This is a genomic window from Planococcus halocryophilus, assembly GCF_022489025.1.
In the GTDB taxonomy this organism is placed as follows: Bacteria; Bacillota; Bacilli; order Bacillales_A; family Planococcaceae; genus Planococcus; species Planococcus halocryophilus_A.
The window spans coordinates 230686-288356 of record NZ_JAKVTG010000003.1; the positions used below are offsets into that span (position 1 = coordinate 230686).

The window sequence follows — 57671 nt, forward strand, 5'->3', positions numbered from 1 at the left end:
GAGTTAGCTTATACGCTTGCAGATGGTCTTGAATACGTTCGAACTGGCCTTGAAGCAGGGATAGATATCGATCATTTTGCACCACGTCTGTCGTTTTTCTGGGGCATCGGAATGAACTATTTTATGGAAGTCGCGAAAATGCGAGCAGGACGTGAAATTTGGTCGAAAATGATGAAGACGTTTAATCCGAAAAATGATAAAGCATTAGCTTTGCGAACGCATTCTCAAACATCGGGCTGGAGTTTAACAGAGCAAGATCCGTTTAATAACGTTACGCGTACGTTAATTGAAGCAAACGCAGCGGCCATGGGTCATACACAATCACTTCATACCAATGCACTTGACGAAGCGATTGCATTGCCAACAGATTTTTCTGCACGAATTGCACGTAATACGCAATTATTCCTTCAAGAAGAAACAATGATGACAAATGTCATTGACCCTTGGGGTGGATCGTATTATGTTGAATCCCTAACAAAAGAATTAGTAGAAAAAGCGTGGGAACTGATAGAAGAAGTTGAAGAACTCGGCGGCATGGCAAAAGCGATTGAAACCGGCTTGCCGAAAATGCGTATCGAAGAAGCTGCAGCGAAGAAACAAGCGCAAATCGATTCGAATGAAGAAACTATTATCGGTGTTAACCGTTACCGTCTAGATCAAGAAGATCCAATCGATATTTTAAATATTGATAATACGATGGTTCGTAAAACGCAAATTGAGCGACTAGACCGCATGAAAGCAAATCGCGATGGTGAAAAAGTAGCGGCGTCGCTAGAAAAACTAACGCAAGCGGCACAAAGTGGAGAAGACAATATTTTGGCTTGTGCCATTGAAGCAGCACGTCACCGAGCATCTCTTGGTGAAATTTCCGATGCCATCGAAAAAGCATCTGGAAGACATAAGGCGGTGATTCGTTCAGTGAGTGGTGTTTATAGTTCGAATTTCTCTAACCAGCAAGAAATGGAAATCGTTAAAGAAATGACAGAAGATTTTATTGAAAATGAAGGACGTCGGCCACGTATTTTGATCGCTAAAATGGGTCAAGATGGTCATGACCGTGGTGCGAAAGTAATTGCGACTGCGTTTGCCGACTTGGGCTTTGACGTGGATATCGGCCCGTTGTTCCAAACACCTGCAGAAACAGCTCAACAAGCAGTGGAAAATGATGTGCACGTTATTGGCGTGAGTTCGCTTGCGGCGGGTCACATGACGCTAGTGCCAGACTTGAAAGCAGAACTCGCGAAAATTGGTCGTGAAGATATACTGATTGTTGTTGGTGGAGTTATTCCTGCACAAGATTACGAGTTTTTACGTAATAACGGTGCGAGTGCTATCTTTGGTCCAGGTACGGTAATTCCAGTAGCTGCACAAAAAGTAATTGAAGAAATTTATGTGCAACTTGGTTATGAGGAAGTGGCAGACTGATGAGCCACGAAAAAAACTCCAGGCGTATAATGGAAGGTGTTCATGAAACGCATGATGGCATGAAAACTTTGCCACGGAAAAAGTTTAGAAAACCCGATTCCGGTAAACTGGATATTCAAGAAATTGCGCAAGGGGTTAAAAGTGGATCGCGTTTGTATCTTGGAAAAGCGATTACCTTACTGGAAAGTTCAAATCCTGAACATAAACAAAATGGCCAAGAACTATTAAATCAATTGTTACCTGACACGGGTAATAGTTTACGCCTTGGCATTACAGGTGTTCCGGGAGCGGGGAAAAGTACGTTTATCGAAACCTTTGGTGAAATGTTAACCAGTCTTGGACATCGCGTAGCAGTACTAGCAATTGACCCAAGTTCTTCACTGACAGGTGGCAGTATACTGGGTGACAAAACCCGTATGGAACAGCTCGCACGCAATCCGAAAGCCTTTATCCGACCTTCTCCAACTGCTGGTACGCTCGGTGGAGTGCATAAGAAGACGCGTGAAACGATGTTATTATGTGAAGCGGCAGGATATGATATTATTCTGGTGGAAACAGTAGGTGTCGGTCAAAGTGAAACTTTGGTTCGCGGAATGGTCGATATGTTCTTGTTGCTCGTTTTAACAGGAGCTGGAGACGAACTGCAAGGCATGAAAAAAGGAATATTAGAATTAGCAGATGCAATTGTTGTTCATAAAGCTGACGGGGAAAATGCGCGTTTGGCGAAAAAGACAGTTGCTGAATATAAACAAATGCTGCATTTTCTGCAACCTGCGACAGAAAGTTGGACTACTAAGCCAATTGCCGCTTCTTCTCTTGAAAGTACCGGTATTCCAAATGTTTGGCAAATGATTCAAGAGTTTGAAACAGCGGTGAAAGACAGCGGATATTGGAAAAAACGCCGCCAAGAACAAACAAAAGATTGGTTCCGTTCGATGATTACAGACGAACTTCATAGCCGCTTTTTCGACGATGCCAGTCGCAGGGAATTGGTCAAAGTACTGGAAAAGCAAGTGCTCGATGATGAATTGACGGTAGCTCAAGCGATTGTGCGACTTTTTGAGTAGGCTTTTTTGCAAGTCCGTTAAACACCTGCTATGATTAAGAAAGTAATAATAAGGAGTGGTATTTGATGAGCATGGATTTTAACTTCCTGATGAACGATATAGCAACACAAGCGCGCCAGGAATTGATTGATGGTGGATATACACAGTTGGAAACAGCTGAAGATGTGAACAAAGCTTTATCTAAAGAAGGAACTAGCCTTGTTATGATTAACTCAGTATGTGGGTGTGCCGGTGGTATCGCTCGTCCAGCTGCATTGCATTCGATTCATTACGATAAACGCCCAGATAACTTGTTTACGGTTTTTGCCGGACAAGATAAAGAAGCAACTGCACAAGCGCGTGCGATTTTTGGGGATGATCACTTGCCATCTTCGCCATCTTTCGTTTTCTTAAAAGACGGGAAAATGGTTGATGAAATTGGCCGTCACGAAATTGAAGGTCATGATCCAATGTCTGTTATTACGCATATTCAATCGATATTCGAACAGCATTGCGACGAAGTTTAAGAAGGAATGCCTCTTATGGAGGCATTTTTTTCATGTCAATAATTGGAGGAGACAATGAAATTGAATTTAAAGCCATATTCAATTGGGTATCGCACAATGAAAACCGCGTTAGGCGTAGCAATTGCTATTTATTTAGCGCAATTGTTGCAACTTGATTATTATGTATCTGCCGGAATTTTGACGATTCTTTGCATTCAACCAACGAAAAAAAAGTCGATTCGTGCGGCGTTTTCTCGTTTTATTGCTAGTTTAATCGGCATTGTTTTTGCGCTCATCTTTTTTGAAGGAATTGCATATCACCCGATTATCATAGGTGTCCTCATTGTTCTCTTTATCCCGTTATTGGTTACTTTGCGATTTCAAGATGGCTTCGTCTCAAGTTCAGTTATTTTGATGCATATTTATGATGCCAAAAATCTAAGTTTCGACTTGTTAACTAATGAAATAGCGTTAATGATGGTTGGTTTTGGTACAGCATTAGCAGTCAATATGTATATGCCGAGTATTGAGAAAAAGCTGGAAAATTATCGCTATGAAATTGAAGGGTTATACGCCTCAATTTTTCGTGAAATTGCCGTTTACTTACGTGAAAGAGAATCGTTGTGGAGCGGCAAAGAGTTGATGGATGCGAGAAAGTTATTAGAAAAGGCAAAAGCACTTGCCTATCAAGACGTTGAAAATCACATTACGCGTCATGAAAACAAATACTATCATTATTTTGAAATGCGTGAACAGCAACTTGAAATTATTGAACGCATCTTACCGAAAATTACAGCTTTGCCGGTCATTGTAGACCAAACTGACTTGGTTGCTGATTTTTTAGAAGATTTATCGGAACATGTACACTCCGGAAATACCGCTTATCGATATATTTCAAAGCTGGATAAAGTAAAAGAAAACTTTGCCGAGCTGCCACTGCCGAATAGCCACGAAAAATTCCTAGCAATGGCCGAGTTATACCAAGTCATTCACGAAATGGAAGCCTATTTGGAAATCAAACAATCCTACAAAGGGTTTCATACAAGAAAAGCGGAAGTGCCTGTTTAGCTTTGACAGGCATAAGGCGGACCGGCGTAGTGGCGCTCTTGCCACGTAGCTGGGTTGACTTATGACCCGAGGAGCTAGGCACTGGAGTCTGGACACAAGAAAAGCGGAAGCAGCCGTTTAGATTCGACAGGCATAAGGGGCACCGACGAAGTGGCGTTTTTTGCCACGTTGTCGGGGAAACTTATGACCCCGAGAATCTGGCTGCTGGAGTCTAGACAAAGAAAAGCGGAAGCAGCCGTTACAAACTAAAAAAGGACATTCCGAAAGCTTCGGAATGTCCTTTTTTACATATTAAAGTACAAAGCTCAAGCCAAACATAAAGCTTGATAACAGCATAATACCAATCATCGCATAAACAATAAACTTACGGAATGCAGCGTTTCTCATTAGTGATAAACTCCTTTATCAATCAAATCTATTGAGCAAATCATATCATAGATCTACTGAAAATTGAAGAGACACGCTACAGGTTTCCGAATATTCACTAACAACTAGAGTTTTTGGCGGTGAATCTGTACAATAAGAGAGAAGTCAAAAAAGGAAGTGAAATTAGGATGAAAAAAGTAGATCATATCGGAATTGCTGTACGGGATTTGAATGCTGTCCTTCCTTATTACACGGAGACACTCGGCCTCCCGCTTATGAAAATTGAGGAAGTAGAATCTCAAAACGTACGTGTGGCATTTATTGATGCTGGCAACGTCAAATTAGAGCTGCTCGAACCAATGGCTGAAGAAAGCGCTATCTTCAAATTTTTAGAGAAAAAAGGTGAAGGCATTCACCATATTGCTTTTGGAGTCGTTGGTATCGAAGAACGAATGGAAGAACTGCGTGAAAAAGGCGTACAGCTATTAAACGACAAGCCGAAACCTGGAGCAGGCGGAGCGATGGTCGCCTTTTTGCATCCAAAATCATCAAACGGGGTATTGTACGAACTTTGTGAAAAAGAGTGATTAGGAGTGGGGAAAATGGATATTTACGAACGAATAAATGAGTTATATGATCGTAAACGTGAGATTGAACTTGGCGGTGGCGAAGATCGCATCGACAAGCAACATGAAAAAGGCAAACTAACAGCACGTGAACGCATCGATTTATTGCTAGACGAGGGATCATTTGTAGAACTAAGTCCATTTGTAGAACATCGCACTACAGACTTTGGAATGGCAAAAGGTCCAGGTGAAGGTGTTGTCACAGGGTACGGGAAAGTAAATGGTCGACCGATTTACTTGTTTTCTCAAGACTTCACTGTGTTTGGTGGAGCTTTAGGTGAAATGCATGCGAAGAAAATTGCCAATGTCATGGATTTAGCAGCCCGGAATGGTGCACCGTTTATCGGCTTAAACGATTCAGGTGGCGCACGTATTCAAGAGGGTGTGTTATCTCTTGATGGCTATGGTCAAATTTTCTATCGTAACTCGATTTATTCAGGCGTTATTCCGCAAATCTCTGTAATTATGGGACCTTCTGCAGGTGGAGCGGTTTATTCACCAGCAATTACAGATTTTGTCTTTATGGTTGATAAAACGAGTCAAATGTTTATTACCGGACCTAAAGTCATTGAAACAGTTACTGGCGAAAAAATATCTTCTGAAGATCTTGGGGGATCAAGAGTACATACAGCAATTAGCGGAAATGCACACTTCCGTGGTGATTCGGAACAAAAAGTGCTTGAAATGGTTCGTCAATTGATCAGCTACTTGCCACAAAATAATACGGAAATGCCGCCTCGCCTTGAAGAGGGAGAAGAAGACGACTACCGTCCAGATTTAGCAGATGTTGTGCCTTTTGAAGCAATTCGTCCTTATGATGTCCGTAAAGTAGTCGACCAAGTCGTAGACAAAGATAGCTTTATGGAAGTGCAACCAGAATTTGCGCGCAATATCGTTATTGGGCTCGCTCGCATTAAAGGCGAAACCGTTGGATTAGTTTGTAACCAGCCAAAAGTGATGGCCGGTGGACTTGATATCGATTCATCTGATAAAGCAGCGCGCTTTATCCGTTTCTGTGATTCGTTCAACATCCCCTTGATCACATTTGAGGACGTTACTGGTTTCTTCCCTGGTATTAAACAAGAACATGGTGGGATTATTCGTCACGGGGCGAAGATTTTGTATGCTTATTCAGAAGCAACAGTTCCTAAAATGACGGTCATCTTACGAAAAGCTTATGGCGGTGCTTATGTAGCATTAAACTCTAAATCTATTGGAGCTGATTTGGTTTATTCATGGCCAAATGCTGAAATTGCCGTTATGGGACCAAATGGAGCTGCCAACATCATTTTTGCTCGTGAAATTGCCGCAAGCGAAAACCCAGAAGAAACGCGCGCAGCGAAAATTGAAGAATACCGTGTGAAATTCGCAAATCCATATGTAGCTGCGGCTCGTGGTATGGTTGATGACGTGATCGACCCACGCGAAACACGTATTAAATTGATCCAAGCATTAGAAATGATGCGCAATAAAAAAGATACACGACCAGCAAAAAAACATGGCAATATGCCCCTGTAAGATATAGAAGGAGTGTTTTGGATGAATAACGAACGATTGATAAATGAATTTTTGGAACTGGTTCAAATTGACTCAGAAACAAAACATGAAGGTCCGATTTCTGCAATATTACAAACTAAATTAGAAGCAATGGGTTTTCATGTCGTTATTGACGAATCCGCTACAGTAACTGGTCACGGTGCAGGGAATATTATTGCTACGTTACGTGGAAATTTGAGCGAAGTTCCGGCTATCTACTTTACGGTTCATATGGATACAGTAACGCCAGGTGTAGGTGTTAAACCTGAAATTCGTGATGGCTATGTCTATTCGGATGGAACAACTATTTTAGGGGCAGATGATAAAGCTGGAATTGCTGCTTTGTTTGAAATGATTCGTGTGCTTCAAGAGCAAGAAATTCCGCATGGTGATATTCAATTGGTTATCACTGCTGGAGAAGAAAGTGGGCTAGTTGGAGCAAAAGAACTAGACTCTTCACTGATGATTGCCAAATACGGCTATGCTGTAGATAGCGATGGCAAAGTAGGTGGAATTGTGACTGCTGCACCGAACCAAGCGAAACTATGGACAACCATTTATGGTAAAACAGCTCATGCGGGTGTTGCGCCTGAAAAAGGCATTTCAGCCATCAGTATTGCTGCAAAAGCCATTGCTAAAATGACGTTAGGGCGTATCGATGAAGAAACGACTGCTAATATTGGACATTTTGAAGGGGGCGGAGCTACTAACATTGTTTGTGATGAAGTCCGTATTCTATCGGAAGCCCGTTCAATTAGCGAAGACAAATTAGCCGCACAAACGATTCACATGGAATCAGTTTTTGAACAAGTTGCTGAAAATCTTGGCGGACGTGCAGAAACAAAAGTCCAATTAATGTACCCAGGTTTCCATTTTGATGATATGGACCCTGTTGTAGAAATTGCACAAAAAGCTGCCGCTAAAATTGGACGCCCGTCTCCAGTTTTGACGAGTGGTGGAGGCAGTGATGCAAACATATTCAATGGTTTTGGCATTCCGACTGTTAACCTTTGTGTTGGATATGAAGAAATTCATACTAAAAATGAACGTATGCCAATCGAAGAACTTGAAAAATTAACCGAATTATTGGTTGAAATTGTTAAAGAATCCACACATAAGTAAATAGTAAAGTGATGACGGAAGAGAAGAACAGGATGTATATAATGGGTTTCTTTTCTATCGTTAAACTACAAAAAACCAACAAATTGTAAATTGATTTGTTGGTTTTTTATTACTCTATTGAGATTTTAAAAACTATAAAGAAAAAGAAGAATTTACAAATTAAGGAGTGGAAAGTGTTTATGAATATAATTAGACGATTCCTTTTGTTGGCAAGCTTAGTTTTCTTGATAGTTGGATGTTCGCCAAAACCAGAATTTGAGCAGTATGATGGAAAAGCTTTAAGCATTGCAGTATTAGGAAAAGCACCAGAAGTTAAAGAAGAGCAAGTGGATTTTCAGGAAATTACATTTGAGGAGTTTAATAAAAAAGAGTTAAGAAAGTATGATGCTGTTTTTGTTATGGAAGAAAACCTGTTAAACGCTGCTGAAAGTCAGTACGCGTCAATTTATACAGAAACACACAAACCTTTCTTTTTCATTGGAAATAACAAAGGTGCATATCCTTTTACGGATGCGGCTTTAAGTTATGAAGATGCAAAAGAAATTCCTGATCATGATTACTATGCGACTAGCTTCTTGCAAACTTCTTATAATGAACAAAGAACCGTACGGTACGGTTTATACAATGATGAAAAGAATGAAGAAAATATCCAACAGGCGTTTTCAAGAATGTTTGAAACAGTAGAACAAAGTTCAGGAGATTAACACACAAAAAGCGTTATTGATGAAGAATCTTTGATAAGGATTTTTTCAATACGCTTTTTTATGTGTTAGTTATTTCTAAAATCGTATTTTTCAGATGGAACATTTAAATGACGGCCATTAATTTCTACAGTGTTATTGTCGATCCAATTGATGGTAGCTGTTTCTTCTCTATATGCCCAGTAAATATTTTTCTTTCTTTTATCTTCGTCATTAAAAACCAACTCAGCTCGAACCGAAAAAGCGACAGTTGCACCTCCGCCATCCGTAACATAGGCTCGAACTGTGTAGTCGCCATCTGGCGAAACGGCTTCCGTTAGAAAACGCCCTTCTGGCAATCTTTGCATATCAAAAAAGGCCCAATAAATTCCGTATCCTAATAATCCTGAAATAATTAAGAATCCACTTAAACTAATGAGTAAAAACTTCTTCATTGCTTCACCTCTTTAATTAAAACGACAACAAATAAATTAAGTTCTTTTTTTTAAAAAAAGTGGAGAATCCAGAATGCTTTCTGGGTTTTAATCGATTCTTCTTTTTACTTTTGCGATAAGAAATGGCACCCATCAGGATGTATGTTCACTCTTTTTTTGATACACTTAAAGAAAAGGAAATGAGAGACAGTTCTATGGCCAGCAGAGTGATTTTTCATATTGATATGAATAGTTTTTATGCTTCTGTTGAACAGTCGCATAATCCAGAGTTAAAAGGAAAAGCGATTGCCATTGCGGGAAATCCGAAAGAAAGAAAAGGGATTATCGTAACATGCTCTTACGAAGCAAGAGCGCATGGCATTTATACGACGATGCAAGTCCATGAAGCGAAACGGAAATTACCAGAACTGTTGCTACTGCCCCCTAACTTTGAACGATACCGAGCAGCCTCAAAAGCGATGTTTGAAATTTTACGTACATATACGGATATGGTGGAACCGGTGTCTATTGATGAAGGCTATGTCGACGTAACCGAATTGACTGAAACGCGTCATGCACTGGAAATTGCTGATGAAATCCAAAAACGCCTGTTAGCTGAATTGGATTTGCCTTGCTCAATCGGCATTGCACCGAACAAGTTTTTAGCGAAAACAGCATCTGACATGAAAAAACCGATGGGCATTACTGTTTTGCGAAAGCGAAGCATTCAGGTATTGTTGTGGCCGAAATCAGTAATAGAGATGCACGGTATTGGTGACAGTACGGCAGCACGCTTAAAGAGCATAAAAATTGAAACAATTGGTGAGTTAGCAACTGCGAACGAAGGTTTGATTAAAGAAAAAATGGGAAAAAACGGTCTGCGACTACGAGAGCGAGCAAACGGAATTGACGACCGTCCAGTAGATCCGGATTCCATTTACGATACTAAAAGTGTTGGGACGTCAACAACGTTGCCAATAGATGAAACGGATGAACAAAGTTTAAAAGCATTATTTCGTCAGCTTAGTGAGAAAGTGGCCAATCGATTAGAAGCAAAAGAATTGGCCGGTTCCACCGTTAGTATTCAAACGCGTAGTTCGGATTGGAAAAACAGAACACGTAGCGTTACATTAAATAATACCGTTTGGAAAGCTGAAGATATTCAACGAACGGCATGGCAATTGTTTACTAAACATTGGAATGGTGAAGCTTTGCGACTGATAGGTGTGACGGTATCGAACGTGGCAAGTAAAGGCGATTTGACCGAACAATTATCAATCTTTAATTTTCAAGAACATGTAAAAGAAGAGCCAATTCTGAATTTGATGGCTAAACTTGAAAGTCGATTTGGAAAAAGCGTTTTGACGCGAGGAACCAAAATTAAAAAAACCAACTACGATTCAAAAACAAGTTTTAGTAAAGATTTTTTGGACGATCACGACAGAAAGTAGGGAAAGTATGCAATTGTTATTTCTAGGTACTGGAGCGGGAATGCCTTCAAAACAACGAAACACTTCCGCACTTGTACTGAAGTTGCTAGAAGAACGGGGAACTGTTTGGTTGTTCGACTGTGGAGAAGCAACACAGCATCAAATTCTTCGTACTACAGTAAAACCGCGAAAAATTGAAAAAATCTTTATTACGCATTTGCACGGCGATCATATTTTTGGTTTGCCTGGTTTGCTCGGATCTCGTTCATTTCAAGCAGGAGAAGAACCACTTGAGATTTATGGACCTAAAGGCATTAAAGAGTACGTCCAAATGACGTTAACACTTAGCCGAACTCATTTAACTTATCCGATTATTTACCACGAACTATCTGAAGGAATGATATTTGAAGACGAATTGATGACAGTCGAAACGCGTCTTTTAGATCATGTTATTCCATCCTATGGTTTTCGAATTACGCAAAAACCATTACCACCAAAACTGCTTATTAATAAAGCTCTTTCTCTTGGTGTGCCTAAAGGTCCGTTATTGGCAAAGTTAAAAACAGGAGAAGACATAGAACTTTCAACTGGTCAGTGGGTACGAAGTGGCGACGTTACAGAACCTGAACAACCCGGATTTGTCGTTACTATTTTAGGCGATACTCGTTTCTGTAAAGCAGCAGTAGAATTAGGTCTTGGAGCAGATGTGTTAGTGCACGAAGCGACATTTGATGCAACTGCTAAAAAAATGGCTGCAGAATATGGTCATTCAACTGTTTATGATGCAGCTGAAACTGCTCGATTAGCAGGAGCTAATACATTAATCATGAATCATATTAGTGCTCGTTTTTTACCTGAAGATGAGAAGTTTTTATTAAAACAAATGAAAGAGCAACATCCACGTGGATTTATTGCGCATGATTTTGCTGAATTTGAATGGCAACAACAAGAGAAAATAATAAGGAAAAAACAAGGAAGCCGTCTTTAATAGATGGCTTTTTTTGGGTAATTCTAAAAATATTTTTGGAAATAATAGAACATACGTTCGTTTTGTGATAAAATAAAGTTACAGCTGTATGAGGGCGGTTTGGCCATTCCCGAGGGAGAGGGGGTGGTAACATGACCATTGCAGAATCATTCGGTCTCGTTTTTACGAGTATCGGATTAACGATTAGCGCCTTGACACTTGTCGTTTCCATGATTTTGGTCATAAACAAAAAAAAATAACCGTCCCATGTGGCGTGGAATGACGGTTACTTTTTAAGCCTATATTCCAGCCAACCGCTCTCGTAGCGGCATACAGCTGGCCGAATGCGAAAGCATTCGGTTTTTTTGCGTTACCTTAAGTATACTAAATCTGAAGCATTTTGCAACTGCCTTATAGCCAACCACGCTTATACGGCTCTGGAGCTGTTATTTCAACGTTTAGCTGTTTTGCTGCTGTATATGCCCAATAAGGGTCGCGAAGCAGTTCGCGGGCTAGAAAGACCATATCAGCGCGTTCATTTTGAAGAATTTCTTCTGCATGCAATGGGCTAGTGATTAAGCCAACTGCACCTGTTGCGATCGGTGTATCTTTTTTAATGGTTTCAGCAAAAGCCACTTGATAGCCAGGGAATACAGGAATGCGTGCAGGTACGACAGCCCCTGAGCTAACATCAACCAAGTCGACGCCTTGCTGTTTCATCCATTGACACATTTCTACATACTGATCGGCAGTCATACCGCCTTCACTATAGTCATGAGCAGAGATACGGACAAATAATGGACCATCCCAAACTGTATTTACCTCATCAATCACTTTTCTCAATAAGCGGTAGCGGTTTTCAGCGCTGCCACCATATTCATCTGTCCGGTGGTTTGTTAAAGGAGACAAAAACTGGTTTAGTAAATAGCCATGTGCACCGTGAAGTTCAATAACATCAAAGCCAGCTTTTTTTGCGCGAATTGCCCCAAGTTTAAAAGCTTCTATCGTTTCTTCAATATCATCAGAAGACATTTCTTTCGGTAATTTATAGCTGTCATCAAAAGCGAGCGCACTTGCTGAATAGATGTCCCCATCAACCGTAGCTTTTCTACCGGCATGAGCCAATTGAATTCCTGTTTTTGCCCCGCTTTGTTTCATTAAACGAACAATTTCGGATTGACCTTCAATGTGAGTGTCGTCCCAAATGCCAAGATCTCTCGATGAAATACGTCCTTGTGGTTGAACAGCTGTTGCTTCAGTGATTATTAGACCGACGCCTCCAACTGCACGTGTCGGGTAGTGAATGCGGTGCCAGTCGGTTACTTGCCCATCCTCTTGGTCACTTTGATACATGCACATTGGTGCCATAACAATACGGTTTTTAAAAGTAGTTTCTTTAATTGTAAATGGTTCAAATAACTTAGCCATGAACTGTCCTCCTTTTGTTAGATACAACTATAAAGTATACAGAAAGATTTATTTAAATTCTTTCCCAAGCTCTTTAGAGCGTTCAGAAGCTTTCGTCACACATTCTCCTACGATGTTTTTAAAGTTGTTTTCTGCTAAAGAATCGAGGCCAGCCGCAGTTGTGCCATTTGGACTTGTAACTTTTATACGCAACTCAGCAAAATCTTCTTGCTGCAACATTTCAGCTGCGCCGGCAAAAGTTTGGCGAACCAACTTTTTAGCGTCCGCATTTGATAGACCGTTAGCGATCGCTGCTTCAGTCATTGCTTCTGCAAAATAGTAAATATAGGCAGGTCCACTTCCTGCGACACCTGTTACTGCATGCAATTGCTCTTCAGCAACGACTGTTACGCCGCCTATTGAAGACAATAGCTTGCGTAGTTCATGTTGTTGATCAAGTGTGACATGTTTGCTCCATGCGACACCTGTTGCCGATTTGCCGATTTTTGCAGAAGTATTCGGCATTGCACGAGCTACTGGGAAATCACCCACATGTTTTTGGATGGTTTCAATCGAGACACCTGCTGCGACCGATAAAATTACGGTGTTGCCAGTTAATTTGTCTTTGATGCCATTAAGCGCAACCTCTACATCTTTTGGCTTCATTGCCAACAAAATGAAATTCGCATCTTTTAATTCGGTTTTCTCTTGGCAGACAATATTCACGCCGTACTCGTCACTTAAAAATTCCAGACGATCAAGATCTGATTTGTTCATCACCGAAATTTCTTCTGGTTTCATAATACGTTTATTAATCCAGCCATGAATCATAGACTCAGCCATCGATCCGGCTCCTACACAAACGATTTTCATATCAATCACTCTCTTTCCTCAAAATAAAAAGCGCATTCGTCCCTGTTATACAAGGACGAAAACGCTTTGTTTCCGCGGTACCACCTAAGTTTGCCATAAAGACACAACTCGATATCCATAACGCGGACAGACGGCCGTGTTTTCACGGCAGCTCAAAAGTAGGTTCCACAAAGGAGAGGGGGGTGCGCATTTCAGCTAAAGCAACACTCTCTTTACACCTTCACTTTATGTACTAATCTTTATCTTCGCTCACATATGTTATTGAATTATAGAGGATAGAGTGGGCCTTTGTCAAATAACATCAAGAAGTGACGGCGCGTAATTTTCCATGTATGATAGATGAATAGTGATTCATTTTAAGGGGCTGAGAGTATGAGTTTACATAAGATTATTATTCCTACACCTTTTGCTGTAGGGGACGTTAATTCGTATTTAATAAAAGGAGATGTGCTGACGCTAATCGATGCTGGTCCGAAAACGCCAGAAGCGTGGCTTGCGATTAAGGCTGGACTTAAAGAGTTTGGAGCAGAACCTGGTGATGTAGAACAAGTTGTGTTAACGCATCATCATCCAGACCATGCGGGGTGGGTTGACGGTTTTGAAAATGCAAAACTATATGGACATCCGTATAACGATCCATGGCTGCGCCGGGATCAACAATTCTTTGATTATCATGATGCATTTTACTTAGAACGTTTAAAAGAAGAAGGGGTACCAGGCGATTTGCAATTTTGGGTCAAAAAGATGAAGCGGCCGTTAAATTTAATGGGCAACCGCCCACTCGATATGACGATTAACGAAGGAGATGTTTTACCAGGACATCCCGATTGGCAAGTTCTTGAAACTTTGGGACATGCACAAAGTCATTTGTCTTTTTGGAACAAAGAAACGGGTGAAATGATTGGTGGCGATCATGTAATTGCAAAGGTATCTTCTAATCCACTGATTGAACCACCATTAGATCCAGCAGAAGGACGACCAAAATCTTTACTTCAATACAATGCCTCACTCAGCCGCTTATTAACGATGCCAGTTGATGTAATTTATAGCGGGCACGGAGAAGAAGTATGCAATGTTCATGAGTTAGTTACAACGCGTTTAGCGAAACAACATCAACGTGCTATGAAAGCGCTTGGATTAATTGGTGAAAGAGAGCGAACCGTATATGAATTGACAAAAGACTTGTTTGCACACGCATATGAAAAAGAGCTTGGCTTAACGTTATCTGAAACGATTGGTCAAATTGATTACTTGTTAGAAGATGGATTAATCGTTGAAAGAATGGGTGACGATGGCATTTTCTACTATAGTAAAGCATAAGTTAAGCTCTCAATTGCAACCCGTTCAAGTAACAGGTAAAATTAAGTGAATAATGTGTACACCACGACTATACAAGAAAAGGATTGGGTAGCTTTGAAAAAATGGGGTTTATTTTTAGCGAGTGCATTATTGCTTGCAGCGTGTTCAAATGAAGAAACTGAACCAGCGGGGCCAGATGAAACAGAAGATGCGGAAAAAGCAGAAATGGCTGTTGAACAGAAAAGTATGACTGAAGAAGGATTTATCACACAAGTTAGCGGAGAAAGCATTCTTGTTAATAATATCTACTTTAGTATTCCAGAAGATGTGGAAGTCCAACTTAGCGATGGTGCTGAAACTACTGAAGGCGTTATTCGAGATGTTCGTACAGGAATGAAAGTTAGCTTGGATTATAACGGTCCACTAGCTGAATCGTTTCCTATGCAAGGAGAAGCTGAAACAATCACTATTTTGAAAGACGAGGAAGCTGTTAAACAAGCAGATGCACTTGAAGCGTTTATCAACGCGGAACAAATGTCACGCTTGATCATGATGGGGCAACCAATTGTTCGTGATAATGAAATCGGCTTTTTATTCAGCAATATGGAAACTGGCGAAATGTCCGAAGTTCGGATCGACCTTGATACACATGAGTACACAATTGGTGGAGAAAAAAATGAATAAATCATAGAAGCAGCTGCGGCTGCTTTTTTTATGAAAATTTATAGTCGTTTCTCTTGCGCTTGTTAAATATCCGTGATATTATGTGTATATTCATTTCAAACGTTGCATAAAAATACATTGGAGGTTTTCATATTGAATAAAAAGATTGTACTCGCATACTCAGGTGGATTAGATACATCGGTGGCCATCCCGTGGCTAAAAGAAGAAGGCTACGACGTTGTCGCTGTGTGCCTGGATATCGGGGAAGGAAAAGATTTAGATTTTATTAAACAAAAAGCGCTTCAAGTTGGGGCGGTTGAAAGTTACATGATTGATGCAAGAGACGAATTTGCGGATGAATATGCATTAATTTCAATGCAAGCTCATACATTATATGAAGGAAAATATCCGTTAGTGTCTGCATTATCTCGTCCGTTAATTTCGAAAAAATTGGTTGAAATCGCAGAAGCTACTGGTTCAAGCGCTGTAGCACATGGTTGCACAGGAAAAGGCAATGACCAAGTACGTTTCGAAGTTTCGATCAAGTCGTTAAACCCGAATCTTGAAGTTGTAGCACCAGTTAGACAATGGGGATGGTCACGTGATGAAGAAATCGCTTATGCAAAACTGCATAATATTCCAATCCCAGTGAATTTGGATAGCCCGTTTTCAATCGATCAAAATCTATGGGGACGTGCTAACGAATGTGGCGTATTGGAGAACCCGTGGACTACTCCACCAGAGGAAGCTTATGACATTACAAATTCTCTTGAAACAACACCAGATACAGCGGATATTGTTGAAATCGAATTCGTTAACGGTGTACCAACTCAATTAAACGGTATTTCGTACTCATTCTCTAAATTGATTTTAGAGTTAAACGAAATCGCTGGTAAACATGGTGTCGGTAGAATTGACCATATTGAAAATCGTTTAGTAGGGATTAAATCTCGTGAAGTTTACGAAGCTCCTGCAGCGATGACATTAATCGCAGCGCATAAAGAGCTTGAAGATATTACTTTGGTTAAAGAAATGGCTCATTTCAAACCAGTAATCGAGAAAAAATTGACTGAATTAATTTATGAAGGTTTATGGTTCTCTCCATTACGTGTTGCACTTGAAGCATTCTTAAAAGAAACACAAGTGTTTGTTAATGGAACTGTGCGTGTGAAATTGTTTAAAGGACATGCCATTATCGAAGGACGTAAGTCTGCAAATTCACTTTACAGTGAGCAATTGGCTACGTACTCGACAGATGATACATTCAATCATGCATCTGCAGTAGGCTTTATTGAGCTATGGGGTCTTCCGACAGTTGTGAACTCTATGGTAAATAAAAAAGAAGTAGCTGTTCCTGAAGAGTTGAAAGAGAAGGTGAAAGCATGACCAAACTGTGGGGCGGCCGTTTTCAAAAATCGGCCGAACAGTGGGTCGATGAATTTGGTGCTTCAATTTCTTATGATCAAAAGTTAGTAATGGAGGATCTGGAAGGCAGCACAGCGCATGTTAAAATGCTGGCTGCTTGCCAGATTCTTTCTAACGACGATGCTAATCTTATTTTATCGGGTCTTGAAACGCTTAAACAAAAAGCGCAAGACGGGGAATTAGAGTATAGCGTATCAAATGAAGACATCCACTTAAACTTAGAAAAACATTTAATCGATGAAATAGGTCCAGTTGGCGGTAAATTGCATACAGCAAGAAGCCGGAATGACCAAGTAGCGACAGATATGCATTTGTATTTGAAAAATCGTGTTGGCGAAATTATTGATGCCGTTACGGCTTTCCAAGATGCAATCGTCACGCAAGCGGAAGCGCATGTAGAAACGATTGTCCCAGGTTATACGCATCTTCAACGTGCACAACCAATTTCTTTTGGTCATCACTTGATGACGTATTTTTGGATGTTGCAGCGCGATAAAGAACGATTAACAGAATCGTTAAAACGCATCGATATTTCACCGCTTGGAGCGGGAGCGATGTCGGGAACAACTTTTCCGATTGACCGCGAAATGTCGGCAGAGCTTCTCGGTTTCTCAAACGTTTACCAAAATAGTTTGGATGCCGTAAGTGATCGTGATTTCATCCTTGAATTTCTAAGCAATTCATCGATGTTAATGATGCACATGTCACGTTTTGCGGAAGAAATTATTCTTTGGTCAAGTGAGGAATTCCGTTTTATCGAGTTAGATGATACGTTCTCTACAGGATCAAGTATTATGCCGCAGAAGAAAAATCCCGATATGGCGGAATTGATTCGTGGCAAAACTGGCCGTGTTTACGGCAATCTTTTTGGTTTATTGACGACGTTAAAAGGTTTGCCGCTTGCTTATAATAAAGACATGCAAGAAGACAAAGAAGGAATGTTTGATACGGTTCACACCTTAATGGGCTCATTGCCAATTTTTGAAGGCATGATTCGTACCATGACCGTTCGCACGGATTCCATGGAAAAAGCGGTTCATTCAGATTTCTCAAACGCTACAGAATTAGCGGATTACTTAGCTGCGAAAGGAATGCCGTTCCGTGAAGCACATGATGTTACTGGGAAACTAGTTTTTACATGCATTCAACGCGGTTATTTCTTAAAAGACTTGCCGCTTGCTGATCTCAAGCAAGCAAGTTCACTGATCTATGAAGACATCTACAACACCTTAATGCCGAAAACAGCAGTAGAGCGTAGAAACTCACTGGGTGGCACAGGTTTTGAACAAGTACATCATCAATTGGGACTTGCCAAGCAACTTATCGGGTAATAAGTCCATTCCCTATATAGCCGTTAGCGCTTGGTACCCGCTAATGGTCAAGAAAGCCGATTTTCCTCTTCCCCGATGGAAAATCGGCTTTTTTCTGTGTTTTTTCGACATTAACAGAGCATCTCAAAGAATTTAGTTGAAATTCAGTCTAAAGTCTAATTTATTTCATAAATCGAAGCATTGTCTTTCCGTAAGTTAACAATATTTGCTAAAATTAAAAAGATTAAAATATGCGTACAGTAAAGTAGGCTATAAGAAAAAATTAACCAGCAAGGAGAAAGATGACGATGCGCGTATTTTGGGAGTTGGGTTGGTTTTTTAAAGAACGGAAAAAGCACTACATTTTAGGGGTTATGCTATTAATGGTCGTAGCATTTCTTGGTGTTTTACCACCGAGAATTATTGGGTTTATTGTTGACCGTATTAGCCAAGGAACCTTAACACCGGATTACTTGCTCAAATGGCTAAGTATTTTAGCGGCATCAGCTTTAGCAATGTACGTTTTACGGTATACATGGAGGTTGCAAATATTTGGGTCTTCGATTTTATTGGCTAGAAATCTGCGTCAACAATTGTTTCGGCATTTTACGCAAATGTCTCCAGCCTTTTATCAAAAGCGTCGTGTTGGCGACTTGATGGCACATGCGACAAATGATTTGCAGGCGGTTCAGCAAACAGCGGGTGCAGGTGTTTTAACACTTGTCGATTCGATTGCGACAGGCGGTTTTGTTATTGCGGCTATGGCCATAACAATTGATTGGAAATTAACTTTAATTGTCTTGCTGCCAATGCCGTTGATGGCTTATATGACCAATTATTATGGCAAATTGATGCATGAGCGCTTTCATGGAGCGCAACAAGCATTCTCAGAACTTAATGATAAAACGCAAGAAAGTATCTCTGGGATGAAAGTCATCAAAACTTTTGGTCAAGAACAGCAAGATATTGATGATTTTAAAAACTTGTCTGAGCGTGTCGTAAATGAAAATATTCGCGTAGCGCGTGTCGATTCTTTGTTTGACCCTACAATTTCCGCTATTATTGGCGTTTGTTATTTTCTAACGATCGGTTTTGGTTCTTATTTCGTGACACAAGGCGATATGACAATTGGTGATTTGATCGCATTTACGGCCTATCTTGGTTTATTGGTATGGCCGATGTTAGCCTTTGGTTGGCTTTTTAATATTGTAGAACGCGGTCGGGCATCTTATGATCGTATCCGGCAGTTACTTGCAGAGCCGATTGAAATTGATGACCGTGAAAATGCGATTGATGAAGATCCATCAGGAGATATCGTTTTTTCTTTAGAACAGTTTAAATTTACTGGAGATGACCGAGCGGCTCTTCGGAACATCCACTTTACAGTGAAACAAGGTGAAACGCTTGGAATTGTCGGTAAGACTGGTTCTGGAAAGTCAGCAATTTTAAGGTTATTACTACGAGAGTTTGACGATTATAAAGGTTCTATCTTATTCGGAGAGTATTCAATCGATGCTTATAAAAAGCAGCGTCTAAGAAGAGCCATTGGTTATGTACCACAAGACCATTTCTTGTTTTCAACAAGCATTGCAGGGAATATTGCATTTGCACGACCTGAAGCCTCGCTTAAAGAAGTCGAAAGTGCAGCTAGTTTGGCACATATACACGAAGATATTCAAAACTTCACAGAAGGATATAGTACGGTAGTAGGTGAACGCGGTGTATCGCTTTCCGGTGGTCAAAAACAACGAATTTCAATTGCCCGTGCACTTATGACAGAACCTGAGTTGTTGATTTTAGATGATTCTTTATCAGCAGTGGATGCCAAAACAGAAGAATCCATTTTGAAATCATTAAAAGCAACGCGAGCGGACAAAACCACCATTATTACATCACACCGCTTAAGTGCGATTCAGCATGCACATCAAATTTTAGTGATGGAACAAGGGACGATTAAAGAAATTGGTTCGCACGAAGAGCTGATGACGAAAAAAGGGGCTTATTATGAAATGTATGAGCTGCAGCAATTAGAAGCGCTCGTCGAACAAGGAGGCGAGGCATAATGCTGATCAAGGAAACTGAAAAAAAGCAGGAACTGACCGGACGAGAGCAATGGATAATTTTTAAACGTTTGTTGACATACTTATTACCGCATAAAAAAATGTTGTTGCTGGCAATGGGCTTGTTAATATTAACGGTATTAGGTGATGTACTAGGCCCTTATTTGATAAAAGTATTTATCGATAATTACTTAACTGAAGGCAACTTTCCGACTGGTCCAATAGTTGGCTTAGCATTAGGTTATTTGTTTATCCAAACGTCCAATGTGATCATAAGTTATTTTCAGTTGCTAAAATTTCAAGAAGCCGCTTTGAAAATTATTCAACAACTACGGATTGATGTTTTTGCAAAAGTTCACGGACTAGGCATGCGTTATTTCGATAAAACACCTGCTGGAGGCATCGTGTCACGTGTGACCAATGATACCGAAGCAATAAAAGAAATGTTTGTTACCGTGTTAATTGGTTTTATTCAAAGTGCTTTTCTAATTGTCGGTGTATATATTGCGATGTTTTTACTAAATGTCCGATTAGCTCTTCTTACACTAATCTTACTGCCGATACTAGCTTGGATTATTTATCTGTACCGAAAATACAGTTCGGTATTTTACCAAGATTTACGAGAACGCTTAGGCCAATTAAATGCCAAGTTATCTGAATCTGTTCAAGGCATGGGAATGATTCAAGCATTTGGCCAAGAAAGTCGCCTGAAAGATGAGTTTAGCGCCATAAATGATGGGCATTGGCAAGCAGCTAAACGCAATATAAAAGTAGATGCATTGCTGTTACGTCCAGCCGTTAACTTGGTTTATACAATGGCGATTATTCTTTTGCTCAGCTATTTTGGTGTATCGTCGTTTTCGAATACTATTGAAGTAGGTGTGATTTATGCGTTTGTCACGTATATTGATCGCTTTTTTGAACCAATCAATCAAGTAATGCAACGTTTATCGATTTTTCAACAAGCCATTGTAGCAGCATCACGCGTGTTCTTGTTGCTTGATGAACAAGAAAAAATACCAACTCAACTAGAAACAAATGCAAAGATCAATGAAGGTAAAATTGAATTTCGGAATGTAAGTTTTTCTTATGATGATCAAACCGATGTATTAAAAAATATTTCTTTCACAGCCATGCCTGGTCAAACGGTGGCATTGGTAGGCCATACAGGTAGTGGAAAAAGTTCTATTATCAATTTACTTATGCGTTTTTACGAATTCAAAAAAGGTGATATTTGGATTGATGGAGTATCTATAAAAGATTATGAAACTGCTGAAATACGTAAAAAACTAGGATTGGTATTACAAGACCCTTTCTTGTTTTATGGTACAATCGCGAGCAATATTCGGCTTTATGATCAAGCCATTACAGATTCTGCCGTTCGAAAAGCAGCTGAATTTGTTCAGGCTGATCGTTTTATCGAAGAATTGCCAAACAAGTATCAACAAAAAGTGACAGAACGTGGATCGACATTTTCTAGTGGTCAGCGGCAATTAGTCGCTTTTGCGAGAACCATTGCGACTGACCCGAAAGTATTGGTGCTTGATGAAGCAACAGCTAACATTGATACGGAAACAGAAATGGCGATTCAAGAAAGTCTTGAACGCATGCGCCTTGGCCGGACGACGATTGCAATCGCTCATAGACTTAGCACAATTCAAGATGCCGAACTGATACTAGTACTGCGACAAGGAGAAATTGTTGAGCGGGGAACTCATCAACAATTGCTGCAACAACGCGGTTTATATCACAAAATGTATTTATTGCAAAATGGAATAGTGGAGTAGTCAAAAGCTTTTATACTGTAGTCAATTCGAGTGATTCGAGGTGACTACAGTTTTTTGTTGCGAAAAATCGGACTGGTCACTTTGAAAGAAAAAAAAGCAGCACAAGGTGTTTTAAACTTATAATGTAGTAAACTACAAAAGGATTTACCCGAAAAAGTCAAAACCGTTTACAACCAAAAAACATAACAAATTAATTAAAACCACTTGAAAAAAGTATTAATGTGATCATTTGTCCACAAAGATTTCACATGCGTAAGAGCAGTGTTTAGCTAGAATATTTGTTAAGATGAGAAGAACACAGGAAGGAGAATTACCAGTGACATCTGATATTAATTTATTTTTAGCTTTTGGCGCAGGCTTTTTGAGTTTTATTTCTCCATGTACGTTGCCTTTATATCCTGCATTTTTATCTTATATCACAGGCATGACAATGGATGAGATTAAAAACGACAAAAAAGTTATGCAACGCAGAGGTATGTTTCATACATTATTTTTCTTATTAGGATTTTCAACTATTTTCATCGCGCTCGGTTTTAGTACATCGTTCTTTTATGAATGGTTTATCCGTTATGATGAATTGATCCGTCAAGTAGGTGCGATTTTTATTGTTTTGTTTGGATTAATGATTATCGGTGTTTTTTCACCAAAATTACTCATGCAAGATCGCAAGTTCTCATTTAAAAATCGTCCATCTGGATTTCTTGGGACATTTGTAATTGGTTTAGCTTTTGCGGCTGGTTGGACACCATGTACAGGGCCGATAACAGCAGCTATTTATGCACTTGCTGCGACTAATCCGGGTTCTGGTGTTTGGTATATGGTGGCTTATGTGCTCGGTTTTGCAATTCCGTTTTTCGTCTTATCATTCTTTGTGACACGTATGGGCTGGTTGCGTAAACACAATCAAACAATCATGAAAGTTGGCGGTTATGTTATGATTGCAATCGGGATCTTATTATTTTTCGATGGCCTAACATATTTGATCCGCGTCTTAAGTCCGTTCTTTGGTGATTTCCAAGGATTTTAAATTGATAATGAGTAGGTGAAAAAGATGGAAACTATTTCAAAAATAGAAGAATATCAATCAAAAATAGGTGAAGAGAAATCTTTTTTGCTTTTTGTAAAAACAGATAATTGTTCAGTCTGCGAAGGTTTACGCCCTCAAGTTGAGGATTTTGAAGGCGACTACAAGCTTCCCTTTTACTTGGTCAATGCTGCAAAGGTGCCAGAATTGGCAGGACAATTGATGCTGTTTACAGCACCTGTAGTGATTTTATATCGCCATGGTAAAGAAGTTCAGCGTTTTGCACGCTTTGTACCGATAGAAGAATTACGCCGCAGACTAGATGAGCTGGAGGAGAATTTGGATGCTTAATCAAATTCCTACAGAAGTCTATTTAATCATTACAACAGTTGGTGCATTCTTGATGGGATTGCTCGCGATGTTTGTTCGCTCGAAGGCGGCAAAGAAACCAGCATCGGTAAAAAAGATTATTTTGCCCCCATTATTTATGTCTACTGGTGCTTTCATGTTTATTTTTCCTTTTTTTCGAGTAGCACCTATACAAATTTTAGAAGCATTAGCCGTTGGTATTCTTTTTTCAACGGTGTTGATTTGGACATCAAAATTCGAAGTTCGTGATGGTGATATTTACTTAAAACAATCGAAAGCTTTTGTCTTTATTTTATTTGGCTTGTTGTTAGTACGCGTAGTCGGTAAAGTTGTTTTAAGTTCAAGTATTGATATTGGCGAATTAGGTGGCATGTTCTGGATTTTAGCATTTGGCATGCTTTGGCCGTGGCGAATCTCGATGCTTTGGCAATATAAAAAACTTGAAGCAAAGAATAAAAGCGCTGTTCCCATTTAAGGGAGCAGCGCTTTTTACTGTTCAAAATATTGTTCGTACGGACTCACATCGATTTTCATCTCTGCCAATTTTTTTCGTAAAAACTTATGATCACGTTTAGGCGTTGCTAAAATATAACCGCGAATAATGTGTTCGAGCTTCATCTTTTTAACTTTTTCTTCAAGTAAGACTTGCCCGATTCTACCAGCGATTTTTTGTTTAGCTACTGGTCGGAATAAATCAGGAACGGGTTGAACCAATTCGTTCAACATTGCCTTTTCTTCATCGCCCCATAAATGTATGGTTTTATCCACGTAATATTCTTCCCAGTTCAAATCTGAAAGGCCGTCCTTTTTAGGTATGGACTTCAGGAACTTTCTGAACATAAAATATCCGCCAATGGCAAAAAGCCCTACTAATACGACTACCCAAAATAGGATAAACCATAAAAACCAGCCATTCAGTTCCATATTGTTTCACCTCGTCTTTTCCATTACTTCCATTATAGAAGGGATTGAAAAGAAATTCATTAAAAATGTATCTCTTTTTTCTAACTGTGTCTATATAGCGAATGAAAGGAGGTGAGAAACATGGCCTTTAGTGATTTTAAGAACGCTAGCATTCGCTGCACGTACGACAATGGATTGGATGCAAACGGTAAAGTAAAGAGAAAGTTTAAATCGTATCACAACGTCAAAGAAGCTGCAGCTGCAGACGGTATTTTCGAGACAGCAGCGGTTTTGACAAACTTCGGAACCAAAACTTTGATGGATGTTGAAAAACAATCCGCAATCACAATCTATCAATAATTAGTAGGAGGGGAATAGAGAATGGCTAAAACTTTAGAATTAATTTTCACAACCACTGCCGGAAAAGATGTGACATTAACAGTTGATGAACCACGTGCCAACGTCACAGACGCTGAATTACTTGCAGGAATGCAAGCAATTCTCACGCACAATGTGTTCGAAGTAGAAGGATCACCACTCAGCACTGTAAAAGGCGCACGTATAGTTGAACGCAATATTGTGGAGTACGAAGTATAAGCAAGAAGCTCTCCTGTTTCGGGAGAGCTTTTTTCAATAGGAAGAACATCTATCACAAAATTATAGCGCTTATCGGAGTTAAACGGCTGCTTTAGCTTTTCTCATTGTCTAGCTTCAGCTGTCAGATTCTCGGGACATAAGCCACTCTGGCTGTGCGGCAAAAACGCCGCTTCGCCAGATCGTCTTATGCCTGTCGAATCTAAACGACAGCTTGAGCTTTTCTAAATCGGAGGTGAGGTTTATGGCTGAGTGGATGCAATGGGTACAGGAGCTCGGATTTCCTATATTTGTGTCATTTTACTTGATGCATCGTGTGGAAACGAAACTGGTCGCCATTCATGAAGCATTGCTTACATTGAAATTGTCCTGACTTCACAAAATCGTGACAATGGCAGTATTCCATGTATTGTACTGATTCTACACTTTCGCTATGATTAAGGAGATGAAAGAGTGGAGGCAATAGTATGCGATTTATTTCTTTATCAGCATTAATAAGCTTAGTGCTGTTGCTGTCCGCATGTGGCAGTTCTGCAATCGATGATTTTTCATATACTGACCAACGTGGAGAACCGGTATCTTTAGAGGATTTAAAAGGAACGCCGTGGTTAGCGACTTTTGTTTTCACCAATTGCAATACGGTATGCCCGCCAATGACTTTTAACTTAAGCGGAATTCAGGAAGAGTTAGAAGCTGATGGCTTGAGTGATTATAAAATCGTGGCGTTTAGTGTGGATCCAGTTGTTGACACGCCCGAAACCTTACAAAACTATTTAGCCCAATATTCAGTGCCAGATGAATCGAAATGGCATTTATTGACGGGATATACGCAGGACGAAATTGCAGAATTTGCTAAAGATAATTTTAAATCTTTTGTACGCAATGATCCTGAAAGTGATCAAGTTATACACGGAACGAACTTTTATTTAGTAGACCAAGAAGGCGTGGTTGTAAATAATTATGACGGTTACGACAGTGTACCGGTTGAAGATATAAAAAATGATTTACGTGAATTAATCGAAGAATATTAAAAAACCGGTCATTGACCGGTTTTTTCTTTGCTCAAAAGATCTCTGATTTCGACAAGGAGTTGCTGAGTTTTGTCCAGGACTTCCGGTTCTTCGGCTACAGCAGGTATGTCTTTTTTTCGTTTTAACTTAATGAAAATGCGGATAACGACAAAAATAGAAAATGAAATAATAAAAAAGTCGATAATAGCTTGTATAAATAATCCATAATGCAGTACCACGTCGTTAAATGTATAGCTCCAGTTTTCAACACTTACTCCGCCGACCAACATTCCAACTACCGGCATAATGATGTCTTCTACTAAAGAAGATACTACTTTCCCGAAAGCGGCACCAATAATTACTGCTATAGCTAAGTCAAGGATGTTACCTTTCAACGCAAACTTCTTAAAGTCTTCCCACATACAAATCACCTCCTCTAATCTAATGATTATGATAACAAAAAAATTCTTGAAATACACTTAGAAGTTGACTGTTAAAAAACCTTACCATGCCGCTTCTAAAAGGTAATGTTAAAGATGTTATGCTACACTAAAACAAATGAAAAAATAGGTGTGAAAAAATGAAAAAGAAAAAATTACCAATTAGGTGGAAGCGTAAAGTGGGATGCCTGATTCTTTTTGTGCCTGCAGCGATTGTTATCGTGACCATCACTATCTTGATATCTGCGATAATCAATTCTGATTCGGTATTTAAAACGATCAAAGACGCACCTAATAACTTAATTGGATTAAATGTACCTGAAGAAAATATTCCCTTATACAAAGAAGCAGCTGATGCTTACAATATCCCATGGACATTACTAGCTGCCCACCACCGAATTGAAACGAGATTTTCTACTATGGATCCTTTATTGTCGCCGGTTGGCGCAGAAGGGCATCTTCAATTTATGCCTTGTACATTTGTGGGATGGAGTCATCCAAGTTGCTCAGGACAAGGACAGGGAGACATTAGCGAAGAAGACAAAGTAAATCTTGATGTGATTGCCTATTATGGTGGCTATGGCGTGGATGGTAATGGAGACGGCATTGCAGATCCGTATAATCTAGAAGATTCACTTTATAGCGCAGCAAATTATTTATCACAAAATGGAGCTGCAGAAGGCGATTTAGAAAAAGCCATTTTTCAGTATAATCATAGTGAAGAATATGTAGCGGATGTTTTACATTTTTATCATTTATACGAAGAAGAATATAATTGACGAAAAAAAGAGTGGACTGGAGTCCACTCTTTTTGCATACATTTTTATTTTCTTTTTCTCATAGATCCCATGATCAAACTAAGAACGAATACAAAGATCAAAGCACCGATTAATGCTGGGATAATTGCTACGTCCCAAATTACTGGACCAAAGTCTCCTAGGATTAATCCGCCTAACCAAGCACCTACGATACCTGCAATAATGTTACCGATAATGCCGCCTGGAATATCTTTACCTAAAATCATTCCTGCGATCCAACCGATGATACCACCCATAATTAGATATAAAATAAAACCCATTTTTTCCAGCTCCTTTTAAGGTAATGTATAATTGCTACACTTTAGATATAACCTTATTCAGGACATTTGAAACATAAAATAAAATTTTTTTATAAAACTTGTGCTCCTAAGGTTGCGGTGAAATGCCGCAGAGCCCATTCATGTCCAACTTGATCAAAACTAGCGACACCATCTTTATGGACAATGATACTAAATCCTTTATTATAAGCATCGACTGCGGTATGTAGCACACAAATATCAGTACAGACACCAACAATATGGATTTCTTCAATACTCCGCTCACGCAGCACTAATTCTAAATTGGTTCCAGCAAATGCACTGTATCTTGTTTTATCCATCCAGATGATGTGGTCCTGATGGGCTTCATAAATATCCGCAAGTCTTCCGTATAACGCTCGGCCAGCCGTGCCTCTTATATTGTGAGGAGGAAATAACTTCGTTTCAGGATGATAGGGATCATCTTTTTCGTGTAAATCAACTGGCATGATAACTAGTTCGTCTTCATTTAAAAACTCTTCAGTCAACTGGCAAATTTTTTCTTCGATAATTTGTCCAGGTTTACCGCAAGTTAGAGCGCCATCATCTGCTACAAAATCTACCGTATAATCCACAACTAATAATGCTTTTTTCATTATGTTCACTCCTATATCTTTTTCTTGATTATAAACTTAAATTAAATAAGATGAAAATAAACAATGTTTGCTAAAAGTTTTTCTTTTCAGTATAATCAGACTATTAAAGAGAGAAGGGGTGGTCCCGATGCAATATGAAAATGTAAAAAAACTTAATCGACAAGGAATGATTTTTGTTGTTCTTCATACATTGCTCATTTTTAATTTTGCTTTGGATTTCGGGTTTTTCTTATGACCGGAAATATAAATAAGCCTATCCCAAACTCATTGGGGTAGGCTTTTTTACGTTTATTCTCTTTTTAAACGAACTAATGAATCTTTTAAAATTCTAGATGCAGAATCTAGTGAAACACCCAGTGTTTCTTGGATTTCTTCCAGGTTTTTATGTTCAACTGAATACAAATAATGGACGTATGCAAAACGGATATCACCTGAACGCATCGGCATGCCGACAAATGAAGAAAGAGCTTCCGTATAATCTGATAGCGATCCCATTTGAAACATCGTGTATTCGTTTTTTACTTTAGATGACAATAAGTAAGGAGTGCCACGGAATACTGCACGCTCAATTGCATCAAGCATAACTGGAATTTCTTTGTCAGTGAACTCCATCCGGCATTGATAGCCATCTTTTTTATCGACAGCTAAAATGAGCTTACCATCGCGATCATCAAAATTATCTACATCAATGGCTACCATATCGCGAAGGCGAAGTCCGCGAAGGTAAAGGATATAAAGAATTTTTGCATTCAAAGATAAACGATCAGCTTCAAGTACAGCATCTTTCTTTTTTAACAAATCTTCGTAATTTAAATGAATATCAGCCGGTGTCAAATCCAGCTTTTTACTAAATTTGAATTTGGGCATAAAATCGTTCGGGATGCGCCCAATTTGCCACATATAGTCAAACCATCTTCTAATATAAATTAGTTTCCGGTTTAAAGTACTGTCTTTAATGCCCGCCATGTGCTGATCCATTAAAAACTGTTGAATATCGGAAGGACGTATATCATGAGGTTCAACAGGTCTTTTGTACGTATGTCTAAGAAAAGCGAAGAGCGAGCGGATCAATTGGACTTCATGAACAACGGTGTTCGGGCTAATGCCGTTTTCCAGTCTAAATTTCTCGTAACCATAAGGCATTATGCGTCACCTCTTCTTAATGGATTTCCTTAAATTATACCATTAAATCAGGTAAATAGAACGTATTTTCCCTTGTCAATAGGCAGTGAGAAGAGTTTTTTTACATTTTGTATTCAATAGAATAACCTACTAGTAGAATGTATTTAATTTTCATAGATTAGGGTATGTTAAAAGAGTAGGCAATTAGACGAAACGAAGGTGGAAAAAAGATGTTTAACGAAGACAATGCAAAAATTAGAAACCAAGTTCTTCAAGCAGTGGAAGGCATGACGGATGAAACATTAAACTTGAAGCCTTCAGAAACTGAATGGTCACCGATTCAAATTCTAGATCATCTGCAATTAATGGAAAAAATCATTGCGAAGGGGGTTTCGCTAGAACTACAAAAAGAAGAAAGCAAAAAAGCGGTCAAAAAGCCAATTGCCTTAACGGTTAGTCGATCGTTTAAAGTAGAAGCGCCGAGTCATGTCACCCCGACAAATGACTTTGTTACACTTGAAGAAATGAAAGAGCGTTTAAATGCTTCGCATAACTTACTATATGAAGTTTACGCACGCGCAAGTCGTGAACAGTTAGAGAAAAAATCAATGAACCATCCGGTGTTTGGAAAAGTGCCGCTCATTCAGTGGTTTCCATTTGTCGGGTTGCATGAAAAGCGTCATTTTAAGCAATTACAAGAGACCTTAAGAAAAATTGATGAATTGACCAGATAGTCATTCGAAAAACTTATCACATTCTATAATTTTAATGTAATTTACTTATGCTGTAGCATTCGGTATGATAGAGGAGGAGAGAAGCGCTGATTAAGTGTTTTTCAGAAGATTTAAAGGAGGAACTAAAAAATGGCAAAGAGCAGTTTGCACAACAGCCGCACTTCTTTTGAGCTAAATGACAAAACGTATAACTATTATCGTTTAGCTGCATTAGAAGAAGCAGGTATCGCTAAAGTATCACGCCTACCTTATTCGATTAAAGTTCTATTGGAATCCGTATTACGTCAGCACGACGGATATGTCATCAATGACGAGCACGTTGAAGAATTAGCAAAATGGGGCAAAGATGCTAACAAAGAAGCAGAAGTTCCGTTCAAGCCTTCACGCGTTATCCTACAAGATTTCACAGGAGTACCAGTAGTAGTTGATTTGGCTGCACTTCGTTCAGCAATGGCTGAAATGGGTGGAGATCCAAACAAAATCAACCCTGAAATTCCGGTAGATCTTGTTATTGACCACTCGGTACAAGTTGATAAATATGGTACAGAAGATGCACTTCGCATCAACATGGAACTTGAATTTGAGCGCAACGCTGAACGTTACCAGTTCCTAAGCTGGGCTCAAAAAGCATACGATAACTACCGTGCAGTACCACCTGCAACAGGTATCGTTCACCAAGTAAACCTTGAGTATTTGGCAAACGTTGTTCATGCAGTTGAAAACCCAGACGGCACATTTGAAACTTTCCCTGATACATTGTTCGGTACAGATTCCCATACAACAATGATCAACGGAATTGGTGTTCTTGGATGGGGCGTTGGCGGTATTGAGGCTGAAGCAGGAATGCTTGGACAACCTTCATACTTCCCAATTCCAGAAGTTATTGGCGTTAAATTGACGGGTGAACTTCCAAACGGAGCAACTGCTACTGATTTGGCATTAAAAGTTACTCAAACATTACGTAAAAAAGGCGTAGTTGGTAAATTTGTTGAGTTCTTCGGCCCTGGCGTTACATCATTGCCACTTGCTGACCGCGCAACAATTGCTAACATGGCTCCAGAATACGGCGCAACTTGCGGTTTCTTCCCAGTTGACGAAGAAGCACTTGATTACATGCGTTTAACTGCACGTGATGAAGAGCAAATCGCTGTAACGAAAAAATATTTACAAGCAAACGACATGTTCTTCACAGTAGATAACGAAGACCCAATCTACACGGACCTAGTGGAAATTAACCTTTCTGATATCGAACCAAACCTAGCAGGACCAAAACGTCCACAAGATTTGATTCCTTTATCTCAAATGAAAACTGAGTTCAACAAAGCTGTTACAGGCGAAGAAGGACCTCACGGTTTTGCACTAGATGAAGCTGAAATTGAAAAAACGGCAACGGTTAACTTCAAAGATGGCAGAACTGCTGAAATGAAGACCGGCGCATTAGCAATTGCAGCGATCACATCTTGTACAAACACTTCTAACCCGTACGTAATGCTTGGCGCTGGATTAGTAGCGAAAAAAGCAGTAGAAAAAGGATTAACTCCACCTGCTTACGTGAAAACTTCATTAGCTCCAGGATCTAAAGTTGTTACAGGTTACTTGAACGATTCTGGTTTATTGGATTATATGAACCAAATCGGCTTTAACTTAGTAGGATACGGCTGTACGACTTGTATCGGTAACTCAGGTCCATTGCTTCCAGAAATCGAAGAAGCAATTCTTGATAACGATTTACTAGTTTCTTCTGTATTGTCTGGTAACCGTAACTTTGAAGGACGTATTCACCCACTTGTTAAAGCAAACTACTTGGCATCACCAATGTTAGTTGTTGCTTATGCACTTGCTGGTACTGTGGATATCGACTTTGCAGTTGATCCAATCGGTAAAGACAAAGAAGGGAAAGACGTCTTCTTCAAAGACATCTGGCCAACAACTGAAGAAATCAAGAAAACAGTTAAAGATACTGTTACTCCAGAATTGTTCCGTAAAGAATACGAGCACGTATTTAACGAGAACGAAGCATGGAATGCAATTGAAACGAACGACGATTCTTTATATGAGTTTGATTCGACATCAACTTATATCCAAAACCCGCCGTTCTTTGAGGGTCTTTCAAAAGAGCCAGCTCCAATCGAAGCATTATCTGACCTTCGTGTAGTTGCGAAATTCGCAGATTCTATCACGACTGACCACATTTCACCAGCTGGTGCAATTGGTAAAGATACGCCAGCAGGATTATACCTTCGTGAAAACGGCGTTGAGCCTCGTAACTTTAACTCTTACGGATCTCGTCGTGGTAACCACGAAGTTATGATGCGCGGAACATTCGCTAACATTCGTATCCGTAACCAAGTAGCTCCAGATACAACGGGTGGTTACACGACTTACTGGCCAACGGGCGAAACAATGGCAATTTACGATGCAGCTATGAAGTATCAGGAACAAGGCACAGGACTTGTTGTTTTGACTGGTAAAGATTACGGCATGGGCTCTTCTCGTGACTGGGCAGCTAAAGGAACATTCCTTTTAGGCATTAAAACAGTTATCGCAGAAAGCTATGAGCGTATTCACCGTTCAAACCTAGTAATGATGGGTGTTCTTCCGTTGCAATTTGTTAACGGTGAAAGCGCAGATTCTCTTGGATTGACTGGACGCGAAACAATCAGCGTTAACTTGACTGATGACGTGAAACCACGCGATCTTCTTACTGTTACAGCGACTGCTGAAGATGGTAAAGTAACTGAGTTCCAAGTATTAGCACGTTTTGATTCTGAAGTAGAAGTAGATTACTTCCGTCACGGCGGTATCTTACAAATGGTGCTACGTAACAAATTACTAGAAGTATAAGAGTGATACGAAAAGGCTGTTGGGGAAACCCAGCAGCCTTTTTGTCATTCTGTGGAATGTATATCATACAATCAAAAAGCATTTTCTTGTATACTAGTTAAGAGGTGAAAAGGATATGTACATAAGCGAGAAAGAAATTGAAATCCGTTACGCAGAAACGGATCAAATGGGTGTTGTTTATCACGCCAATTACATCATATGGCTAGAAATAGGACGTACTAAATTGATAGAAGACATAGGATTTACGTATGCAGGTATGGAGAAAGATGGCTATATATCGCCTGTAATGGATATTTCCATTCAATATAAAGCAGCTTTACGTTACGGTCAAAAAGCGTTTGTCCGCACGTGGGTAGAAGAGCATGGGCGTTTGCGAACAAAATACGGCTATGAAATTGTCCATGAAGATGGAACAATCGCTGCTACTGCTTTATCTGAACATGTTGTGGTAAAAAAAGAAACTTTTCGTCCAGTATCCATCCAAAAAGTTTTCCCCGAATGGCATAAAAAATACGAAGAAATTAAAAAGCAGGTGCCTGATGGCGTTCGGAATTAAGCGAGAAGAACTCGAACGTTGGAAGCAAGGGGTTAATAGCGGTGAAATTTCGTTTTTAACGCATTATTGGGTAGACGATCGCTTCCCAGGCTGTCATACGGTCACAAAAGTGGGATGCTGTGACTTAAATAAGCTGGAATCTTGGGGGAAACAGTATGGATTGCAACGTGAATGGATGGATTTACGAGGCAATTATCCGCATTTCGATTTATTTGGTGAGCGTCAACGGGCAATTTTGCAAAGCGAAGGCCATATGGAGCAACTGAATAAACTGGAAAAATAACAATACATGAGCTATTCATGTTACAGAGTGTAGATACAAAAAGTGTTGGAATGAGTCTAATTCCAACACTTTTTGTATTTTATGCTTTAAAAATTGAGGATGTTTCTTTTTCTCCTGAAAAAGACGATAGCTCACTCGATTAAATCGAGTGAGCTATCGTCTGAAACATGAGCTATTCATGATTTTTATTTTGTGTATGAATAATCAAGTTCGTGTAAGTCATCGTTTACACTAACGTCCAGATTATGACCGTCAAAATACCAAGCATCGGTTTGTTCGATAAAATAAGTCACTTTATCTTGCTCTACTTTAGCCGCTATTTCATACGGTTGATCTTTCGTAACACCTAGTGAAAAACCTGGTTGCAACTTGCTTGAGCCACCATAACGAACGAAAAAGCGTACAGCTTCTCCAGATGTGACTTCCATTTCCTTTTTAAACCAATCGAGAGCGTCGTTGCTAATGTTAATTTGCATATCGCACGTCCTTTCACTGGTTACATCCAGCTGATTTTTGGTTCAGTGCCAGCTCGTATTCGAGCAATATTGGCGCGGTGGCGGAAAATAATGAATAGCGCCAATAGATAAATGACCGCCATAAACAAATAATCTGCTGAAAAAATGGCATAAATGGTAATATAAATGATAAAAACGACTGCTAAGATAATTGATGATAATGATACCATTTTTGTGATTTTTAATGCAATCAAAAACACAGCCACAGCCATAATGAATAGTGGCCATTGATAACCAATCAGGATACCACCAGACGTGGCAACTGCTTTACCACCTTTAAACTTAGCGAATACCGGAAAAATATGTCCGATAACAGCTAACACACCAAACACTAACGGGTGGATATCAGTAGCGATAAAGAGCGGGATCAACGTAGCAGCTGTTCCTTTTAAAATATCTAAAATTGTTACCGCAATTCCAGCTTTTTTTCCGAGCGTCCGAAACGTGTTCGTAGCTCCCAAATTGCCACTTCCTTGCGTACGGATATCAGTTTTGTAGAACAGTTTTCCAACCCATAAGGCAGAAGGAATCGAGCCAAGCAAGTAAGCTAGTAGTAGGGGAAGCAGTATAGTCATGATGAACTCCTTTACACAACCTTATTTTGTATTTTTAGTTTACCATGACTGAAGTTCTTTAAACAATAGTCGGCAGATTATTCAACAGGCAGAACAAAATCGTGTATGATAGAATAAAAAGGACAGGTGAACATTTTGGAAAATCCTAGCCGCAACGAAATCAAAAATGTACTCGACCAAGCAAAAACAATAGCAGTGGTCGGGCTAAGTCCAAATCCTAGCAGAACGTCTTACGTCGTATCAGAAGCTATGAAGCGCGCAGGTTATCGGATCATCCCAGTAAATCCTTTAGCAGATACGGTAATGGATGAGAAAAGCTATGCCCGGTTGAGCGATATCCCAGAAAAAATAGATATCGTTAATGTTTTTCGACGCAGCGAGTTTCTAGAAGATATCGCAGATGAATTTATGAAAATCGATTGTCCGGTTTTTTGGACACAATTAAATGTAGTAGATGAAAACGTATTTAATCGTTTGACTGATGCAGGGGTTACAGTCATTATGGATCGTTGCATCAAAGTGGAATACGCCATTCTAAAATAGGCAATACCGCTAAAGGGCGCTCAGCGCTCTTTTTCTATGAAGTTTGACAGATGGTCTAGAAATAGCATACGATTAAGATAGAGATAAACACGAACAAATGTTTGTTGGAGGGAATTAGATGGCTAAAATTCAAAATACGGCATACAACGAAGAAGCAATTCAAGTACTCGAAGGCTTAGATGCCGTTAGAAAACGTCCGGGTATGTATATCGGTTCGACAGATACTCGTGGGCTGCATCATTTGGTCTATGAAATTGTCGACAACTCGGTCGATGAAGCGCTTGCAGGACATGGAGATAAAATTTCCGTTACGATTCACGAAGATAATAGCATCAGTGTTCGGGATTTTGGACGTGGCATGCCTACAGGAATGCACCGAAGTGGGAAACCTACGCCAGAAGTTATCTTGACCGTGCTACATGCTGGAGGGAAATTTGGTCAAGGCGGCTATAAAACAAGTGGTGGACTTCACGGTGTTGGCGCTTCTGTTGTGAATGCTTTGTCCAGTTTTTTAGAAGTGACGATTTATCGCGATGGCAAAAAATATCGTCAGCGCTTTGAAAACGGTGGAAAGCCTGTTACGACTTTAGAAGAAATTGGCTCTACAAAAGAAACAGGGACGATGATTCATTTCTTACCTGATGAATCTATTTTTTCTGTTTCAAAATACAATTATGAAACCCTTTCTGAGCGGTTACGCGAATCTGCCTTCTTGTTAAAAGGATTAAAAATTGAGCTATTCGATCAACGAACAGAAGCAAAAGACGTTTTTCATTACGAAACTGGGATCGAAGCCTTTGTTTCTTACTTGAACGAAGAAAAAGACGTGCTTCATCCGGTAGCCTATATTGAAGGGCAACAAGATGAAATGGAGATCGAATTTTCATTCCAATTTAATGATGGTTATTCTGAGACCATTTTATCGTTTGTTAACAACGTCCGTACACGTGACGGGGGGACACATGAAACCGGTGCAAAAGCAGCGATGACACGTGTTTTCAACGATTACGCTCGAAAAATTAACTTGCTAAAAGACAAAGATAAAAACTTAGAAGGCTCTGATATTCGTGAAGGAGTGGCTGCGATTGTATCAGTCCGCATTCCCGAAGCTTTACTGCAATTTGAAGGGCAAACGAAAAGCAAACTAGGCACAAGTGAAGCGCGCAGTATCGTGGATTCAGTTGTTTCTCAAAAACTAATGTACTTTTTGGAAGAAAACGCAGAACTTAGCGCGTCGTTAGTTCGAAAAGCCATTCGTGCAGCACAAGCCCGTTTAGCCGCAAGAAAAGCAAGAGAAGATGCAAGAAACGGTAAAAAACGCAAAAAGTCAGATGCCTTGTTATCAGGTAAATTGACGCCCGCACAATCGCGTAATGCTAAAAAGAATGAGCTTTACTTAGTAGAGGGTGACTCTGCCGGCGGATCTGCAAAGCAAGGACGCGACAGAACATTCCAGGCAATCTTGCCGCTACGCGGAAAAGTTGTAAATACTGAAAAAGCGAAACTTGAAGAAATTATGAAAAATGAAGAGATATCGACGATTATTCATGCCATTGGTGGCGGCGTTTCTTCTGACTTTTCAATCGATGACATTGCTTATAACAAAATTATTATCATGACCGATGCGGATACAGATGGTGCGCATATTCAAGTGTTGCTCCTAACGTTCTTTTTCCGATATATGAAGCCTTTGATCGAAGCAGGGAAAGTGTTTATCGCACTTCCGCCATTGTATAAAGTATCTAAAGGACTTGGCAAAAAAGAAGTAATTGATTACGCATGGACTGAAGCCGACCTTGATGCCTCTATCAAAAAAGTAGGAAAAGGTTATACACTTCAACGCTATAAAGGTTTGGGTGAGATGAACGCGGATCAATTATGGGAAACAACGATGAACCCTGAAACTCGCACATTAATCCGTGTGACGATTGAAGACAGTGCACGCGCAGAACGCGGTATCACAACGTTAATGGGTGACAAAGTAGAACCACGTCGTCGCTGGATTGAAAATAATGTCGACTTCGGACTTGAAGAAGATAGTAATATTCTAGAAAATGATTTGATTCACGCTGAGGAGGAACTTGTATGACACAAGCCGAAAGATTTCAAGATTTGCCATTAGAAGAAGTAATTGGCGATCGATTTGGCCGTTACAGTAAATACATTATCCAAGACCGGGCACTTCCAGATGCTCGTGACGGATTAAAACCTGTTCAGCGCCGAATTTTATATGCGATGTACCACGAAGGCAATACCAATGACAAAGCGTTTCGTAAATCGGCCAAAACGGTCGGTAACGTAATCGGTAACTATCATCCACACGGAGATAGTTCTGTATATGAAGCAATGGTTCGTTTAAGTCAAGATTGGAAAATTCGTCACATGCTTGTTGAAATGCATGGGAATAACGGTTCGATGGATGGTGATTCACCAGCTGCGATGCGTTATACAGAAGCTAGACTTTCAGCGATTTCTTCAGAATTGTTACGTGACATAGACAAACGAACAGTGGATTTTATCCCGAACTTTGATGATTCGGATATGGAACCAACTGTTTTACCGGCACGTTTTCCAAACCTTTTAGTGAATGGATCGACTGGTATTTCTGCAGGTTACGCCACAGATATCCCGCCACATGCACTTCATGAAGTACTTGATGCTGTATTAATGCGTATGGATAACCCACAAGCGACAGTTGCTGAGTTGATGACCGTCATTAAAGGGCCAGATTTCCCAACAGGCGGAATTATTCAAGGTGTAGATGGCATAAAAAAAGCCTATGAAACCGGAAAAGGTAAGATTATTGTGCGTTCAAAAGCCGCAATCGAACCATTAAAAGGTGGGAAAGAACAAATCGTCATTACAGAAATTCCGTTTGAAGTTAACAAAGCTAATATGATCAAGAAAATAGATGATCATCGCTTTGACCGTAAACTTGAAGGCATTTCTGAAGTGCGTGATGAGTCTGATAGAACAGGACTGCGAATTGTCATTGAATTGAAAAAAGATGTGCAAGCGCAAGGGATTTTAAGTTATTTGTATAAAAATACTGATTTGCAAGTTAGCTATAATTTTAATATGGTGGCAATTTATAAACGTCGCCCAACGATGATGACATTGCAAACAATGTTAGATGCATATATCGATCATCAAAAAGAAGTGATTACAAAACGCTCTGAATTCGATTTGCAAAAAGCTAGTGATCGCATGCACATAGTTGAAGGTTTAATGAAAGCATTGTCGATCCTAGATAAAGTGATTAAAACCATCCGTTCTTCAACAGACAAGCGGGATGCGAAAAACAACTTAATCGCCGCATTTGATTTCTCAGAAGCACAAGCAGAAGCAATTGTTTCTCTTCAACTTTATCGATTGACCAATACAGACATTACAGATTTACAAAAAGAAGAAGATAGTCTTAAAAAGACAATTGCAGAACTAACGGGCATTTTAACTAGCTCGACTAAGTTGAAAAATGTCATTAAAAAAGAATTGGCAAACATCCGCAAACAATTTGCAGAACCGCGCCGTTCGGTTATCGAAGAGAAAATAGAAGAAATCACGATTACGCGCGAAATTATGATTCCAAGTGAAGAAGTAGTCGTAACTGTAACAAGAGAAGGCTATGTGAAACGGACTAGCACAAGATCGTATGCTGCTTCGAATGGCAAAGACTTTGCAATGAAAGAAACGGATCATTTATTATTCGAAAGTAATTTAAATACGCAGCATACCATCCTGATTTTCACTACTGCAGGTAATTTCGTATTCCAACCAATCAACGAATTGCCAGACATTAAATGGAAAGACCTCGGACAACATTTATCGAGTATTATTCAACTAGATGCTAATGAATCTGTTCTTGCCGTTTATCCATTTGAAAACTTTGATGCAGATGCCAGTATTTTGACAGTCTCAAAATTAGGGCAAGTTAAACGCTCTGCGTTAAAAGATTATCAAATTCAGCGCTATTCACGTACTGTGAAAACAATGAACTTGAAGTCTGGCGATGCCATGATTTATGCAGGTCTAGTGACGAAAGAAACAGAATTATTCATAGGTACAAGCCAAGCTTACGGTGTTCGTTTTCCATTAGAAGAAGTTCCACTTACAGGACTTCGCACTGGTGGTGTGAAAGGCGTAAACTTAAAAGGTGATGATGAAGCTGTATCGGCTATTTTAATCGACCCACAAGTAAAACAAGAACTGGTGCTGGTTACTCACCGAGGTGCAGCTAAAAAAATGAAGCTAGATGAATTCGAAAGTGGTAGTCGGGCAAAACGTGGCGTAGTTATGCTTCGTGAGTTAAAATCGAATCCTCACCGTGTAGTAGCTGTCGTTGGCGCAACCGGAAAAGAAGAAATCGTTTTAGAAACAACTAAAGGTGTTCATATTCCATTAATAGCAAATTCATTAAAAAATGTTGATCGTTATTCAAATGGTTCATTCATAGCGGATGAATCATCTGATGGAAAAGTAGTTAATGCATATCGTTTAAACACAAAAGAATAACAGGGATAAACTACTCTTTTTAATTCAAAGGAGTGGTTTATTTTTTTAGGCATTAATGAATTGCTATATTCATGCATGGTTTTATTGACGTCTTAAAAAATTCAGTTAGTTATTCATTATGAATGAGTTTGAATAACTTTATATCTATGAATAACATTCATTTAGTAGAGATATATAAATCGTAATGAACTTTTCTTTAAATTGTCAAAATTTTCTCGACAATAATAGGCTTTAATGTGTTAGAGTAGTGAGATAAATAAAAATAAGAGGGTGACAACTATGACTAAGAGCAACATCAAAGAGCTCGACAGAAAAGAAATAGTAAAGAAAGTATCCGTAGAAGAAATTATGGTAGCCAACCAAGCGCTCAAAGACGTTGTCATCAAGACACCTTTGCAAAAAAACGAACTGCTCTCAGTACGATATGAATGCAATGTGTATTTAAAAAGAGAAGACCTTCAAGTAGTCCGATCTTTTAAACTGCGAGGTGCTTATAATTTCATCCGTAGTCTAGATGCAACAGAACGAGCAAAAGGGGTTGTCTGTGCGAGTGCTGGAAATCATGCTCAAGGGGTTGCGTATTCATGTTTCGCACTTGGCATTGAAGGGAAAATCTTTATGCCTCTAACAACACCTCGTCAAAAAGTATCTCAAGTAAAACGCTTCGGTGGAGACCAAATATCGGTGGTTTTAGTTGGAGATACTTTTGACGACTCGTTCTCAGCAGCGATGGAGTATTGTACAGCTGAAGAAAAAGTGTTTGTTCATCCATTTAATGACACGAGCGTCATTGCAGGACAAGGAACTGTCGCAGTGGAAGTGTTAAATGATATGCAAGAATCCGTCGACTATATGTTTTGTGCAATCGGCGGTGGCGGTTTGACTGCTGGTGTAGGCTCTTACTTAAAAGGAATCAGTCCTAAAACAAAGTTAGTAGGTGTTGAACCGGCAGGAGCTGCAAGCATGAAAACCTCATTGGCAAATGGCAAAGTAACTCGTTTAGACACGATTGATACGTTTGTAGATGGTGCTGCAGTTAAGCAAGTCGGAGATTTGACGATGGCAATTTGTGCAGATGTTTTAGACGATATCGCATTAGTTCCGGAGGGCAAAGTGTGTACGACAATTTTGCAACTGTATAACGAAAATGCGATCGTTGCCGAACCAGCAGGTGCGTTGTCTGTAGCCGCTCTAGATTTCTATAAAGAAGAAATCAAAGGGAAAAACATTGTCTGTGTCATTAGTGGAGGCAATAACGATATTGAGCGGATGCAAGAAATAAAAGAGAAGTCCTTAATTTATGAAGGGTTGAAACATTATTTCATCGTCTCATTCCCGCAACGTGCAGGTGCGCTTCGCAAGTTTATGGGGCAAGTGCTAGGCGAAACAGATGACATTACTCATTTTGAATACACAAAACGCACAAATCGTGACGAAGGACCGGTACTCGTCGGCATTGAACTGAAAAGTTCAGATGACTATGAACCACTCGTTAAACGCATGACTGATAGTGGTTTTCCGTATAAAGAAATCAATAACGATTCACTGCTATTTAATTTATTGATTTAGTCATACATTGAAGGACGTCTACTCGAAAGAGTAGGACGTCCTTTTGTCTGTAAAAAAACAGAAACTCCGTTAAATGATATAGTAAAGATAACGAGAAAATGGAGTGATTTAAATGGAGACAAGATGTTTATGGGCACAGAGCAACGCGTTGATGCAAGCTTATCATGATGACGAATGGTGCAAACCAAGTAGAGACGATCGATACATTTTCGAAATGCTCACATTAGAAGGTGCCCAAGCCGGATTATCATGGAATATTGTGTTGTCTAAAAGACAAGCTTATCTAGAGGCTTTCCGGAATTTCGACATTGTCTACTGTGCGCAATTAACAGATGAAAACTTGGTTTCCATAAAAGAAAATTATGGCGTTATTAAGCACGGTGCAAAACTAGCATCTGTTCGGTCTAATGCACTAGCAGTCTTGAACATACAAAAAGAGTGTGGCAGTTTTGCAGATTTTTTGTGGAGCTTTACGAGTGGAGAGACAATCGACAACAAATGGCCTAGTGATGCTCAAATACCCGCTCAATCTCCTGTGTCTGTTCAACTCAGTAAAGAGCTGAAAAAAAGAGGATTTAAATTTGTAGGACCCGTAACAACTTACTCTTTCATACAAGCAATTGGAATGGTAAACGATCATGTCGAAAGTTGCATTTGCCGTACATCCAGCACGATATAAAGCTAAAGTTATTATGTAGAATTGAAGAAAAAAGTTATTCTTTTTAATAGCACAAGGGATTTCCAGTTAAATGCAGAATAAAGGTAAAGAAGGTAACAAGATATTGATGAAATCTCAACTAAAATTATGCGCTGTTAGATGGTCTACCATAGTTTGATAAAGACTCGTTTTTTCTTGCTAGAGCTTATGGTGTTACTACTGTAAACTGAGAGATAAGGAAAACTTTTTTCAGTTTAGGCAACATCGCGTTTGACGTAATAGTATAGATATACTTATAAGCATGAGACTTAAAGGAGGAGACAAGATGATGAACTTAAAATACTTAGATTTATTAGCGCAAAAATACGATTGTGAAGAAAAAGTCGCTACTGAAATCATTAACCTTGAGTCCATATTGGATCTACCTAAAGGAACGGAACACTTTGTCAGTGATTTACACGGAGAGTTTCAGGCGTTTCAACATGTATTGCGTAATGGCTCTGGAAACGTAAAAGTAAAAATTAAAGACTTGTTTAAAAACGAACTGAGTGACGAAGAATTGAACGAATTCGCTACGATCGTTTATTATCCAGAAGAGAAATTGCTCATGATCAAAAGTCATTTTAACAGTAAAGCAGAGCTGCATGAATGGTACATAGAAGTAATTGAGCGGCTGCTGAAACTGATCGCCTACGCGTCGTCTAAATACACACGCTCGAAGTTAAGGAAAGCGCTACCAAAACAATTTGTTTATATTATCGAAGAATTATTGTATAAAACAGATGAGTTTAAAAACAAGAAAGATTATTATGCAAAAATGGTGATGCAGATTATTTCCTTAGGACAAGCGGATAAATTGATTGTTGGATTGGCGTATACAACACAACGTCTAGTCGTTGATCACCTGCATGTCGTCGGAGATATTTATGACCGGGGACCAGATCCACATAAAATAGTGGATACGCTGATCGATTACCATTCAGTAGATGTTCAATGGGGAAATCATGACGTTTTATGGATAGGCGCTTATGCTGGTTCCAAAGTATGTTTAGCCAATATTTTACGGATTTGTGCTCGCTATAACAACTTAGACATTATTGAAGATGTATATGGTATTAACTTAAGGCCTTTACTAAACTTGGCTGAAAAATACTATGATGACAACCCGGCATTCCGACCAAAAAGAATTTCAGATGAAAAAATGACTGAGCAAGAGCAGTTGCAAATCACTAAAATTCATCAAGCGATTTCCATTATCCAATTTAAGTTAGAAAGTCCCATTATCAAAAGACGCTCATGCTTTGAAATGAAAGATCGTTTACTGCTTGAAAAAGTCGATTATGAAAAAAATGAAGCGACAATTCATGGGGAAACTTATCCATTAGAAAATACGTGTTTTGCGACTATCAATCCAGATCAACCAGATGAATTATTAGAAGAAGAAAGACAAGTTATCGACAAATTGCTATTTTCGGTTCAACATTCAGAAAAACTAGCGCGACATATGAATTTTTTGATAAAAAAAGGCAGTTTGTATTTGAAATACAATGGCAATTTACTTATTCATGGATGCATTCCATTAGATGAAGATGGCAATATGGAGAAAATGGAGATCGAGGGAAAATCATACGCAGGGCGTGAACTGCTCGATGTTTTTGAGCGTTATTTGCGTACTTCATTTGCACATCCGGAAGAAACGGATGATTTTGCTACCGATATGGTGTGGTATTTGTGGACAGGTGAATATTCATCGCTTTTTGGAAAACGTGAAATGACAACATTTGAGCGTTACTTTATTCAAGACAAAGAAACGCATAAAGAGCGTAAAAATCCTTATTACTATTTACGTGAAGACGAAGAAATATGCCGGAAAATACTTGCTGAATTTGAATTGAACCCCGATCACGGCCGTATTATCAATGGCCATACACCTGTTAAAGAGCGGGACGGAGAAAATCCGATCAAAGCAAATGGCAAAATGCTTGTAATCGATGGTGGGTTCTCAAAAGCTTACCAGTCCACTACAGGAATTGCCGGGTATACCTTGCTTTATAATTCTTATGGCATGCAATTGGTCGCTCACCAGTTATTCAATTCAAAAGATGAAGTATTGCAAAACGGTACAGATGTTTTATCTGTAAAACGATTGGTTGATGAAGAATTAGAACGTAAAAAAGTTAAAGAAACCAATATTGGTGAATGTCTCCAGCAAGAAATTTGGAATTTGAATAGTTTAAGAGAATATCGATACATGAAAACTGTTAGGAAGTAGAAAAAGTATGGAAAAGAAGAGGTGTATCCATATGCCTCTTCTTTTTTGTATTCAAAAAAACGATTGAAAAGGCAAGTAGTATAAAAAATATGATAGAAATTAGTAAATAATGCAAAACTCTTTATGATAAGTCCTAAAAATAATATACTATGAGAATAGATAATTTTAACTAGAACCTGATAGTCTACAATTTACGTTTATTAAGAGCGGAGCGAATAAAATGTTGAAAGAACAAGAAAGATATTCGAGACTGGCAGAAATCACAAGAATCATTAATACGAAACTGGAATTACAAGACATGCTTCAACATGTCGCAGCGGCCATTTCAGAGGAAATTGTTCAATGTGATGCTATCGGTATTTATCTTCCTGATAACGAAGGAGTATTCCGAGCTGTAGCAGGTAAGCCTGAAGCTATCAATGGTCAACCGTTGACTAATCAGAAAATAGATTTGGATGAAGATCCACTTGCAAATGAAATTGCCACTACAAAACAAGTGGTTTACATTCCCGATACATCGATGGACTCACGTCCTAATGCTGCAGCTTTAGCAGCATTTAATATAAAGTCACTTCTTGGACTGCCAATTATATATGAGCAGCATTTATATGGCCTCGTATTTCTATTTGACAATGGAAAGAAAATGGAATTAACAGACAATCAAATTCAAAGTGTAGAAGCTTATGTCAATATGGCAGCTGTAGCTATTCAAAATGCTAACACCCTTAAACAAAAAGAGCAGTTGCTTGCAGAAAAACAAGTACTTCTCGACGTAAATAACGAACTTGCTAAATGTTCGACTGTAAAAGAAAGCCTAACTACTTGTTTTCGTTATTTAGAGAATGTCGCTGGGTTTACAAATGTCGCAGTTTTTTTAAGAAAGCCAAATCATTCAAACACCGTTTATCTCAAAGAAGTGAATAGCAAATCAAATTGGTCCAAACCTGAATGGGAACGTATTCTTGATGATTTTCAATCTAATACGAATTCTGAAACAGTCATCAAAAACATTATTAGGAAAAAACATATGCGTTTTATTCCCTCAGAAGAAAAATGTCGGTTAGTGTTTATTCCGTTGATATCAAAAGGAGCAGTTTTCGGAGTAATTGCAATCGCTTGTTTACCAGAAAAATTGCATGTTTTCGACAAAACACAAATCAACTTAACGCAGTCAATTATCAATTCGACTGCGGTTACACTTTCAAACTTAACTTATATGGATCAACTCGAGCATCGTGTAAGAGACCGAACGTTGGAGCTAGCAAATGCAAACGAGCGGGTTACTAGTGTTATTGGCAGCATTACAGATGGTTTTTTTGCGCTGAATGAAAACTGGGAATTTATCTATATTAATAATCATCAAGTTCTTCCAAAAGGACGCACCCCAGAAAATGTGTTGGGTGAGGAAATATGGTCTGTTTTTCCAGCGCGTTTTAATACGGTTTTGTATAAAGAATTTTCTGGAGCCATGTTGAAAAGAATGCCTGTACGTTTTGAAATTGCATCTGCTGAAGAAGGCTATTGTTACGAAATTGTGGCCTATCCTTTTGATGATGGTATTTGTTGCATGTGCAAAAATACGACAGAAAAGAAACTCTATGAAAATGAATTGAAACGTTTATCAAATTTAGAACTCATTGGACAAATGGCCGCAGGAATTAGTCATGAAATTCGAAATCCAATGACGACTGTTCGTGGCTTTTTGCAGTTGCTTACAGATAACAAAGAACTAGAAAGTTACAATTCGTATTTCGAACTTATGATAGAAGAGCTAGACCGGGCAAACTCCATCATTTCTGAATTTCTATCGATGGGCAATACGAGGTCGTCGGATTTGAAAATGCAAAATCTAAATGCCATTATTACGGATATCGCTCCTTTGTTGAAAATTGATACGTTTAGTCAAAATAAGTTTATTGAAATCGAAACGATGGATTTGCCGGATCTCCTGTTAAACCGAAATGAAATTCGTCAATTGCTCATAAACATTTGCCGAAATGGACTGGAAGCCATGAACCCAGGAGAAATGTTGTCTATACGCACGTATATAGAAAACGAAAATGCAGTTGTTCTTGAAATAGAAGATGAAGGCGAAGGCATGAGCGAAGAAGTGTTAAAGAAAATCGGGACTCCGTTTTATACGACTAAAGACAATGGCACGGGTCTTGGACTCGGTGTTTCTTATGCTATTGCTGCTCGTCATCGAGCAAAAATCGATGTACAGTCAAGTAGTGACGGAACCATTTTTTCATTCAAATTTCAATTATAATAAATGGGATTCAATTGAATCATCCATATTAAAACTAGAAGACTAGAGAAAAACTCGATCTGTTGGAGTTGTCTCTAGTCTTTTTTTGAAATAGATTGACTAGGATAGACGTAGCTTGTGTAATACTCGTAAGTCAGTAGCACTTTCCATACCTGTCCCATATAATGACTAGATAGTTACAACAAGAAGGAGTGAAATTGAATGGTCCAAAGTACAGACACGTCAACTCCCAAACATATCTTATCTGCAGCAGCTGTAGTATTAAATGAACAAGGTGAATTATTGTTGATCAAAGGTCCGCGCAGAGGGTGGGAAATGCCCGGTGGTCAAGTAGAAGAAGGAGAATCGCTTACAGAAGCGACTATTCGCGAAGTAAAAGAAGAAACCGGAATCGATATTGAAATCCAAAAATTTTGTGGTGTGTTTCAAAATGTGGAAAGCTCCATTTGCAATACCTTGTTTTTAGCAAAACCAATCGGTGGGCATTTGACCACGTCAGCAGAAAGCCTCGAAGTCGCGTATTATCCGATTAGCGAAGCGTTAGAAATGGTAACATGGAAAAACTTTAGGAATAGAATCGAGCATTGTCTCGATGAGCACAAGCAGCCATTTTATGTAGCATTTTAAACGTGGAAAAGACCAAGAGCAGGATGTTGAGCTCTTGGTCTTTCTCGTTTATTCCTCGTCTTCAAGGTCTTCGATCAGCTTTTTCATTTCGGCAATTTCTTTTCGTTGTGCTTCTATAATCGAGTCTGCCAATTCACGAACGCGAGGATCTGAAATGTTGGCTCGTTCACTCGTCAAAATCGCAATCGAATGGTGGGGAATCATAGCTTCCATCCACTTAACATCTTCGATTAAGGTTTGACTGCGAACAAGCCATAACGATAGGGCAAAAACAACGGCACTCGTCCCAAGAATCACCGCATTGGCTTTTTTGTTTTTGTACATTGGCCACATGAACAGCAACATAACAATCGCCATTGTAGAGCCCATGATCAATGCCATATACACCCGGGTTTCACTATAGAAAATGTGGTCGAACTGAAACGTATTCAAAAATGTTAACCAATACATAATAAAAGCTGAAGTCAAAATCATCACTGTAAATTTCACATACGCATTCATCTATACTCCTCCTCCTTTTCAAATTAGGTTGCTAAACGAAACTTATTATTTATATACCTTGAATTATTTCGAATAAACTCCATAAAAACTGCACAAATGGCGAGAGAAGTAGCTTTAATGCTTTAGTTAAAATTAGAAACTTGAAAATATCTGAATAAATTTACTAATGTAAATTCTTAACACAGAAAAAATGTTATGATTATTTTAACCAAATCATGACAAGTCAGGAGATAGCAAATGGATGTTGCACCAATTATTGCTCAATTAAATAAAGAGAAGTCGATTGGGCATACGAATATGTACATGGCTTTAGCTGGCGGCACAAGAAGCAAGGTTTTTCTTCTTTATCAAAAAAAGGGCAATGCGTGCATCTTAAAGCTTAACGAGGCAAAAGTCACCAAAGAAGAAGCGGATTTTCTTTCTCTTTACCAGCCGATTTCTTTACTGCCAGATTTACTAGCCGTTGATTCTTTATATCAATTTATGGTGTATACATATATTCCAGGTTCTACAGCAAATCACCAGAGTAGCCCCAAGATGAGCCTTCTTTCGACGTTGGTTTCGGAGCTGATAAACCACTATCAACCTGTATTAAATCAACACAACTGGGGCTGGAGAGATGCACCCGTAAGTTCTTGGGCGCAATTTTTACGCGATGAAGTAAAAGCGGCAACCGCCATTTTAACTCCTCAACTGGATAAACTAGGTGTAACGATTAAGGCACCATTCGTAGTAGAACACCGGAAACCCATTTTTCAAAACCAACCTTATTTGATTCATGGTGATTGCGGAGTACATAATTTTATCGTACGCGAAGAAAAGCTAGCGGGTGTCATCGATCCCACCCCAATTTTAGGCTGGCCACATTATGATGTAATCTATGCATTTTTTTCGTCCCCTTCCGACTTAACAAAAAAGGCGTGGGATTCTGCAATCGCTGGCCTAACAATTGAGCGGCCTGCTGATTCTGTTTTGTATGAAGAATTGCTGATTGGGTTGTATCAAAGATTGAGCATTTGTCTTAAGCATCATCCTGAGGATTGGTCCATGTATATTCAAGCTTGGGAGTATTGGAGTAAAATAGTTTCCAATCAGCAACTGAAATTAGAGTAATCGGGGAGAGTGGCAAATTGAAAGAAAAACTGATTTTCTCTTTATTGGTCATATTGACGACGGGATTGATGGGGTCATCTTTTGTCGTAGCGAAAATAGGCTTGATCTACATATCGCCTTTGTTGTTGGCGGGTATACGATTTACGATTGCCGGCAGTATTATGATTTTCTTTGTTTTGTTATTTAAAAGAAAACACCCTAAAAATGCTGCGACTTGGGGGAAAGTCATCTTAATCGGTGCTGTTCAAACTGCAGGCGTGATGGGAGCTATTTTCCTCAGTTTACGCACCATCACTTCAGGTGAGTCCGCGATATTAACGTTTATGAATCCCCTATTGGTGGTGTTGATTGGGACATTAGTGATGGGCATGCGTTACCGAATCGTGCAATGGTTCGGAGTTTTTGTTGGGTTTGCGGGTGTTTTTGTCACGATGGGAAGCCATTTGGATCTTCAAATCGGGACATTGCTCGGATTTTTAAGTGCCATATTTTGGGCTGTTGGAACACTTCTTATAAAAAAATGGGGTGTCTCAATTGATATGTGGGTATTAACTGCGTATCAAATGTTGTTTGGTGGTCTTATCTTATTGCTTGGCTCAGCCTTTTTAGAAAATGCCTACATAGTCATTAACACAACATCGGTCTCTATTTTATTGTGGCTATCCATTCCAGCTTCCATCATTCAATTCACGATTTGGTTTTACTTGTTGCAAAAAGGGGATTCTGGTAAAGTTAGCGCATTTTTGTTTTTAGCTCCTTTTTTCGGTATCGTATCTGGCTGGCTCGTGTTAGGAGAATCTATTGGGATACCATTATTAGTTGGTGGCAGTTTGATTTTCTCAGGAATTTTCTTAGTCAACTGGCCAGAAAAACGCGTGCCAGTGAAAGTAACCGTATAGCTTAGTTTAACTAACAATAAAGAAATGGAGCATTCAAGTTGATAGAACTAGCAGGAAGAAAGATGACTTTAACAAACGCAACAGAAGAATTGTTAGATGAGCTTCATTATTGGCGCTTTGAAGACCCACTACAAGAAGCGAAAAAGTGGAACGGACCGTATATTCCAGAGGCGTGGTTGAATAGAGATCAACACCGCAAAAAATGGTTAGAGGAAAAAGACATTTCGTTCGGCATCCCGGCATCACTCATTATTACGGCGGACGACAAAGCAATTGGCTATGTTGGTGCTTATTGGGTGGATAAAAACACAAATTGGTTAGAGACGGGTGTTGTAATTTATGACACGAATTATTGGAACGGTGGATACGGCTCTGAGGCTTACCGGATGTGGATCGACTTTTTGTTTGCCAATACCGATTTGCACCGACTCGGCATGTCGACTTGGTCTGGCAATGAACGAATGATTAGCGTTGCAAAACGACTTGGTATGTCAGAAGAAGCGCGTATTCGAAAAGCACGCATAGTCGATGGACAATTGTATGATGCGATTAAGATGGGCATATTGCGTGAGGAATGGGTAGCGATAAATGCGTAGTTAATAATAAATAAAACCCTTGAGTAGATTTCACAAAAAAGTGATTTCGTTCAAGGGTTTTATTTCATATCTTATTGTTTAAAATTGAAAGCTGATTTAATAATGGTGATATAGTCGTCCACAAGAAATTGACCTGATTTACCAGTTAAACTTTGGTGTTCAATAGTTAACAATGTGCGGTCCGCTGATAGTTTATAAGAACTAGGCTTTACAGGAATTTCAGTCTTATCTTCTAAAATAACAATAAAATCGAAGAATTCAGCAATTTCAGTAGCACTATAACCTTCAAATGCTGGTTCAGATAATGTAATTACAGTAGATGTTGGCGAAACAACTTTGACATTAGTAGCTTCTGGGTAGTAAAACCAATCTGTTGTCGTTTCTATTGTTTTATAAAGCAAGTTGGCATATTCGCCACGAGTAATATTGGCGTATGTTCCATAAGTAGTAGGGGTTTTACCTGAAGTAATCTCGGCACCATACAATGCTTCGATATAAGGCTTAAATACTCCACCAACATCAGAAAAAGGTGTGGTTTGCTGGAATTCGTCTAACTCAAATGCAGTAGTAAGGAATTTGGCCATTGCACCTCGGCTAAGTGGAGCTGCTGGTTGGAATTCATCTTTAGTTACTCCTGAAACAATTCCCACTTCTGCAAGTGCATTTACAGCACCGCGAACACGAGTATTTAAATCTTTAAATCCAGCATCTTTAGCGTTATCAGTATCTAAAAACAAAGTGTTCGCAAGAATCACAGCTGCATCTCCACGCGTTAACGATTCACCAGTACCAAATTTTGTTGGACTTTTACCATTAATCAATTCTAATATGTAAAAAAATCCTACGGCTTCGTCATAACGTTCACCAACGTCAGTGAAAGGATGTAAAGAAGTTTCGGAAGCTGCAGAAGTGGGTGAAGCTAGTGTTACTGTTGCAAGCACAATTGCTGCAGTTGTATAAAAAAGTTTTTTAATGTTCAATGCTGTATCCCCGATCATATTATAATAAATGCTAAATATTACAAGATATAAATACTAAAACAAGAAACTCCTTTCAAAATGATTCGTGAAACTCAAATTATTATAGCTTTATTTATATCTATTTGTATAGTAATTTTTTTGTTTAATTACTAGTTATTTGTAATTCTTTATAATTAGTATAAAAAAGCAATATTTAGGATATACCATAAATTATTATCAAAATTTTCAAATGTATTTCAGACAATAATAATATAAAAAGTCCACGAAATTTGTTTATTAAAATTCGTGGACTTTTCTATATTAAATTATAAAATACGTTAAGACAGACAATAAAACCGAGGTAATCGTCATTGCAGCGAGCGGCAAGAGAGCACGTTCTCGTAAATCCCGTAAGCTGACATTCAATCCGAGTCCAACCATTGCAGCTGTAAGTAACCAAGTGGTTGCCGTTGAGACAAAGTCACGTAAAGCTTCTGGGAACGGAACGACTGGACCCAATACAAAACTGCCTAACACGCTGAGGAAGATAAACCCGAGAAGAAACCAGGGAAAGTCGACTTTTGCTGTAGTTTCTTCGTTTTTGTTTTTTCGTTTCATCATGAAAATAAAAATAAAACAAAGCGGAACGAGTAAAAAGACACGACCTAGTTTTCCAAGTAAAGCCATAGCGAGCCCATCTTCTCCAGCAGGAGCTCCGGCTAATGCCACATGAGCAATTTCATGTAAACTGATTCCAACCCACATACCATATTCAATGTCATCAAGCGGTAAAAATGGGCGAATGATGGTATAAGTTATAGCAAATATCGTCCCCATAAGCGCAATAATGCCGACACCAATCGCAGTGTCTTCATCTTTTGCTTTAATGATCGGCGCAATAGCTGCAATAGCGGCTGCACCGCACACGCCAGTGCCGACACCAAGAAGTAACGAAATCGTTTGATCGGCTTTAAAGCGTTTGGCTAGCCAAACAGTTAATAAAATCGCAAAAGCAATAACGCCAACATCTCGTACTAAAAGCCAAAGACCATCGCTCAATACAGTATTAATGTTTAGTTTTAATCCGTATAAAATGATAGCGACACGTAGTAATCGTTTTGTGGAAAACGTGATACCAGACCGAATCGCAGTAGGATATCCGAAAAGCTGTCGGTAAAAAACCGCGATAATAATGGCGCAAGCCAGTTGGCCAATTTGATTAAAACCTGGCACTTGTGCCAATAAAAAACCTAAAAATGCGAGTAAAAACGTAAACAACACACCACCGAGCAAGGCAGCTTTAGGTGATGTTGGTTTATTAAGAAATGCAGACATAGTAAAACCTCCTGCAATAAGCTTAGAAAAAAAGTATGCATTAGTAAAATAAGTATATAAAATGAGTATCATAAGTAAATTAAGATGTGAGGAGGGCACAAGAAAGTGGATCAACGATTAGAAGTGTTTATCAAAGTAGTTGAAAAGAAAAACTTCTCCAAAGCGGCAGAAGAGTTGCATATGACGCAGCCCGCTGTTAGCCAATACATTCGGTCATTAGAGGAATCGACAGGAGTAAAATTACTAGAGCGAACCAATAAGTATGTGCGTCTGAATAAAGCAGGCGAAATTGTCTTCCATCATGCACTCGAAATCAAGGAATTGTATGCAAAAATGAATCACCTACTCGATGATTTGACCAACAAAGCGAGCGGGTCTATTGCAATTGGTGCGAGTTATACATTTGGCGAATACTTATTGCCAGCCATCATCGCTGAAGCTAAAGAACAATATCCAGACATCAAACCAACGGTCACTATTGGCAACACCACGACAATTGCCGCATTGGTATTAAACCATCAACTAGATGTCGGAATTGTCGAAGGCCATTTTAAAGACGTCAAAGAACTAAAAACAGAGCCGTTTGCAAAAGATCGAATGGTCATCGTCGCCCCAGCAAATCACTCATTGGCAGAACGTAAAGAGGCTATTTCGATTAAGGAACTGGCAAACGAAACTTGGATATTAAGAGAGCTAGGATCCGGTACACGAGAAGCGGCAGAAGCAGTCTTTGAAAAATTTAGACTGGCACCTCAAGCCATTATGCACTTTAGCAGCACACAGCCAATAAAAGCCATGGTTGAAGCAGGAATCGGAATTAGTTTACTATCAGAATGGGCAATTCAAAAAGAATTGAAATACGGGGATATAAAAGTAATAAACGTTAAAGAAATGCCTTATACGCGAGATTTTTCGATTGTAACTCGGTCGCCGTTTCAAACAAAAGCATTGTCGGCATTTCTTAAGCTATTAAAAAATCATAAAGAAGTGACTGATTTTAAAGTTGAATAACTATTGCTGCTTTTTTAGTTCGTAAAGGTCTAAGGGAAATAACGAACGTTCGGAAAGTGTGTTGACACGTTTACGAACGTTCTTTTGTGGGTTTTTGTGTTGTGTTTTGGTTGTTCGTAAAAGTGTACTTTTACGAACACTTTCTATTTCCAAAATTAACTAGCTATCTCTAGTCTGACTCAGTATATTTGAAATAAAGAAAAAATCTTACCAAATGAATTTTTTAAAAAGAACCAGTTGAAAAGGAGTAGTAAACGATGAGTGAAATTGAACAAGGATATTTCTGCAAGACTTGTGGAGAACACCACGAGGAGCTTCCTATGAGTTATGGAAGCCCAGTGCCCGATTACTGCGAGGACATTCCAGAAGAGGAATGGGAAAGCCGGATTGAGATGAATGAAGATTTGTGCATTGTGGATGATGAACATTTCTTCATCCGAGGAGCAATTGAAATTCCCGTAACTGATGACGAAGGGCCATTTATCTGGGATATCTGGGTTTCCTTGAGTGAATCCAATTTTGAGTTAACAACGGAGTACTGGGAAACGGAAGGACGAGAGCGAAAATTGGATCCCATGTTCGGCTGGTTATCAAACTCCATTCCGTGTTATCCCGAAACGCTGGAATTGAAAACGATGGTCCACACACGTTCGGTCGGAATGCGTCCCTTCATTGAATTGGAACCGACGAGCCATCCAATGGCCATTGAGCAAAGAAACGGCATCACCATGGATCGGATCAAGAAAATTGTAGAAGAATTATGCCATCCGGATGAGTAATTCATAGGTTCAGCATCGAAGGAAAAGTTTTTAGAAAAGTAAAAGGAAATGCGGAATTTCGAATGTGATTGCTTCTTGAAGATATACGGTTTCGAATGTAACTTATGTGCAGTAAAGTTACATTCGGCAAGGTATTAAAATTAGAGAGGATTCAGTATGGGAATTGATATTGTCTTATATAATGAAAAATACGCTTTGCAAGAGGCTCTAGCTTTCTCTTATATCAAATTCCCGCTGATGGAAGTGAATCTGAAAAGCGGACTTTCCGCTGACTTTTACTTGGAAGCGACGCTAATAGGAAGAAAAACGTTCATAAGAATTGATGTATAATGAAAGAATAGAGCAGATAGAGCAGGTGAAAAAAATGATGGAATTAGTGGGTGCATTTTCATTAACGATTTTGTGTTTCATAGCATGTCTCGCAGGTTTTCTATATATGAGAAGATCTCAAAAAAAGAAACCTTTGCCGAATATTAAATTTTACGGTCTTCAGCTTTGTCTCATATTACTTAGCCTTTTATCTCTTATCGTATTTTTGGATGCCCTAACGGTAATGCCTAAGATTTTAAAGGGAGATCATGAAACGGCAATGGGATCATGTTCAGTTGAATATTGGAGCACTTCGAAAGATTCTTATTTAGATATTCTTTTTTCAGAGAATGTCTTTTTTAGTGTGCCTCCAAACTACTGGGACAAAGGTTCATTAGAGAAGGCGTATTGCGAAGTAACTTACTATGAAGGTTCTGATTTTGGCATACACTATAAAATTTATGATAAAGAAAACGGTACATTATTACAGCAAGATTAGCCGCTTTCTCTAACTGTAAGCTCCAAGGATAATTATAAGGCGTGCTAAATACAGGGAGATTCCTCAAACTACAAATTTGGAACAAGAAACGATATAAGGAACTTGCAGAATGGGATTGATGACAAATGGGATTATGATTTTTACAATAACCCCGATAGTTGGATTGCTGGATTTTACGAGCTCTCAATTGAATATCACCTAGCCGGTAATGACAAAAGGTTGAACGATGCACTTGTTGCTTTGACAGAAAATCATTACTTTAAGGGGCTTTGGAAAGGAAAAAGGGGTTTCCAAAAGCCTCCTGTTTCACTGCCAATAGCTTTTGAAGAAGTGAGTGTTAGATCGTTTTACGGCACGATATCTCTTCTTTATTCAACTAAAAAAGAATTGCCTTGTTTGGAGACAATCACTAGAATAAACGGGAAATCGGACTGGTTGGACATTTCCATTCCACAAGCTGCACTTGAGAAGGCATTTCCATATCGTTATCCTCTGACAACTGATAAAAATAAACAATCAATGAAGCATATGAACGGTTAGCAGAGACCGTCTACAGCAGGTCTCCCTTCAACATGGCGATAATTGGCGAAGAAATTTCGGGGGAAACAAATCAAAAAGAACTGACTCTGGGCCTTATGCAAAATAAAGACTACATGACCTTTATACTTCCGAATTCATTGCTAGATAGGCTCGGACTGAATGCGAGGGAAACAGTGCTGTCTAATCAACTAAGGATATTTTAATAACTTCAGAACGAATGTAACTTAATGTGAATTAAGTTACATTCATATTTAGACAAAAAGGGTAATCTCTTTGCCCGATTTTTTGTAAGAGAACATCGAAAGAGGTGAAATGTTCCGTTATGAAATCCGAACAAAAAATAATGATTATCCAGGTATTTCTCGAGCAGGCTGGTCCGGATGCCATTGAGAACATTGCCACCTTTTTAGAAGACGAAGATCCTCACGTTATGTGGATGGCCATCGAAGCTCTGGGAAAATTACCGATCAGTGAAAAAATCAAAAACACCCTGCTGCCCCTGACCGACAATACCGATGAAGAAATTCGGTTTAAAACGCTCGAAGCGCTGTGGGGTTATACGGGAGACGCTGTTTTAAACGCCGTGGTCAATCGATTGAAAGATGACGATGAACTCGTGCGTATTTCAGCGGTGGAAGCCTTGTGTGAGATGCGAGATAGCAGAGGGAAACAGCATCTGATCGATGCCTTAACCGATGTGGAAGAAATAGTCCGTAGGGAGGCCGCAGAAGGGCTAGGCAAACTTGGAGATGCATCAGCAGTCCCTGTACTGGAAGCCTCTCTTCAGAACGAAACAAGCAGCACAGCGAAAGTCGGTTTCTATGTTGGTCTCTATCTTTTGGGTGCTAAATTCCGCCTGATATCTCTTTTGAATCTTTTGAAAGATCCATCCTATCAAGTGCGTTGTTCGGTTGCTAATTGCGTTTTGGACTTGGTCGACAAAGAAAATGAAAAGCTGATTATAAAATCGCTAAATGCTGCACTCATAAGGGAAACGACAGTTGCTGCCCGTTCCACTTTGCAGAGTGCATTGGAGGAACTTAACTCGTCCAATGATCCAGAGATGAAGTAAGTAATTAATATGTGAATGTAACTTAATAGCAATTAAGTTACATTCACAACCGCAATTATATTGACTCATTAGAAAAAAACAGCAAAGTAAAATTACATGAAAAGCGATATGGTCAGTTTATTATCTTACTAACTCGAAGGGGGCAAATACTAATGAAATTAGGTCCTTTTAAAATGTTGATATTTATTTCTTTGTTAATTTTTGGTTTGAGTGGATGTGACTCCGGAGCTGCTGAAGTTGAGGGGCCAAAAAATAATGAACCCGTCAATCAAAAAGAGAACTTTCGTGTTGAAATTTTAAATCCAGAAAATAATGCTGAGATGATTACTGCTTCCATCACCTACACTGGAGAAGAAAAAGCGATCGATGTGTACCACGGGGGGAACCATGTGCTTCACTTCAACTATTACAAGGACGGGAAAGCCTTAAATACCGGGACAAGATCGGATATGAGAAGCAAGACCACACTAATTCAAAACGAATCTCTAGTACTAGATTTTGATGAAAGTAAATTAGAGGAATTTGACGCTGGTGAATTTGAAATTGAAGCGATAGCAGACTTTGGTGTGGGTGAAGATATAGCAAAAGAAGTAGATTACAAAATCTCTGTTTCAACTACTTTGTCTCTTCTCGATTAAAAATAACCTCATTCTCTTTTTCAGTTATACTAATATTTAGAAATAGAGGGGGTTATTGGGGTGGAGAAAACGTTAGCTATTTACATCGCTTTTGGTGCAGCCATCGGATTCTTTTTCGGGGGATCTGGGAGGCTATTGCGGCAATGGTCTTGATTTATATTGCGCTAAGAATTGATCATCTTATAAAAAAATTTGAATACAGAAGATAAGCTTAACTAAAATAGCGTACGCAAATTAAAGGTCGTGTTCGAAAAAAGAGCA

Annotated in this window: 60 protein-coding genes (1 of these 60 running past the window's edge); 46 read left to right on the forward strand and 14 right to left on the reverse strand. The window is 39.2% G+C overall.

From position 1 onward, the window contains the following. The 4 genes from scpA to MLE13_RS05825 all read left to right on the forward strand — a co-directional run. Positions 1-1425: the 3' portion of a methylmalonyl-CoA mutase gene (scpA, locus tag MLE13_RS05810; RefSeq protein WP_240748530.1), read on the forward strand. The gene continues 723 nt to the left of window position 1, outside the view; 1425 of the gene's 2148 nt are visible here — the last part of the coding sequence; the start codon falls outside the window, past its left edge; it ends in the stop codon at positions 1423-1425. Further along, positions 1425-2492 (forward strand): methylmalonyl Co-A mutase-associated GTPase MeaB, encoded by a 1068-nt coding sequence (gene meaB, locus MLE13_RS05815; protein WP_240748532.1) that lies wholly within the window; start codon positions 1425-1427, stop codon positions 2490-2492. Before scpA ends, meaB begins: the two co-directional genes overlap by 1 nt. A gap of 65 nt (positions 2493-2557) precedes the next feature. Then, on the forward strand, positions 2558-2998 hold the full coding sequence (locus tag MLE13_RS05820; RefSeq protein ID WP_240748534.1) for a BrxA/BrxB family bacilliredoxin: 441 nt from the start codon (positions 2558-2560) through the stop codon (positions 2996-2998). A gap of 54 nt (positions 2999-3052) precedes the next feature. Next, positions 3053-4045, forward strand: a complete 993-nt coding sequence (locus MLE13_RS05825; RefSeq protein WP_065527941.1) for an aromatic acid exporter family protein — start codon at positions 3053-3055, stop codon at positions 4043-4045. A gap of 291 nt (positions 4046-4336) precedes the next feature. Here the strand turns inward: MLE13_RS05825 and prli42 are convergent, their stop codons facing one another. Further along, the gene (gene prli42, locus MLE13_RS05830) at positions 4337-4432 is read right to left on the reverse strand and encodes a stressosome-associated protein Prli42 (protein ID WP_155800335.1); all 96 of its coding nucleotides are present in this window, start codon (positions 4430-4432) and stop codon (positions 4337-4339) included. 167 nt (positions 4433-4599) lie between these two features. Here prli42 and mce point away from each other — a divergent pair, with 167 nt between their 5' ends. The 4 genes from mce to MLE13_RS05850 all read left to right on the forward strand — a co-directional run bounded on the left by mce (position 4600) and on the right by MLE13_RS05850 (position 8399). Beyond that, the gene (mce, locus tag MLE13_RS05835) at positions 4600-4998 is read left to right on the forward strand and encodes a methylmalonyl-CoA epimerase (protein WP_240748536.1); all 399 of its coding nucleotides are present in this window, start codon (positions 4600-4602) and stop codon (positions 4996-4998) included. 15 nt (positions 4999-5013) lie between these two features. After that, the gene (locus MLE13_RS05840; RefSeq protein ID WP_240748538.1) at positions 5014-6555 is read left to right on the forward strand and encodes an acyl-CoA carboxylase subunit beta; all 1542 of its coding nucleotides are present in this window, start codon (positions 5014-5016) and stop codon (positions 6553-6555) included. 21 nt (positions 6556-6576) lie between these two features. After that, positions 6577-7695: a M20/M25/M40 family metallo-hydrolase gene (locus MLE13_RS05845; RefSeq protein ID WP_240748540.1), complete on the forward strand. Its 1119-nt coding sequence runs from the start codon at positions 6577-6579 to the stop codon at positions 7693-7695. Positions 7696-7868: 173 nt separating this feature from the next. Further along, the gene (locus MLE13_RS05850; protein ID WP_240748542.1) at positions 7869-8399 is read left to right on the forward strand and encodes a hypothetical protein; all 531 of its coding nucleotides are present in this window, start codon (positions 7869-7871) and stop codon (positions 8397-8399) included. A 65-nt stretch (positions 8400-8464) separates the two neighbouring features. Here MLE13_RS05850 and MLE13_RS05855 read toward each other — a convergent pair whose 3' ends face one another. After that, positions 8465-8830, reverse strand: a complete 366-nt coding sequence (locus tag MLE13_RS05855; RefSeq protein WP_240748544.1) for a DUF5412 domain-containing protein — start codon at positions 8828-8830, stop codon at positions 8465-8467. 194 nt (positions 8831-9024) lie between these two features. Here MLE13_RS05855 and MLE13_RS05860 point away from each other — a divergent pair, with 194 nt between their 5' ends. Both MLE13_RS05860 and rnz read left to right on the forward strand, forming a co-directional pair. Continuing rightward, complete coding sequence (locus tag MLE13_RS05860) at positions 9025-10260, forward strand: DNA polymerase IV (RefSeq protein ID WP_240748546.1); 1236 nt, start codon at positions 9025-9027, stop codon at positions 10258-10260. Between the two features lie 7 nt (positions 10261-10267). Further along, positions 10268-11227 (forward strand): ribonuclease Z, encoded by a 960-nt coding sequence (rnz, locus tag MLE13_RS05865; RefSeq protein WP_240748547.1) that lies wholly within the window; start codon positions 10268-10270, stop codon positions 11225-11227. A 390-nt stretch (positions 11228-11617) separates the two neighbouring features. On the opposite strand, the gene namA is transcribed toward rnz, so the two are convergent. After that, positions 11618-12634 (reverse strand): NADPH dehydrogenase NamA, encoded by a 1017-nt coding sequence (namA, locus tag MLE13_RS05870; RefSeq protein WP_240748548.1) that lies wholly within the window; start codon positions 12632-12634, stop codon positions 11618-11620. Positions 12635-12682: 48 nt separating this feature from the next. After that, positions 12683-13486: a pyrroline-5-carboxylate reductase gene (gene proC, locus MLE13_RS05875; protein WP_276323850.1), complete on the reverse strand. Its 804-nt coding sequence runs from the start codon at positions 13484-13486 to the stop codon at positions 12683-12685. Positions 13487-13858: 372 nt separating this feature from the next. Between proC and MLE13_RS05880 the strand changes: the two genes are divergently transcribed. The 9 genes from MLE13_RS05880 to MLE13_RS05920 all read left to right on the forward strand — a co-directional run bounded on the left by MLE13_RS05880 (position 13859) and on the right by MLE13_RS05920 (position 23898). Beyond that, on the forward strand, positions 13859-14806 hold the full coding sequence (locus MLE13_RS05880; RefSeq protein ID WP_240748550.1) for an MBL fold metallo-hydrolase: 948 nt from the start codon (positions 13859-13861) through the stop codon (positions 14804-14806). Between the two features lie 45 nt (positions 14807-14851). Beyond that, positions 14852-15469 carry a DUF3221 domain-containing protein gene (locus MLE13_RS05885; RefSeq protein WP_240748552.1) on the forward strand — a complete coding sequence of 206 codons (618 nt, stop codon included), beginning with the start codon at positions 14852-14854 and terminating at the stop codon, positions 15467-15469. 129 nt (positions 15470-15598) lie between these two features. Continuing rightward, complete coding sequence (locus tag MLE13_RS05890) at positions 15599-16834, forward strand: argininosuccinate synthase (RefSeq protein ID WP_240748665.1); 1236 nt, start codon at positions 15599-15601, stop codon at positions 16832-16834. Then, positions 16831-18204, forward strand: a complete 1374-nt coding sequence (gene argH, locus MLE13_RS05895) for an argininosuccinate lyase (RefSeq protein ID WP_240748554.1) — start codon at positions 16831-16833, stop codon at positions 18202-18204. The genes MLE13_RS05890 and argH overlap by 4 nt, the downstream gene beginning before the upstream one ends. A gap of 287 nt (positions 18205-18491) precedes the next feature. Further along, complete coding sequence (locus MLE13_RS05900) at positions 18492-20246, forward strand: ABC transporter ATP-binding protein (RefSeq protein ID WP_240748556.1); 1755 nt, start codon at positions 18492-18494, stop codon at positions 20244-20246. Beyond that, entirely contained in the window at positions 20246-22030 is a 1785-nt protein-coding gene (locus MLE13_RS05905; RefSeq protein WP_240748558.1) for an ABC transporter ATP-binding protein, read from the forward strand. Before MLE13_RS05900 ends, MLE13_RS05905 begins: the two co-directional genes overlap by 1 nt. A gap of 316 nt (positions 22031-22346) precedes the next feature. Beyond that, the gene (locus MLE13_RS05910; RefSeq protein ID WP_008499082.1) at positions 22347-23057 is read left to right on the forward strand and encodes a cytochrome c biogenesis CcdA family protein; all 711 of its coding nucleotides are present in this window, start codon (positions 22347-22349) and stop codon (positions 23055-23057) included. A 24-nt stretch (positions 23058-23081) separates the two neighbouring features. Beyond that, entirely contained in the window at positions 23082-23405 is a 324-nt protein-coding gene (locus tag MLE13_RS05915) for a thioredoxin family protein (RefSeq protein ID WP_240748562.1), read from the forward strand. Then, on the forward strand, positions 23398-23898 hold the full coding sequence (locus MLE13_RS05920) for a CcdC family protein (RefSeq protein ID WP_240748564.1): 501 nt from the start codon (positions 23398-23400) through the stop codon (positions 23896-23898). Before MLE13_RS05915 ends, MLE13_RS05920 begins: the two co-directional genes overlap by 8 nt. 14 nt (positions 23899-23912) lie before the next feature. Here the strand turns inward: MLE13_RS05920 and MLE13_RS05925 are convergent, their stop codons facing one another. After that, complete coding sequence (locus MLE13_RS05925; protein ID WP_240748566.1) at positions 23913-24347, reverse strand: DUF2621 family protein; 435 nt, start codon at positions 24345-24347, stop codon at positions 23913-23915. Positions 24348-24467: 120 nt separating this feature from the next. Here MLE13_RS05925 and MLE13_RS05930 point away from each other — a divergent pair, with 120 nt between their 5' ends. The 4 genes from MLE13_RS05930 (at position 24468) to MLE13_RS05945 (ending at position 25951) form a co-directional block, all read left to right on the forward strand. Next, entirely contained in the window at positions 24468-24686 is a 219-nt protein-coding gene (locus tag MLE13_RS05930; RefSeq protein ID WP_008430030.1) for a DUF1659 domain-containing protein, read from the forward strand. 21 nt (positions 24687-24707) lie between these two features. Continuing rightward, entirely contained in the window at positions 24708-24923 is a 216-nt protein-coding gene (locus MLE13_RS05935) for a DUF2922 domain-containing protein (protein WP_240748568.1), read from the forward strand. 241 nt (positions 24924-25164) lie between these two features. Next, positions 25165-25293, forward strand: a complete 129-nt coding sequence (locus tag MLE13_RS05940) for a YvrJ family protein (protein WP_008430032.1) — start codon at positions 25165-25167, stop codon at positions 25291-25293. Positions 25294-25387: 94 nt separating this feature from the next. Beyond that, positions 25388-25951, forward strand: a complete 564-nt coding sequence (locus MLE13_RS05945; protein WP_240748570.1) for an SCO family protein — start codon at positions 25388-25390, stop codon at positions 25949-25951. A gap of 8 nt (positions 25952-25959) precedes the next feature. Here MLE13_RS05945 and mscL read toward each other — a convergent pair whose 3' ends face one another. After that, positions 25960-26352 (reverse strand): large conductance mechanosensitive channel protein MscL, encoded by a 393-nt coding sequence (mscL, locus tag MLE13_RS05950; protein WP_240748572.1) that lies wholly within the window; start codon positions 26350-26352, stop codon positions 25960-25962. Between the two features lie 158 nt (positions 26353-26510). Here mscL and MLE13_RS05955 point away from each other — a divergent pair, with 158 nt between their 5' ends. After that, complete coding sequence (locus tag MLE13_RS05955) at positions 26511-27149, forward strand: lytic transglycosylase domain-containing protein (protein WP_240748574.1); 639 nt, start codon at positions 26511-26513, stop codon at positions 27147-27149. Between the two features lie 44 nt (positions 27150-27193). Here MLE13_RS05955 and MLE13_RS05960 read toward each other — a convergent pair whose 3' ends face one another. From MLE13_RS05960 to MLE13_RS05970, 3 genes are all read right to left on the reverse strand, one after another. Continuing rightward, complete coding sequence (locus MLE13_RS05960) at positions 27194-27448, reverse strand: GlsB/YeaQ/YmgE family stress response membrane protein (RefSeq protein WP_240748576.1); 255 nt, start codon at positions 27446-27448, stop codon at positions 27194-27196. 89 nt (positions 27449-27537) lie between these two features. Beyond that, a complete protein-coding gene (locus MLE13_RS05965) occupies positions 27538-28080 on the reverse strand; it encodes a cysteine hydrolase family protein (RefSeq protein ID WP_240748578.1) in 543 nt (180 codons plus the stop codon). A 288-nt stretch (positions 28081-28368) separates the two neighbouring features. Beyond that, positions 28369-29223 carry a tyrosine-type recombinase/integrase gene (locus MLE13_RS05970; RefSeq protein WP_240748579.1) on the reverse strand — a complete coding sequence of 285 codons (855 nt, stop codon included), beginning with the start codon at positions 29221-29223 and terminating at the stop codon, positions 28369-28371. Between the two features lie 209 nt (positions 29224-29432). Here MLE13_RS05970 and MLE13_RS05975 point away from each other — a divergent pair, with 209 nt between their 5' ends. From MLE13_RS05975 to MLE13_RS05990, 4 genes are all read left to right on the forward strand, one after another. Next, entirely contained in the window at positions 29433-29936 is a 504-nt protein-coding gene (locus tag MLE13_RS05975) for a DinB family protein (protein WP_240748580.1), read from the forward strand. 129 nt (positions 29937-30065) lie between these two features. Beyond that, complete coding sequence (gene acnA, locus MLE13_RS05980; RefSeq protein ID WP_240748581.1) at positions 30066-32780, forward strand: aconitate hydratase AcnA; 2715 nt, start codon at positions 30066-30068, stop codon at positions 32778-32780. 115 nt (positions 32781-32895) lie between these two features. Further along, entirely contained in the window at positions 32896-33336 is a 441-nt protein-coding gene (locus MLE13_RS05985) for an acyl-CoA thioesterase (protein WP_008499098.1), read from the forward strand. Next, the gene (locus MLE13_RS05990; protein WP_240748582.1) at positions 33320-33619 is read left to right on the forward strand and encodes a hypothetical protein; all 300 of its coding nucleotides are present in this window, start codon (positions 33320-33322) and stop codon (positions 33617-33619) included. The genes MLE13_RS05985 and MLE13_RS05990 overlap by 17 nt, the downstream gene beginning before the upstream one ends. Positions 33620-33804: 185 nt before the next feature. Here MLE13_RS05990 and MLE13_RS05995 read toward each other — a convergent pair whose 3' ends face one another. Together MLE13_RS05995 and plsY are read right to left on the reverse strand one after the other, a co-directional pair. After that, positions 33805-34095: a HesB/YadR/YfhF family protein gene (locus MLE13_RS05995; protein WP_240748584.1), complete on the reverse strand. Its 291-nt coding sequence runs from the start codon at positions 34093-34095 to the stop codon at positions 33805-33807. Between the two features lie 20 nt (positions 34096-34115). After that, positions 34116-34709, reverse strand: a complete 594-nt coding sequence (plsY, locus tag MLE13_RS06000) for a glycerol-3-phosphate 1-O-acyltransferase PlsY (protein WP_240748586.1) — start codon at positions 34707-34709, stop codon at positions 34116-34118. Positions 34710-34844: 135 nt separating this feature from the next. Between plsY and MLE13_RS06005 the strand changes: the two genes are divergently transcribed. From MLE13_RS06005 to MLE13_RS06040, 8 genes are all read left to right on the forward strand, one after another. Further along, the gene (locus MLE13_RS06005; RefSeq protein ID WP_240748588.1) at positions 34845-35252 is read left to right on the forward strand and encodes a CoA-binding protein; all 408 of its coding nucleotides are present in this window, start codon (positions 34845-34847) and stop codon (positions 35250-35252) included. 118 nt (positions 35253-35370) lie between these two features. Continuing rightward, positions 35371-37341, forward strand: a complete 1971-nt coding sequence (gene parE, locus MLE13_RS06010) for a DNA topoisomerase IV subunit B (protein WP_240748589.1) — start codon at positions 35371-35373, stop codon at positions 37339-37341. After that, positions 37338-39764, forward strand: a complete 2427-nt coding sequence (gene parC / locus MLE13_RS06015; RefSeq protein WP_240748591.1) for a DNA topoisomerase IV subunit A — start codon at positions 37338-37340, stop codon at positions 39762-39764. Before parE ends, parC begins: the two co-directional genes overlap by 4 nt. A 279-nt stretch (positions 39765-40043) precedes the next feature. Then, complete coding sequence (ilvA, locus tag MLE13_RS06020; protein WP_240748593.1) at positions 40044-41333, forward strand: threonine ammonia-lyase IlvA; 1290 nt, start codon at positions 40044-40046, stop codon at positions 41331-41333. Between the two features lie 112 nt (positions 41334-41445). Next, a complete protein-coding gene (locus tag MLE13_RS06025) occupies positions 41446-42012 on the forward strand; it encodes a DNA-3-methyladenine glycosylase I (RefSeq protein ID WP_240748595.1) in 567 nt (188 codons plus the stop codon). Positions 42013-42319: 307 nt separating this feature from the next. After that, complete coding sequence (locus MLE13_RS06030) at positions 42320-44263, forward strand: fructose-1,6-bisphosphatase (RefSeq protein WP_240748667.1); 1944 nt, start codon at positions 42320-42322, stop codon at positions 44261-44263. A gap of 220 nt (positions 44264-44483) precedes the next feature. After that, complete coding sequence (locus MLE13_RS06035; RefSeq protein WP_240748597.1) at positions 44484-46532, forward strand: GAF domain-containing sensor histidine kinase; 2049 nt, start codon at positions 44484-44486, stop codon at positions 46530-46532. Between the two features lie 201 nt (positions 46533-46733). Beyond that, positions 46734-47159 carry an NUDIX hydrolase gene (locus tag MLE13_RS06040; protein WP_240748599.1) on the forward strand — a complete coding sequence of 142 codons (426 nt, stop codon included), beginning with the start codon at positions 46734-46736 and terminating at the stop codon, positions 47157-47159. 48 nt (positions 47160-47207) lie between these two features. Here MLE13_RS06040 and MLE13_RS06045 read toward each other — a convergent pair whose 3' ends face one another. Beyond that, positions 47208-47660: a DUF305 domain-containing protein gene (locus MLE13_RS06045; protein WP_008499108.1), complete on the reverse strand. Its 453-nt coding sequence runs from the start codon at positions 47658-47660 to the stop codon at positions 47208-47210. Positions 47661-47897: 237 nt separating this feature from the next. Between MLE13_RS06045 and MLE13_RS06050 the strand changes: the two genes are divergently transcribed. The 3 genes from MLE13_RS06050 (at position 47898) to MLE13_RS06060 (ending at position 50268) form a co-directional block, all read left to right on the forward strand. Next, positions 47898-48773, forward strand: a complete 876-nt coding sequence (locus tag MLE13_RS06050; protein ID WP_240748600.1) for an aminoglycoside phosphotransferase family protein — start codon at positions 47898-47900, stop codon at positions 48771-48773. Positions 48774-48790: 17 nt separating this feature from the next. Next, positions 48791-49672 carry a DMT family transporter gene (locus tag MLE13_RS06055; protein ID WP_240748601.1) on the forward strand — a complete coding sequence of 294 codons (882 nt, stop codon included), beginning with the start codon at positions 48791-48793 and terminating at the stop codon, positions 49670-49672. A 62-nt stretch (positions 49673-49734) separates the two neighbouring features. Next, complete coding sequence (locus MLE13_RS06060; RefSeq protein WP_240748602.1) at positions 49735-50268, forward strand: GNAT family N-acetyltransferase; 534 nt, start codon at positions 49735-49737, stop codon at positions 50266-50268. Positions 50269-50339: 71 nt separating this feature from the next. Here MLE13_RS06060 and MLE13_RS06065 read toward each other — a convergent pair whose 3' ends face one another. After that, entirely contained in the window at positions 50340-51248 is a 909-nt protein-coding gene (locus MLE13_RS06065) for an S-layer homology domain-containing protein (RefSeq protein WP_240748604.1), read from the reverse strand. A 300-nt stretch (positions 51249-51548) separates the two neighbouring features. Next, positions 51549-52562: a YeiH family protein gene (locus MLE13_RS06070; RefSeq protein ID WP_240748606.1), complete on the reverse strand. Its 1014-nt coding sequence runs from the start codon at positions 52560-52562 to the stop codon at positions 51549-51551. Between the two features lie 105 nt (positions 52563-52667). Here MLE13_RS06070 and MLE13_RS06075 point away from each other — a divergent pair, with 105 nt between their 5' ends. The 7 genes from MLE13_RS06075 (at position 52668) to MLE13_RS06105 (ending at position 57410) form a co-directional block, all read left to right on the forward strand. Continuing rightward, a complete protein-coding gene (locus MLE13_RS06075; protein ID WP_240748608.1) occupies positions 52668-53573 on the forward strand; it encodes a selenium metabolism-associated LysR family transcriptional regulator in 906 nt (301 codons plus the stop codon). 257 nt (positions 53574-53830) lie between these two features. Beyond that, positions 53831-54352 carry a DUF2199 domain-containing protein gene (locus MLE13_RS06080; protein WP_240748610.1) on the forward strand — a complete coding sequence of 174 codons (522 nt, stop codon included), beginning with the start codon at positions 53831-53833 and terminating at the stop codon, positions 54350-54352. Positions 54353-54508: 156 nt separating this feature from the next. Further along, the gene (locus MLE13_RS06085) at positions 54509-54682 is read left to right on the forward strand and encodes a hypothetical protein (protein WP_240748612.1); all 174 of its coding nucleotides are present in this window, start codon (positions 54509-54511) and stop codon (positions 54680-54682) included. Positions 54683-54716: 34 nt separating this feature from the next. Continuing rightward, positions 54717-55160, forward strand: a complete 444-nt coding sequence (locus MLE13_RS06090) for a flavoprotein (RefSeq protein WP_240748614.1) — start codon at positions 54717-54719, stop codon at positions 55158-55160. Positions 55161-55262: 102 nt separating this feature from the next. Continuing rightward, positions 55263-55700: a hypothetical protein gene (locus MLE13_RS06095; RefSeq protein WP_240748616.1), complete on the forward strand. Its 438-nt coding sequence runs from the start codon at positions 55263-55265 to the stop codon at positions 55698-55700. 322 nt (positions 55701-56022) lie between these two features. Further along, positions 56023-56772, forward strand: coding sequence for a HEAT repeat domain-containing protein (locus MLE13_RS06100; protein ID WP_240748618.1), 750 nt, complete (start codon positions 56023-56025; stop codon positions 56770-56772). Positions 56773-56924: 152 nt separating this feature from the next. Then, positions 56925-57410: a hypothetical protein gene (locus MLE13_RS06105; protein WP_240748620.1), complete on the forward strand. Its 486-nt coding sequence runs from the start codon at positions 56925-56927 to the stop codon at positions 57408-57410. Positions 57411-57671 lie beyond the last annotated feature (261 nt).

Excerpts from the sequence above, each read along its gene's own strand:
- meaB (WP_240748532.1), top strand. The coding sequence starts at position 1,425 with ATGAGCCACGAAAAAAACTCCAGGCGTATAATGGAAGGTGTTCATGAA.
- MLE13_RS05820 (WP_240748534.1), top strand. The coding sequence starts at position 2,558 with ATGAGCATGGATTTTAACTTCCTGATGAACGATATAGCAACACAAGCG.
- MLE13_RS05825 (WP_065527941.1), top strand. The coding sequence starts at position 3,053 with ATGAAATTGAATTTAAAGCCATATTCAATTGGGTATCGCACAATGAAA.
- prli42 (WP_155800335.1), bottom strand. The coding sequence starts at position 4,432 with ATGAGAAACGCTGCATTCCGTAAGTTTATTGTTTATGCGATGATTGGT.
- mce (WP_240748536.1), top strand. The coding sequence starts at position 4,600 with ATGAAAAAAGTAGATCATATCGGAATTGCTGTACGGGATTTGAATGCT.
- MLE13_RS05840 (WP_240748538.1), top strand. The coding sequence starts at position 5,014 with ATGGATATTTACGAACGAATAAATGAGTTATATGATCGTAAACGTGAG.
- MLE13_RS05845 (WP_240748540.1), top strand. The coding sequence starts at position 6,577 with ATGAATAACGAACGATTGATAAATGAATTTTTGGAACTGGTTCAAATT.
- MLE13_RS05855 (WP_240748544.1), bottom strand. The coding sequence starts at position 8,830 with ATGAAGAAGTTTTTACTCATTAGTTTAAGTGGATTCTTAATTATTTCA.
- MLE13_RS05860 (WP_240748546.1), top strand. The coding sequence starts at position 9,025 with ATGGCCAGCAGAGTGATTTTTCATATTGATATGAATAGTTTTTATGCT.
- rnz (WP_240748547.1), top strand. The coding sequence starts at position 10,268 with ATGCAATTGTTATTTCTAGGTACTGGAGCGGGAATGCCTTCAAAACAA.
- namA (WP_240748548.1), bottom strand. The coding sequence starts at position 12,634 with ATGGCTAAGTTATTTGAACCATTTACAATTAAAGAAACTACTTTTAAA.
- proC (WP_276323850.1), bottom strand. The coding sequence starts at position 13,486 with ATGAAAATCGTTTGTGTAGGAGCCGGATCGATGGCTGAGTCTATGATT.
- MLE13_RS05880 (WP_240748550.1), top strand. The coding sequence starts at position 13,859 with ATGAGTTTACATAAGATTATTATTCCTACACCTTTTGCTGTAGGGGAC.
- argH (WP_240748554.1), top strand. The coding sequence starts at position 16,831 with ATGACCAAACTGTGGGGCGGCCGTTTTCAAAAATCGGCCGAACAGTGG.
- MLE13_RS05900 (WP_240748556.1), top strand. The coding sequence starts at position 18,492 with ATGCGCGTATTTTGGGAGTTGGGTTGGTTTTTTAAAGAACGGAAAAAG.
- MLE13_RS05905 (WP_240748558.1), top strand. The coding sequence starts at position 20,246 with ATGCTGATCAAGGAAACTGAAAAAAAGCAGGAACTGACCGGACGAGAG.
- MLE13_RS05915 (WP_240748562.1), top strand. The coding sequence starts at position 23,082 with ATGGAAACTATTTCAAAAATAGAAGAATATCAATCAAAAATAGGTGAA.
- MLE13_RS05920 (WP_240748564.1), top strand. The coding sequence starts at position 23,398 with ATGCTTAATCAAATTCCTACAGAAGTCTATTTAATCATTACAACAGTT.
- MLE13_RS05925 (WP_240748566.1), bottom strand. The coding sequence starts at position 24,347 with ATGGAACTGAATGGCTGGTTTTTATGGTTTATCCTATTTTGGGTAGTC.
- MLE13_RS05930 (WP_008430030.1), top strand. The coding sequence starts at position 24,468 with ATGGCCTTTAGTGATTTTAAGAACGCTAGCATTCGCTGCACGTACGAC.
- MLE13_RS05935 (WP_240748568.1), top strand. The coding sequence starts at position 24,708 with ATGGCTAAAACTTTAGAATTAATTTTCACAACCACTGCCGGAAAAGAT.
- MLE13_RS05940 (WP_008430032.1), top strand. The coding sequence starts at position 25,165 with ATGGCTGAGTGGATGCAATGGGTACAGGAGCTCGGATTTCCTATATTT.
- MLE13_RS05945 (WP_240748570.1), top strand. The coding sequence starts at position 25,388 with ATGCGATTTATTTCTTTATCAGCATTAATAAGCTTAGTGCTGTTGCTG.
- mscL (WP_240748572.1), bottom strand. The coding sequence starts at position 26,352 with ATGTGGGAAGACTTTAAGAAGTTTGCGTTGAAAGGTAACATCCTTGAC.
- MLE13_RS05955 (WP_240748574.1), top strand. The coding sequence starts at position 26,511 with ATGAAAAAGAAAAAATTACCAATTAGGTGGAAGCGTAAAGTGGGATGC.
- MLE13_RS05960 (WP_240748576.1), bottom strand. The coding sequence starts at position 27,448 with ATGGGTTTTATTTTATATCTAATTATGGGTGGTATCATCGGTTGGATC.
- MLE13_RS05965 (WP_240748578.1), bottom strand. The coding sequence starts at position 28,080 with ATGAAAAAAGCATTATTAGTTGTGGATTATACGGTAGATTTTGTAGCA.
- MLE13_RS05970 (WP_240748579.1), bottom strand. The coding sequence starts at position 29,223 with ATGCCTTATGGTTACGAGAAATTTAGACTGGAAAACGGCATTAGCCCG.
- MLE13_RS05975 (WP_240748580.1), top strand. The coding sequence starts at position 29,433 with ATGTTTAACGAAGACAATGCAAAAATTAGAAACCAAGTTCTTCAAGCA.
- acnA (WP_240748581.1), top strand. The coding sequence starts at position 30,066 with ATGGCAAAGAGCAGTTTGCACAACAGCCGCACTTCTTTTGAGCTAAAT.
- MLE13_RS05985 (WP_008499098.1), top strand. The coding sequence starts at position 32,896 with ATGTACATAAGCGAGAAAGAAATTGAAATCCGTTACGCAGAAACGGAT.
- MLE13_RS05990 (WP_240748582.1), top strand. The coding sequence starts at position 33,320 with ATGGCGTTCGGAATTAAGCGAGAAGAACTCGAACGTTGGAAGCAAGGG.
- MLE13_RS05995 (WP_240748584.1), bottom strand. The coding sequence starts at position 34,095 with ATGCAAATTAACATTAGCAACGACGCTCTCGATTGGTTTAAAAAGGAA.
- plsY (WP_240748586.1), bottom strand. The coding sequence starts at position 34,709 with ATGACTATACTGCTTCCCCTACTACTAGCTTACTTGCTTGGCTCGATT.
- parE (WP_240748589.1), top strand. The coding sequence starts at position 35,371 with ATGGCTAAAATTCAAAATACGGCATACAACGAAGAAGCAATTCAAGTA.
- parC (WP_240748591.1), top strand. The coding sequence starts at position 37,338 with ATGACACAAGCCGAAAGATTTCAAGATTTGCCATTAGAAGAAGTAATT.
- ilvA (WP_240748593.1), top strand. The coding sequence starts at position 40,044 with ATGACTAAGAGCAACATCAAAGAGCTCGACAGAAAAGAAATAGTAAAG.
- MLE13_RS06025 (WP_240748595.1), top strand. The coding sequence starts at position 41,446 with ATGGAGACAAGATGTTTATGGGCACAGAGCAACGCGTTGATGCAAGCT.
- MLE13_RS06030 (WP_240748667.1), top strand. The coding sequence starts at position 42,320 with ATGAACTTAAAATACTTAGATTTATTAGCGCAAAAATACGATTGTGAA.
- MLE13_RS06035 (WP_240748597.1), top strand. The coding sequence starts at position 44,484 with ATGTTGAAAGAACAAGAAAGATATTCGAGACTGGCAGAAATCACAAGA.
- MLE13_RS06040 (WP_240748599.1), top strand. The coding sequence starts at position 46,734 with ATGGTCCAAAGTACAGACACGTCAACTCCCAAACATATCTTATCTGCA.
- MLE13_RS06045 (WP_008499108.1), bottom strand. The coding sequence starts at position 47,660 with ATGAATGCGTATGTGAAATTTACAGTGATGATTTTGACTTCAGCTTTT.
- MLE13_RS06050 (WP_240748600.1), top strand. The coding sequence starts at position 47,898 with ATGGATGTTGCACCAATTATTGCTCAATTAAATAAAGAGAAGTCGATT.
- MLE13_RS06060 (WP_240748602.1), top strand. The coding sequence starts at position 49,735 with ATGACTTTAACAAACGCAACAGAAGAATTGTTAGATGAGCTTCATTAT.
- MLE13_RS06070 (WP_240748606.1), bottom strand. The coding sequence starts at position 52,562 with ATGTCTGCATTTCTTAATAAACCAACATCACCTAAAGCTGCCTTGCTC.
- MLE13_RS06080 (WP_240748610.1), top strand. The coding sequence starts at position 53,831 with ATGAGTGAAATTGAACAAGGATATTTCTGCAAGACTTGTGGAGAACAC.
- MLE13_RS06085 (WP_240748612.1), top strand. The coding sequence starts at position 54,509 with ATGGGAATTGATATTGTCTTATATAATGAAAAATACGCTTTGCAAGAG.
- MLE13_RS06090 (WP_240748614.1), top strand. The coding sequence starts at position 54,717 with ATGATGGAATTAGTGGGTGCATTTTCATTAACGATTTTGTGTTTCATA.
- MLE13_RS06100 (WP_240748618.1), top strand. The coding sequence starts at position 56,023 with ATGAAATCCGAACAAAAAATAATGATTATCCAGGTATTTCTCGAGCAG.
- MLE13_RS06105 (WP_240748620.1), top strand. The coding sequence starts at position 56,925 with ATGAAATTAGGTCCTTTTAAAATGTTGATATTTATTTCTTTGTTAATT.